Below are 57,671 nucleotides of genomic sequence, written 5' to 3'. Positions count from 1 at the left end.
GCTTTAACGTATTCTGGCCATTTACATAGGTGAACACTCTCTTCTGCATCCTTATCAAAAGCAACAACAAGATTTTGATATAACTCTTCAGTTATAAATGGTATAAACGGTGCAGCTATTTTAGAGAATGATACAAGTACTCTATATAAAGTCATGTAAGCACCTATCTTATCCTCTGTAAGCTCTTCACCCCAGAATCTTGCTCTGTTTCTTCTAACATACCAGTTAGATAATTCATCTACAAAATCTTCTAGTTCTTTAGCTCCTTGAGTTATTCTGTAGTTTTCTAAATGCTCATCTATATTTTTAACTAATGTATTCAGTTTAGACATCATCCATTTATCCATTACATTTTCTGATTTAAAATCTTTATAATCTATTGGATTAAAATTGTCTAATTCTGCATATAGAACATAGAATGAATACACATTCCATAGAGTTCCTATAAATTTTCTTTGAGCTTCTATAACAGCCTCTTCATAGAATCTTGATGGAAGCCATGGTGCACTACCAGTATAGAAATACCATCTTAAAGCATCTGCGCCTTCATTTTCAAGTACTGTAAATGGACTAAGTACATTTCCTTTATGTTTAGACATCTTAAGTCCATCTTTGTCTAAAACGTGTCCTAGTACTATACAATTTTCAAAAGGATTATTCTCAAACACAGTTGTAGAAATAGCAAGAAGTGTATAGAACCATCCTCTTGTTTGGTCTACAGCTTCAGAAATAAACTGTGCTGGGAAGTTTGCTTCAAATAGTTCTTTATTTTCAAAAGGATAGTGATATTGAGCAAATGGCATTGAACCTGAGTCAAACCAACAGTCTATAACTTCTTCAACCCTTGTCATTTCTTTTTGACAGTGTGGACAAGTAACCTTAACCCTATCAATATATGGCTTATGAAGCTCTATCCCCTCTGGTACACTTACACCTTTTTCCTTAAGTTCTTCAACACTTCCTATTAACTCTCTGTGTCCACATTCACATTCCCAAATTGGAAGTGGAGTACCCCAATATCTATTTCTAGAAATTCCCCAGTCAATTACATTCTCAAGGAATTTACCCATTCTACCTGTTTTTACATTGTCAGGCATCCAATTTATTTTATTATTATTTTGAATAAGTTGATCCCTTACTGAAGACATTCTTACAAACCAACTTTCTCTTGGATAATAAAGAAGTGGCGTATCGCATCTCCAGCAATGTGGATATGAGTGTGTAAACTTCTCACTTTTATAAAGAATATTATTTTCTTTTAAATAAGCTAAAATCTTCTCATCTGCTTTTTTTACAAATATTCCAGCCCAAGGAGTTACTGCTGGAACAAAGTTACCTTCCCCATCTACTAGATTAATCATAGGAAGACCATATTTCTTTCCTAATTGATTATCGTCATCTCCATAAGCAGGTGCTATATGAACTATTCCAGTACCATCTGTTAATGTTACAAAGTCTCCATGAACTATATAAAATGCTTTTTCTTCAGGCACTTCGAACTTAAACATTTGCTCATATTCTTTTCCAAGCAATGTTTCTCCTTTAAATTCAGATACTACTTCATATTCGCCTCGAAGTTTGTTTAAAAGAGTTCTTGAAAGAATTAGATATTGACCTTCATGTAAAACTTCTACATAATCATAAGATTTATTAACAGCAAGAGCAACGTTACTTGGTAATGTCCAAGGAGTTGTTGTCCATACTAATACATATTTGTCCTCATCTTTTAGTTTAAATTTTACATAAGCTGAGCTATCCTTTACATCTTTATATCCCTGTGCTACTTCGTGAGATGATAAGGTAGTTCCACATCTTGGGCAATAAGGCATTACTTTGTGTCCTTTATATAATAAATCCTTATTCCACATTTGCTTTAAAGCCCACCATACTGATTCTATATAATCATTGTGATAAGTTACATATGGATTTTCCATGTCAACCCAGTAACCAAGCCTTTCAGACATTTCTCTCCACATTTCAACGTAAGAGAATACACTATCTTTACATTGAGTAACAAATTCTTCTACTCCATACTTTTCAATCTCAGGTTTTCCTGAAATTCCAAGTTTCTTTTCAATTTCAAGTTCTACTGGAAGACCATGAGTATCCCATCCAGCTTTTCTTAAAACCTTATAACCTTTCATAACTTTATATCTTGGGATTATATCTTTCATAACTCTAGTTATAACGTGACCTATGTGTGGTTTACCATTAGCTGTTGGTGGACCATCATAGAACGTAAAATATTCACCTTCATCATTTAAGTCGAAGTTCTTTTGTATTACGTCTTTTTCTTCCCAAAGCTTTAACATATCTTTCTCAATGTCCATAAAAGACTTTGAGTTATCAATTTTCTTATACATATATTTTTCCTCCTTACATAGTTTATCTGTACCATTTCTGGTTAATCTCATGGAATCATTTAAATATTGTTAAGTAATTATAAGGTAAAATTAATTTAATAGTATCTAGCCTTAATTTTATCCATAGCATTAATTAATTAATCTCATATATCATGGATAAAAATTAAAACTCCGCCCTACTAAGGACGAAGTTACTTCGCTATACCACCTACAGTGTTAATAATTTCGGATACTAACATATCCTATTCCTTAACGCAGAAATACGGAAAAACTTACTAAATTTCAGTTCTCAGCTCCTAGGTGATCTTCCTCTAATTATTCACTATGGGTTTTCACCTACCCCCACTCTCTTTAAGCTACCTTTTAGAGTACTGTCCTATTCTCAGCTTTTATATGTACTATGTTGTAAATTAATTTTACATCTATTATATTATATAAAAATTTTAATGTAAAGGGCTTTATTTCTAATAACATACTAAAATATTATTTAATCTATTACAATTGCATCTACTCTTATTATTGTAGTCATCTTATTATTGTAGTCTTCTTATTAAATTAAAATGTTCTTTTTACATACTAAAGCATAAATTAAGCAAAGCTGTTAATAATTAAAATAGACTAAATAGTTAACTTTACTTAATTAGGAGGTACTAACTATGGTAATTACTTGGTTTGGACATTCTTGCTTTCTACTTGAAAATTCTCATGGAGAAAAGATACTTATGGATCCTTTTAATAAATGTTTAGGTGGAACGCCCTATAAAGGTTCTGTAGATATAGTTACCATCAGTCATGACCATTTTGATCATAACTATACGGATTTAATAAACCCTGGTGCAATTATTATAAACACACCTTGCTCATATGAAAGCTCTTCTATTAAAATTCAAGGCTTTCCATCTTATCATGACAATATAAAGGGAGCTAAACGCGGTGATAATATAATTTATTTAATAGAAACGGATAACTTAAAACTATGTCATTTAGGCGATCTTGGACATATGCTAACAGCTGAAGAATTAGATTTATTAGGTACTGTAGATATACTCTTCATCCCAGTAGGGAGTAATTTTACCATTGCTCCTGAAATTGCTGCCACTCTTTGCAATAAAATCCAAAGTAAATTAGTAATTCCAATGCATTATAAAGTTCCACATATAGATTTTCCTGTTCATGGAATAGAAAATTTCATATCTTTTATGAAAAATGCTGTGAATATAAAATCTCATACATTAACTATAAACCCACCTTTAGAAGGTGTAAATTTAGTTAAAATTTTTGAACTCTAATCTTAAAACTAGATTAGAGTTCTATTCAATTAAAAAAATATAAATGTATTTGATGTTATTTGTTGTTATATATCATTTTTTACCTTATAATTTAAGTAATAATATGAAATATATTCTATGGGGAAATATTATTGAGAAAGGACTGTTAATTAATGAATGATAAAGCATTGAAAGTTTTATGTACACTTGCAACGGGTACAGCCATTGCTACTTCTATGCAAGTTATAGCTATAGCTGATCCAGCTCAAACTTCGAATTCTTCATACAACTCTACAGTTACAGGAACTATAACTGCAGATGTATTAAATATAAGATCAAATCATAATACTAGTAGTAACATTATTGGTAAAATAAATTATAATACTAAAGTATCAATTCTAGAGATAGCAAATGGATGGTATAAAATTAAATATAATAACACTACTGGTTGGATTTCTGGAGAATATGTAAAGCTAGATAGTAATTCTAATACAGTACAAGCATCTAAAACTGGAATTGTTACTGCTACTGCCTTAAATGTTCGTTCTGCAGGTAATACTAGCAGTAGAATTATTGGATCTCTTTCTAAAAATGCCAAAGTGCAAATAATATCTACTAGCAATGGTTGGCATAAAATTAAATATAATAATACTACTGGTTTCGTTAGTGCTGAGTACATTAATACTTCTTCAAGTAATTCAAACTCAGGTAATGGTAATACTAATAATAACAATAGTAACTCTTCTGATAGTACCGTTAAATCTAATGGTATCGTTAATGCAGATGCTCTAAATGTTCGTTCTGGAGCAAGCACTAGTAATAAAATTATTGGTTCCCTTCGTAAAAATGCTACAGTACAAATAATATCTACTAGTAATGGTTGGCACAAAATTAAGTATAATAATGCTATTGGCTTTGTCAGCGCTGAATATATTACCATTTCTTCAAATAATTCTGGTAATAATAACTCAAGTAGCGGAAACAATAATTCCTCTAACAACAATACCGTTATATCTACAGGCATTGTTAAAGCAGATGCTTTAAATGTTCGTTCTGGTGCAAATACTAGCTCTAAGATAGTTGGTACTCTATATAAAAATTCTAAAGTTGAAATATTATCTACTAGTAACGGTTGGCACAAAATTAAATTTAAAAGTGGTACGGCCTTTGTAAGTTCAGAATTTATATCAAACAATAATAATACTGAAACTACTCCTGGTACCGTTACCCCACCTGAGACGACTCCACCTTCTCACACTGTGGAAGGTAAAGTTGCAATTGTTAATGCTGATGCTTTAAATGTTCGTTCTGGTGCTAGTACTAGTTATAGTATAGTTACTACAGTAAGATATGGTAGTAAGCTACCTATAATTTCTTATACTAATGGTTGGTATAATGTTAAGGTAGGTAATACTAATGGATATATTAGCGGTGACTATGTAACCATAGCTGATGAAAATCAATCATCAAATCCCATAGTAAAGGAAACTCCTCTTATACAAAGTAGTTATACTGGAGAAGATATAGTTGCTAAAGCTGAAGAATATCTTGGAGTTCCATACCTTTGGGGTGGATTTACCCCTGTAGGCTTTGATTGTTCTGGTCTTGTTCAATATGTGTACAAGCAACTAGGAATATGCCTAGAAAGATCTACATACTATCAAGTACATCAAGGTATCGTCGTTGATGGTAAGGATTTAAAACCTGGAGATTTAATTTTCTTTACTACTAACGATGATGATCCTAATGATATATCTCACGTAGGAATCTATAAAGGTAATGATTTATTTATCCAAGCTCCTCAACCTGGTGATTGCGTAAGAGTTTCTAATTTAAATTCTGCTTATTATAGTAATAGATATTATGTTGCTAAACGTATAATAAAATAGTATAAAAAGTTTCAAATTGAGAACACTATAGTTAATATCTAAGAAGTTAGATATGGTCAAATATTTTGAAAGGAGATTCCGTGCTTATCTTAATAATATTAAGATTTGATGCCCTCGAGTACACGACCAACAGGAGTAGCACCGCAAAACTGAGTATGTTGAAAAGGGTGCAACTATTTAAGTTGCTTAACGGAGATTATATGGAAGTAGGAACAGTAAAATGGTTTAATAGTGAAAAAGGGTTTGGATTTATATCTATGGAAGGTCATGAAGATGTATTTGTACATTTCTCTGCTGTAACGGGAGATGGCTATAAGGTCCTTGATGAAGGACAAAAAGTTCAATTTGAAATAGTTAGTGGGGATAGAGGCCCTCAAGCAGCAAATGTTACAAAATTATAGATATATATTTTAAAGAAATATGTATTATTCATCATTTTAGAGACACGATTTAAATTCGTGGTCTCTATTTTTATTCGGTTTATATAGGGCTCTATTGAACTATAAAACTATGTATGCTATTATGAAAATATAAAATAATATATTGTGCTAGGGGTGCTCCGGCTGAGAAATGATTTTTCATTACCCTTTACCTGACCTAGATAATGCTAGCGTAGGGAAGCGATTAATAAGCTTAAGTTAATGCTTAGTTATTTAGCCGTGTTCTTACGAACATGGCTTTTTTTCAGAGTATAACTTCTGCTTTAACATTAGTCCTTAGCACTACTTAATTTAAGGAGGACTCTTTATGAATATCTTAGAAAATATGAAAAATATTCTAGCTAGTTGGACAACTCTTGCCACCTTACTTGGTGTCCTAATTCTATTATGTGTGTTTATAAAAGTTAAACACATCAAGTTTACTTCTAGGTTAACAACTCATATAGCTTTAGCAGTTGCCATGTCGGTAATTCTTCAATTTTTCAAATTTTTTGAATTTCCTTTAGGTGGAAGTGCAACTCTTGCTAGTATGCTACCTATAATTATAATATCTTTAATTTATGGACCTACTATAGGAATGTTCACTGGCTTTGTGTATGGTATATTAAACTTCGTTATAGGGCCTACATATATTCTTCACCCCATTCAAGTTCTTTTTGACTATACTCTGCCTTTTATGGCAATTGGACTTTCAGGATTTTTTAAGAAAAATAAATATTTAGCTATAATAGTTGCTTTCTTTGCACGATTTACATTCCATTACATAGCTGGAATAATTTTTTGGGGAAGTTATGCTGCTAAATATAACTTAACTCCAGCAGTATATTCACTAGTATATAATGGTACTTATATTCTTATAGATTGTATAATTTGCATAGCTGTATGCTCAGTTATAAATTTAAATAGTCTTACAAAAAGATTAGCTCCTTATACTAATAATTCTATATAAAATAATTTAAAAAGGATATAGCATGACGATCATTCAATCATCATGCTATATCCTTTTAATTACTATATTTATTTTACTTTTAGAAATCTTCCGGTTTTTCATCACTTATGCTAAACTTCCATTCTCCACGATCATAAACGTTACTTATATAATAGCTAGTAGAGGAAGCATTTTTAGTCTTTTCAAATGTAACAATACCTTTATATTTCTTAGATGTATATCCTTCTGTTTTTATATTCATAACTACATTAAAATCATCTCTGGTAACAGAGGTATCCATGAATGTTACTGATTTAAGCTTATTTACTTTCTTCTTAAATTCCTCAATCTCTGTGGATATTTGAAAACGTGCAGCCATATTATCACTAGATACATTAACTCCAACATTACCTGCATCTTTATTAGCGGATACGTACTTATCTATACAACTTAAAATAGAAGTATAATATACATACTCAAAGTCGATAGGTTTTCTTATATTTGCAAAGTTTTTTATGATATCATTATCAAGCCTCTTAGAAACAATATACTTATTATCATCATTATACAGATTTGCCCCATCCTTTTTGTCAAGTCCAGCTACATAATTAAAGGTCTTAAATTCTGTTGGGCTCTCATATATCTCCAGAGTATAGTCTGGGTCTAAAGTTGACTTTTCTTCAACAACACTTGCACTAGAAAGTATACTATATATATCATTTATTACATCTTTGTCAGTAACAGTAAACTTATAACTTTTATCTCTAGTACTCTGAATTGTAACCTTCATAATGTTCCTTTCTTGCATATAGTTAAAATCACTATTTCCCCTTATACCACAAGCGGAAATTAGTAATGATGATATTATTAATAATATAACTATAAAATTACTTTTTACTCTTCTCACCTTTGCCCTCCACTTGAAAAATTCTTAGAATTTTTCATTCTTTATCATATGTTTTATTATAATAGTTGTTATACATTAAATCAAATAACTCTTTTACTTTTCAAAGGAAAAAGTTTTAACTATATTTTCAAATACCACTTGTGTATTCTCTCTAGCTTTTTTATCACTAATTATAAATGTTATTCTAGCCACATAATCATCGTATGGAACATAATATTCATAGGTTCTTTTTACATTTTCTTTACTACTTTTTAAATCATACTTAATATAATCTAATTCTATATTATCTATCTTCACTTTTTCTTTTTTATAGTCTTTTATTCCCATACCCTCTACATCTGCTATGCACTTATCTATTGTTGCTTTAACACCTTCGCTGTTACTTATAAGCTCTATAGAACCATAAGTATTAGCATCATCTGAAACAAATTCATTTAAGTATACAATTTTATCATCTTTATTCTCTTTTATTGTAGTTAACCAGCTACTAGGCAACTTATATTTTATTTTACCATCTAGAATATCATATTGCTTAAATTCAACCATACTATTCTGAGTTAATGTAGCTGTTCTTAGACTTTCTTCAAAATATTTTCCAACTCCTAATATAACTATCATAAGCCCTGCTAGTATTATTGCTAATCCTAATTTTCTCATATTATCATCTACTAATTTCATATGTTACCCTCCCTTTATTAATATACTATGTCCCTTTTTCAAAAAATAGAATAAACTCCGAATAAAATTCGGAGTTTTAAATTCACATATTATCTTACCTCTTAACTGGTACAACCACAGTATTGCCTTTTATATCATAATACATTAACCAATGACCTGTTTTATCATTATCTTCATCTGGCATGAAAGTTACGAAACCAGTCTTTCCTTCATATGGTTGGTCTGCCAAATCTCTTGTGCCTGGTATTGCATATATAATATATTTTAAATTACCTTCATCATCACATTTATATCCAACCATGAAATTTCCATGTCGTGATATATAAGGATAATAGCAAATCATAGGGTAGAACACCACAGAATATTTATTGTAATCATAAACACAATACATATCCTCTAATTTTTTTACATGAGCTTTGTACCAAAAACAATTTTTAATATTCTCATTACTACCAATCTTTTCTAAGCCATAGATAACTTCTTTAAAAAATTTACCCATAGTTCCCATTGGATAATCCTTATCATTCCATTCACTTTTTTTATGTTTCTCAGGTTTGCAATCTTCACATTTTTTATCTATATCGTCATAATCATATGATTTTTTCACCTTACAATCATCATATTTATTCTTCTTTTTAGAGTGTTTTTTTCTATAATCTTTTAACCTTTCTATTTCTTTTTCATATTCTTCAAATATTCTATTCTCATCATCAATATAGTCTTCATCATTACTTTCTAATTGTTCATTTATTAGATCATTCTTTACTAAAGGTTCAATTTCTTCAACATCAATAATATCTACTTCATCACTTATATAATTTTCATCGCTCCTTGTATTAGACATTGGAGTAGGGGTGATTCCAGGTATATTGATATTAGGAATAGGAGTAGAAGTACTTCCAGGTATATTAGGAATAATTCCACCATATGGAGTATTAGTAATGTTTGTATTATCAGTTCCTATATTTTGTGGCATTCCTGTTTGTTGTTGAGTATTATCAGTTCCTGTATTTTGTGGTATTCCTGTTTGTTGCTGTATATTATTGGTGTTGTTTTGTATAATTCCAGCATTACTTTCTTGCTGCCCTAAATTTGTATTTTGAATTTGAGGCACTACTTTATTCATATTTCCATTATCTGATTTTGGAGTTTCTTTTACTGGTGTAGTTGTACTATTACTTTCTTTTACAGTATTACTATCACTCTTAGCTAGAGGATAGTTCTGCCAGTTTTTAAGCTCTTCCCCTCCAATAAACCCTACCATTACAGGCATAACTTTATCTGCACTTATCTTACCAATAGCTGCTCCTTGCACCTTGTTCATACCTATGTTTGTATTTACTAAATTATTGGCATCAAACTCATTGCTAACATCAGCTTTTCCGCCATCATCTATATTGATTCGACCAAGATTTATTAGTTCATTACCATTGTTTCCTTGAACTATTAAAATCATAAAGTATGGGCCCTTTTGCTTTTTAAGATTTTGAGCATAAAATGAGGCTTTTGCTTTATCATTTCTTACCTCTAACTTAGCGTAGCCTGAAGGTGTTTTATTGGAATCTAGTCCATATCCTTTTTGATCTTCTTGTAATATTATAAAAAATCTATTATAGCTTTTTCTAGACGGCATACTCTCTACCTCCATTTTTATTTATACATTATAATATATGACTATTATGTATAAAAAATGAAGGATATTCTTTATTTATTTTTATAAGAAAAAAGATTCGTCTATTTAAGGCGAATCTCGTATATCTTATTTGCTAAAGTAGCAAACTCTTCTATTGTTAGAGTTTCACCTCTTCTAGTTGGATTAATACCCGCATCTTCAAAAGCCTTTTCTTGCAGTTCCTTAGATAATCCTATAGCCTTCATACTATTCCATAGAGTTTTTCTTCTCATATTAAAAGACTGCCTTATTATATTAAAGAAAAGTTTTTCATCCTTCACTTCAACTCTAGGTTTATCTAATTTATCTAATCTAATAACTATAGAATCTACTTTAGGAGATGGTATAAAACAACTTGGAGGTACATTCCTTATAATTTTTGTATCACAATAATACTTTGCAAGTAGAGTAAATGCTCCATATTCTTTAGTACTTGGTTCTCCATTAATTCGTTCTGCAACTTCCTTTTGAATCATAATAGTTATAGATTTTATATCTAATTTATCATTTAAAAGATTTGCTATTATAGGCGTAGTTACATAATATGGTAAATTAGCTACTACCTTTACACTTTTTTCTTCACCTATTAGTTCTCTATAATTTACCTTTAAAGCATCTTTATTTATTAAACTAAAATTCTCATAACTAGATAACTCTGATTCCAAAATAGGTATTAATCTAGAATCTAACTCTATACTAGTAACTCTTTTAGCCCTTTTAAGTAACTCCCTAGTTAAAGTTCCAACACCTGGACCTATCTCTATTACGTAGTCATTCTCAGTTATATTTGCACCTTCTACAATATCCTCAAGCACTGTGTAATCAGTTAAAAAATTTTGTCCTAACCTTTTAGTAAACTTAAAATTATATTTTTCAACTAGTTCTTTTGTATTTAATTTATCCATACTAAATCTCCTTATCTACCTTCTTCATAGCTTCTACAAACTCATCCTTAGATATACCATAATTATTTAATCTAGTTAATAGCTGATTTGTATTACTATACCCTATTCCTAATTCTCTTCCAATAGCATCTCTTCTTTTTTTAGCATCTTTATCTGCTGTTAATCTAAAATAGTGCATATCTTGTATAGTAAACTCATGTCTAGGCTCTTTTAATTCACACTTTGCTCCATTTAAAGCCTTGATAATAGTTTCTGGTGAAGCATTTTCAACTCCTATATTATCACCTTTTCTTCCTTCACTTTGAGTTATATAAGCATGCTTAATATTAGGGACTCTTTTAGCTATAATTCTTCTTATTTTTTCTCCAGCAAAATCAGGGTCTGTTAAAACTATTACCCCTTGTCTCTTATTAGCCTCTTTTATTCTTTCAATAACTTTACTATTTATACCAAATCCACTAACTGATATTACTTCAGCATCAACAGCTCTTTTTACAGCTGTCACATCATCTCGTCCCTCTACCACTATTACTTCCTTAATCATAAAAGCCTCCGTCCTGCATTATGCTATATAAAATATTATGTAACCTTTATATAAAAATTATCCTATGACTACCTGCTCTAACCCCCCCCCATCTTCTTCAAAGTGGGAGTAAAGAGCAGCTACGTCCCTGGATAACGATTTCTAAAGCTTCGAAGAAGCTAAGAACTCTGTTTATATATTTCTTTGTATTTTAAAATTTCTCAATGTAATTATATCATAGCATATTTAATTTTAGGCATCTGAAATAAAAAAATAGGAGCCTATGCTCCTATTTTAAAATATAAACGTTAACCTGTCTTCTTCCCCAGTTAACAGCTTCATCATAGCTATTAACATACACATCAACCTTATTACCTACTATGGCTCCCCCTGTATCTTCTGCAATGGCAAGTCCATATCCTTCGATATAAAGTTTTGTTCCTAATGGAATTACTCTTGGATCTACAGCTACAGTGCTGTATCCATTTGGATTACGTCTAACAGTTGTACCTGTTGCTGTTATAGTACCTGAATCTCCCCTATCGGAAGTATATGCAGTTGATACACAAGATATCATACTTGAATATGCAAAGTCTTTTGCATTGCCACCACGTGATGGTCTTACAACAGCTAAGGTTCCTATATCTATTATCTTATTTATAGGATTTTTACTAACAACCTCTTTTACAACTCTTCTATTAACCTCTTTACCATTTTCATACACAACCTCTGTTGTGATAGTTCTCTCACCCATAGAGCCTTTTTGAACTTCTTTTTCTACTCCTTGGTTAAGTTCAGAGTTTTTTCTTGTTTCAGTTTCAAAAGCTATTGGTTGAACTTCTTTTAAAAGCTCCTTCTTTACTCTTGTAACCTCAACAGTCATACCTGCTTGTAGATTTTCATCCATAGACGGAACTATCTTGTCCTCTTGACTTATTTTAATATTCTCAGCTTCTAACATATCTTCTACTGTTTTCTCTGCTGATGCTATTGATAAGTTTTTTCCGTCTACCACTACTTCTACATCTACTGCCTTATTAATATAAATTATGTCACCATCATTAACTTCGCTGTCTAGTTCCACAGAAATTTTATCCTTCTGAGCAACTGTTATGCCGTTGTTCTCTAGTATAGTATTTAAATTTTTTGATAATGTAGTTATTTCTACTTTTTGACCATCAACTACTACTTCAACGGTATTCCTTAACCCCCAAATAGTAACTGCGGCACTTAATAGAATTAATACAACAACGAACACCGTCTTTGGCCAAATTGAAAAATTGCTTTTCAATTTATCTTTGAATTTAATCATCATAAAGATTACCTCCCTCAGACAAGAGTACTTTGCTATTATATATTAGATACCATAGTTATGTCAAATTTAGCACTCTAATCATTGAATTGACTGAACTTAATGCATACTATGCATAATAAAATAATAATTAAAATAATAGCTTTTCTGTGTTTTAGTTTCAGTCTTTCCGGGGTGATAAGTACAGGTTTATATTATACATATGCAAAAATAAGTTCATTTATTCTTTATATACATTTGACTTAAAAACTAATGAAATTTATATCTATAATTTAATATATCTAAAACTACACTTTCAAATTTATATTTCAAATTATACCTCACTAATTTAAATTAAACAAGCTTTTTGTGTTAAATATTGTAATTTCTTCAATTTGTTTTCTGCTTGTACCTTTAATGTTAGCTATTTCTTCTATGATAAACTTTATATAATTTGATTGATTTCTCTTTCCTCTATTTGGTGTTGGTGCCATATATGGACAATCAGTTTCTACCAATAACCTATCTAGGGGTAATTCCTTTACCACTTCTTTTATTACCTTAGAATTTTTAAAAGTAACTACTCCAGTAACCCCTATATAATATCCTAATTTTAAACATTCTTTAGAGAATTCTACACTTCCTGAAAAGCAGTGAACTACACCTATTACATCAGGAAATTCCTTTAATATTTCTAGGGTATCTCCATGGGCATCTCTATCATGAATTATAACAGGCAAATTAAATTCTTTAGCTATAGCCATTTGCTCTCTAAAAACTTTCTTTTGTACTTCTCTTGAAGGGTTTTCTTCCCAATAGTAGTCTAATCCTATTTCTCCTATTGCAACTATCTTCTTGTCCTTAGCCAAGCTACGTATTCTCTCTTTAACTTCATCCCTAAATTCATCAGCATTCTCTGGGTGAATTCCCGCAGCGGCATAAATGAAATCATAATCTTCAGCTAACTTTACAGACATTTCAAGACCCTTCAAGCTAGAACCACAATTTATTACGCCTATAACCTCTTTATCTTTTATCTCTTTTAAAATAACATCTCTGTCATCATCAAATTGTTCATCATCATAATGAGCATGTGAATCAAATATCATATTATCCCCGCTTTCATAAGTTAAATTTTTATCAATTCCATCTTTATCATTTAATTTATCATATATGGTAAATTAATCTTTGTCCATAGCTAAAATTCACTAATAAACAGAGTTCTTTACTTCAGAGGGAGTTTTTTACTCCCTTTGAAGGTTACTAACAGAATTCTAAGTATCAATTTATTTGATACTTAGAATTCGTTGTCCTTTAGGGGAAATCGTTATCCAGGGACGTAGCAGCTCTTTATTCTCTCTTCAAAAAAGATGAGAGCATTAGAACTGGTAGTCATCGGATAAATATAAAAGCTAGTAAGGTATTTAGATTTTATCCAACATATGTAAATTTATTCATGATACCAAAGGAGTAAATTTCATACTGTGTTATAATTATATAGTAATATTTAAGGGGGTAATCTTATGATTTTTGATAGCCACATACATACTTGTTTTTCTACTGATTCTAACATGAAGCTAACTGATGCTATTAATACAGCAGGTAAACACAACATAGGTTTAGTTATTACAGACCATATGGATTTAAATTATCCTAAGGAAGCTGGATTTCGTTTTAATGTAGACGATTATTTTAAAAAATACGGAGAATACAGAAGTAATAATCTATTATTAGGTATAGAAGTTGGAATGTCTCTAGATTATAAAGAAGATAATGAAAAGCTTATAAATTCCTATGGCTTTGATCAGGTTATAGGTTCTCAGCATACAATAAGCAATATTGATATTGGATACTGGGATATTTATGAAGGCTTATCCTATAGAGAAGTTCTAATTAAGTACTTTCAAGAAATTTGTGACTGTATAAAAACTCATCCTTACATAGATACTTTAGGTCATATAGATTATATATCCAGATACGCACCTGTAAGTGATAGTGAGATTTACTATGATAAATATAATGATTTAATAGATAGTGTTATAAAAACTTGTATTGATACTAATACTGCTATGGAAATAAATACTCGTAGAATAAAAAGCAATGTAACCTTTGATAATCTAAAAAAAATCTATAGTAGATATAAAGAATTAGGAGGAAAGTATATAACTATTGGTTCTGATTCCCACAACCCTTCTGCTATTAATAACAATTTTAAAGAAGCTCTTTTATTATGCCATCTATGTAATGTTAAACCAATATATTTCAAAAATAGAAAGCCTGAATTTTTCTAAATACTCAGGCCTTCTATTTTTTTATTCTATAACTTCTCCCTTAACTTTCACCCTTCCTCCATCTGGACATGAAAGCTGAAACATCTTTCTACGTTCATCTCCAAAATCTAAATCTCCTCCATTAAGTAAAGTATATACACTTGGATAAATATTTTGCCACAATTCATGACAAATAGGAGGACAAATATCTTCCACTTCATATATGTCTCCTTTTTTATGATATCCACACCTACACTTACTTTCTAAAACAGTTATTCTTACCTTTCCCATATAATTCCCCCAATGATTTATTTACCTTTAATTATATAATAAAAAAAGCTACATCCAAAGGATGTAACTTTTTTTATTATCGTACTATTGAACCTGATTCAATGTCACCTGGATCTACTACACATAATTTTGAATCATCATCTGTAGCTGCAGAAAGAATCATACCTTGAGATATTTCACCTCTTAAAGTTACAGGTTTAAGGTTAGCAACTAAGACTACGTTCTTTCCAATTAACTCTTCTGGCTTGCAGTGCATTGCAATACCTGATATAACTTGACGAATCTCTCCACCCATATCTACCTTAAATTTCAAAAGTTTTTTAGCTTTCTTAACTGGCTCACATTCTAAAACTTTAACTACTCTAAGGTCAATTTTTTCAAAATCATCTATAGTTATTTCTTCCTTTATTGGAGTTATTTCTCTTTTTTGTGCAGCTTTTTTAGCTGCTTCAGCGATTTCTTCAAGTTCTTTTATTTTAGCTTCCACATCTATTCTTGGGAATATTACAGCGCCCTTATTAACATTAGTTCCTGCAACAGTACCATCAAAAGAAGTCAAACTTTCCCATGTAAAATTAGAAATATTTAATTGCTCATTTATTTTGGCACTTGTTGTTGGTAAAAATGCTGAAGTTAAAGAAGATATTATTCTTAAACTTTCACATAAGTTATAAAGAACTGTAGCAAGTCTTCCTTTTAAGTTTTCATCCTTACCTAATATCCAAGGAGTTGTCTCATCGATGTACTTATTGGTTCTTCTAATTAATGTCCATATATGATCTAGTGCATCAGAAACTCTTAAATGCTCTATTTCAGCTTCAACCTTCTTAGGTACTTCTAATGCAACGGAAATTAATGCTTCATCGATAGCCTCCTTAACATCTGGAGCTGGAATTACTCCTCCAAAGTATTTCTCTACCATAGTTACAGTTCTTGAAACTAAATTTCCAAGGTCATTAGCTAAATCTGAATTAGTTTTCTTTATGAATATTTCATTATTGAAAAGTCCGTCAGAACCAAAAGGTATTTCATGTAGTAGGTAATATCTTACAGCATCTACTCCAAAGTGATCTACAAGTATCACTGGATCTACTACATTTCCTTTAGATTTAGACATTTTACCACCATCAACTAAAAGCCATCCATGACCAAATATTTGTTTTGGCAACTCTAATCCTAATGCCATTAACATAATTGGCCAATATATAGTATGGAATCTTAATATATCTTTTCCTATTAAGTGTACATCTGCTGGCCAGAACTTCTTATAAAGCTCCGTGTTTTCTTGGTTATAACCTAATGCAGTTATATAGTTTGAAAGAGCATCTATCCAAACATAAATTACATGACCATTATCAAACTCAACCGGTATTCCCCAATCAAAAGATGTTCTTGATACACATAAATCTTGTAATCCTGGTTTTAAGAAGTTATTTACCATTTCATTTTTTCTTGATTCTGGTTGTATAAAGTCTGGATGAGATTCTATATACTCTAAAAGTCTATCTGCATATTTAGACATTTTGAAGAAATATGCTTCTTCTTTTGCCTTTTCTACTGGTCTACCACAATCTGGGCATTTTCCATCTACTGCTTGAGTCTCTGTCCAGAAAGCTTCACAAGGTGTACAATACCAACCTTCATAAGAGCCTTTATATATATCTCCTTGTTCATATAGCTGATTGAATATTTTTTGTACAGAGCTTTTATGATAATCATCAGTAGTTCTAATAAATTTATCATAACTAATGTCCATAAGCTTCCAAAGATCTTTAATTCCAGATACTATTTCATCTATGTATTCTATTGGTTTAACGCCCTTGTCTTCAGCTATTCTTTGAAGCTTTTGACCATGTTCATCTGTTCCTGTTAAAAACATTACTTCATGACCTGTAAATCTTTTAAATCTCGCTATAGCATCAGCTGCCACAGTTGTATAAGTATTTCCTATATGAAGATTAGCTGATGGATAGTATATTGGTGTAGTAATATAAAATGGTTTATTTGTCATATTTCTTCCTCCTAAAATTATTGTATTTTTATTATATCTTTTGGCTTTAAGTCTAAAAAAAATCTCTATGCAGAAATATTTCTACATAGAGACGTTATATACGTGTTACCACTCTAATTCATATCTACTTCACAGTAGACACCTCAATAAGTAACTTAGCCTTAGCCTTTATTACTTTGTCCTATAAGGGGGACTTCCCTATTTTCCTTGGTGACTACACTTCAGAAAATCTGCTCCAAGACCATGTTCCTAAACTTCTTTTTCGCTAGTTTTCACCTATTCTAGCTCTCTTTAGAAAATTTCATTTAGTACTCTTCTTTTCTTCGCATTAAATATCAATATTAATTAATATGATAATACTATAATTATTTTATGTCAACGGTATAATTAATATATTATGTTTATTAATATATTATTAAATAGTAGCAATATAATTATTCATAACTTCCCTTTAGATATATGTTTAATCACACCTTCAAAGGGTAGAATAGCCCTGAAACCCGCATGAGCACAACAAATAGTTAACTATTTAACTAGCCTTATAGTTTTATATACAGCTATTTATATAGGTATATATTTATATAGTAATTTATTCACTTTTATGAATTTTTATACTTTATTTATTTTTATTTGTATTACATCTATTTTTTTTTGGAAATATGAATTATCATTATATATGTGCCATAATTTTCTTACATTATTATTAGGCAATTAAAAGGGTATTTTTTTAAAGGAGGTAGTTATATGGAATTATTAAAAAAGAACCTTTATTTAAATAAATCTACAGTAAAGGATGTACTTAAACTATCCTTACCAGCTGTAATAGAAATGTTATTATATACAATGATATGGACTGTTGATACTATGCTTATAGGTCAATATGGAGGGGATATTGCTGTTAGTACTGTAGGAATGTCTAGTGAAGTTATTTATACCTTTACTAATATTTTAGTTGCTCAAAGCTTATCTGTTGGAATCACTTCAATTGTAGCAAGAAGATACGGTGCTAAAGAATTAGATAAGGCTAATGAATATGCAACCTTAGGATTTTCTTTAGGATTCCTAGTAAGTATGGCTACTACACTATTTATATTCTTATTTAGTAAAAAATTGTTAGTTCTAGCTGGTGCTGAGCCAAGCATAATAGGATTAGGTACAACTTATATAAACATTGTATGTATTGGCTTGCCCTTTAATATGTTATCTAGTATGTTAAATGCTGTTAATAGATCCTATGGAAATACTAAAACTCCAATGATTGTTTCTATTGTTATGCTTGTAGTTAACCTTTCATTAGATACTATATTAATATTTGGTTTACTTGGTTTTCCAGAACTTGGAGTTAAGGGTGCCGCTATTGCTACAACTATAGCTAATATATCAGGATTTATTTATTCAGCTATATATACCTATAAAAAATCTCTAATAAAAATTGAATTTAAGTACTTAAAGAAATTCAGCGGTGCTAGAATAAAAAATATTACTTCTTTATCTGTACCTGCTGGAATGCAAGAAGCTGCCTATAGTTTAGCTAGACTTTTTACAAGTATGATGATTATGCATCTTGGTACCATCGCCTTTGCTGCTAACCAAATTACTTTAACCTTAGAATCTATTTCTTTTATGCCTGGGTGGGGATTTGCCGTTGCTGCTACAACTCTAGTTGGAAATAAAGTTGGTGAAGGCGACTATAAAAAAGCTAGAGAGTATGGTCGTACTGCTATGATTTTAGGAATAGGTGTAATGTGCATATTTACATTACTATTCTTAATATTCCCAGCACAACTTATTAAAATGTTTATAGATAGTAGTAATACAGAAGTTATTTCTCTTGGAGCAGCTTGTTTAATGATAGCTGCTGCAGAACAGCCTGCCATGGCACTATCGATGATTGTAGGTGGAATTTTCAAAGGTTATGGTGATACTAAAACTCCATTTATTATAGCCTTCGTAACCTCTTGGTTTATAAGACTTCCACTAGTATTTATATTCATTTATTTACTAGGCACATCAATAACTGTGTTCTGGATTATATGTTTTGTTCAATGGTCTGTAGATGGACTTCTTCTTTATATATTCTATGTGAAGAAACTGAAGCCTATCAATAGTCATATAACAAAGCTAGACTAAAATATTGATAGCTATATATTAAAAACTGCCTAATAAAGTATGCTAATGCTCTTTATTAGGCAGTTTCATTTACTATTATTTTCTTAAGTAATCTCTTATATAATTTAATTCCTCTCTAGTGTAAAATTCTTTTTATTGTTGCAACTACAGCTCCTATTATAAAAAACAAGATAAGAAGATAAAAAAAATTCTCCATAAAAACATCCATAACTTTTTCTCCCATCTAGAATCTACTTATATATCATACTTTACAAAATATGTTATATATAGGCAAATTCTATACTTTTAATTAAACTCCTCCCCTGTATTAACAAATTTCTTTATCTCATTAACATTACTGCTAAATTAACTGCTAAGAGTACAGCACATAAATCAACTATTAGAGCTACCCATAAACTGTGTCTTACCTTCTTTATACCAACAGCTCCAAAATACACAGTAATAGTATAAAATATAGTTTCTGTACCACCCATTATTATAGATGATAGAAATCCTAAGAAAGAATCTGGTCCATAGCTTTTTACTATATCTGTGAAAACCCCAATTGCTCCACTACCTGATAGTGGTTTTATAAATATTAACGGAACGATTTCTGGAGGTATACCTACCACGTTAACAGCTGGCTTTATTAAGTTTATAACATAATCCATAGCCCCTGAAGCCCTAAAGCAATTTACTGCTATAAGCATAGCTAAAAGATAAGGGAAAATCCTTACACATACATTTATACCTTCCTTAGATCCTTCTACAAAACATTCATATACTTTTACCTTAGCAATAATGCCATATAGTACTACAGCACCTATAATTATTGGAATTATTCCCTTTAAAAAATAATCAAATATATTTCCCACGGCATTTTCCTCCTTTAAAAGTATCTTTGTAAAAACTTACATAAAATAATTCCAAGTATAGATGCAAAGGTTGTAGTACATAGTGCTGGTAGAATTATTGAACCTGGATTTCCAGAATTAAATGCAGCTCTAATAGAAACAACTGTAGTTGGCACAAATTGAATACAGGCTGCATTTAAAACTAGAAATAGTACCATATCGTTGCTTGCCACATCTTTATGCCCATTTATTCTATCCATTTCCTCCATAGCTCTTATACCAAAAGGAGTTGCTGCATTAGATAATCCAAACATATTAGCTGTAAGATTCATAACTATAGCTCCTAAAGCCTTATCATCTTTTCCTGCTTCTTTAAAGATTATTCTAAGTATAGGTTTTAACAATCTGGCTAATTTGTCTGTAAGGCCACTTCTCTCCGCAATTTTCATCACCCCACACCAAAGACACATCATTCCTAATAGCTCTATAATAAGCTTAACTGTATCTGATGTAGTTGATACTATGGTTTTAGATAAGAGCTCTCCATCTCCTGTAAGTACGCCAAAAGCTATACCTATAAATAAAATTCCGAACCATATTACATTTATCATACAAACTCTCCTATATCTTTAATAAATTAATATATATTTATATGTAATGTATATGTTCTTCCTTTAAACAATATTTAGATTTTTTATTATATAGAAAATTCTATCCTCTATTTTATCATGCATAAAAACTGTCAATTTAGGAAAAACTATTAAAAATCATACTAGGAGGTATATTATGTTATGGATTTAAACGAAATAATAGAAATGAAAAATCAAAACCCTGGAGCTACTGGTTATTATAACAATAGAGAGTTATTCATTAGAAAAGTTTATGATAATTCTGGTCTTGTAGAAGTTGTTGATTTAGTTAATGGAGAAGTATACTCCCTTCATAGTAGCAAAATTGATAAGTCTTATACTAACTCCTATAATTCATTTCAATAAATTTATAGTTGAATTTAAATCTTCTCAATGATAACATTTAATGTATAGATTAAATAAAACAACTAAAGGAGATTTTTTATGAATGAAACTAATTTAAAGCAAGCGCAAAAAGAGATTGATGAAGCACTTTCTACTATTGAAAAACTAGAAGAAAATATTAAATTTAATTCTGTATCTGAGGATATGATAAAAGAAAACTTTATTTCTCTTGCTAAGAAAGTTCAAGAAATTGAATCTGTTCTTAAAAATGAAGGTATCTTATAATTAAATATTTACATAATGAAAGAGTATAACTTTATAAATTCAAAGTTATACTCTTTTATCATTAAAAAACCTGTGTTTCCACAGGTTTTTTATGTTTATTAATATTTTTTAGCAATTTCATATAATAATCTTGACCCTACTCCTGTTGCACCCTTTGAGAAATATTCTCTATTTGGTGTCTGTGATGTGAAAGCTGTAGCTGCAATATCAAGGTGTAACCATGGCTTATCTTCTACAAATTCACCAATAAATAATCCTGCTGTAATTGCTCCTGCACCTACAGGGCCAGTTGAGTTAACTAAGTCTGCATTACCAGTTTTTATTTTTTCTTTATATTCATCAAAGGTTGGGAATCTCCAAACTCTTTCATCACAATGTAAAGAAGCTTCCTCTAAAAGTGAGTAGAATTCATCATCATTAGTTACAACTCCTGTAGCGGCACTTCCTATAGCACCACCTACAGCACCAGTAAGAGTAGCAATATCAACTACCTTAGTTACATTTTCTTTTCTTATTATATAAGTAACTGCATCTACTAAAGTTAATCTGCCTTCAGCATCTGTATTTATAATTTCTATGGTTTTACCATTCATAGTATTAATTATATCTCCAGGTCTATATGCATCTCCTGAAATTAAATTCTCACAAGCAGCCACTACAGCTACAATATTTTTCTTTAATCCCTTTCTTGCTATGGTAGACATGGCACCGATAACAGCACCTGCTCCCCCCATATCACTCTTCATAGTCCACATACTTCCTGCAGTTTTTAGGCAATATCCACCTGCATCAAAGGTTAATCCTTTACCTACAAGACCTAATATATTTTCTTTATTATCAGTATCACCCATGTATCTCATTACAATTAGCTTTGGTTCATTTGAAGAACCTTTGCCAACGGATAAAAATGATTCCATACCAAAGTTTTTAATTTCTTCTTTATTATATACTTCAACTTGGAATCCATGATCAAGGCCTAATTGCTGAACTTTTTTAGATAATGCCTCTGGAGTTAAAATATTAGCAGGCTCATTTACAAGCTCTCTTGAAATTAAATTTCCTTCTGCAAGTAGTCTTCCTTCTTCTACAGCTTCATTTAATTTAGCTAAATCTTGGTCCTCATGAAATATAATTCTTACTTCTTCTAATAGCACTTCTTTTTTATCACTTTTATATTTATCAAAATTATAAGTAGTCATTATAATGGATTCAGTAATAGCTTTAACTTTTTCATAATTACAACAACAATCCATAGATTTCACATGTAAATCTAGAGTTTTTATTTTTTGTTTGATTACTTCCTTGATTAACTTAGAAGTATTATTTCTAACATTATCTACTTTACACTTAGCTTTTTCACCAAGACCTACAAGTATAGTTTTTTGTATAGATCCATCTTCTATATTAGTTAGTGTATATAAATCTCCTTTTTTGCCAGTGAACTCTTTACTTTCACTTAAGCAACTAAGGATATTATTTAATTTATCACATGGAAACCCTTGTTGTAGTTCCATATAACTTTCAAATAAAAATATACCTTTGGAATTATTATGTGATTGAACATTTTTTAAGTTCTCCACTTTTATATTCATTTTAATCACCTATCCTTTCAAAACTGAATATACATTCTATACTTAAATAGTTTCTATACTTATTTTCTAAATCCTTCTATAATGTTCTATTTTTCTTCTTTGTATCCATCATACTGTGGCTGAGTAAATCCCCTTCCTACTACTTCTCTTACATCATTTATTATTATAAAAGCTTCAGTGTCTACTTCTTTTACAATTCTTTGAAGCTCAATTAATTCTTCTGTAGAGCATACAATATACAATATATCTTTACTTTTTCCAGTATATACACCCTTACCATTTATGCTTGTTATTCCTCTATTTAAGTGCTTCATTAATTCTTGTGCTATTTCACCAGACTTTTCTGAGATTATATGTACTTCTTTAGAGTAATTTACACCCTCTACTAAGGTATTTACTACTTTAGAAACTATAAATATAGATATCAATGCATACATGGCTTTTTCTACGCCAAAAACAAATAAACCTACTACTATTATCATTCCATCTATGCACATCATTATTTGATTTATAGGTATTTTCTTCAAATAATGCTTTATAATTATTGCAAGTAAATCTGTACCTCCTGTTGATGCAGATGATCTTAATACTAATCCAACTCCAGCTCCTACAAAAAGGCCTCCAAATACACTTGATATTAATAAGTCAGATTGAACCGGCGGGATAAAACTAGTATACCAAAGGGCAACAGATACAAAAGCTGCTCCAAATATAGATTTTTTTGCAAAATCCATCCCTTTTATTTTTATTCCTACTATAAATAATGGTATATTTACAATTACATTAGTTAACCATAGTGGAATGCTAAATACATAATCTAATATAATAGCTAAACCTGATACTCCTCCGGTAACTAAATGTTGTGGTGAATAGTATACGTTTATTCCTATAGCCAGTATTGTTATACCAACCATTATCATTAGATAATTTTTAAGTTCACTTTTGTTAAAAAACTCCTTCATTTTGCCCTCCCGTTTATTTTATGTTATACTATATTATTTATGTTACACTAGTTTTATAGCATAGAATTATACATGTTGCAAACACTAATTTCAATTATACTTTTATTATTATAATAATTATATAGTTTTTATAGTTTTTTATATGTATTTTTTATATGTTATGCTAAAATTTAATTATTATATTATAATAAGGAGTTTTTATGGATAATTATACTGTTTTTTTAAATATTATAAACCTTATATTTGTTGTAAATATTGCTTTTGCTATAATTGTAATTATATTTGAAAAGAGAAATACTAGTAATACTTGGACATGGCTTATGATAATGTTGTTTATACCATTTATTGGTTTTATAATGTATTTATTCTTTGGTCAAAATCTTCGTCGCAAAAAATTCTTTGTTCTAAAAAAGGAAGAAGAATCTGTTCTTATGCAATTCTCTGAAGAGCAAAAGCGCCTTCTCAGCGACAAAGCTATAGTTAATAATAACTCTCTATTAAAAGAATATCATGATGTAATAAATTTAAATCTATATAGTGATAATTTTATTGTTACTAATAACAATAAAGTAGATATTCTTAATAATGGAAATGAAAAATTTCCTATCATGATAGATTGTATAAAGAATGCCAAAAATTTTATTCATATTCAGTACTATATCTTTAATGATGATAATCTAGGCACTGAAATACTTAATCTTTTAGTGAAGAAAGCAAAGGAAGGTATTGAAGTTAAACTTCTTTACGATGGTATGGGTTGCATTCATAATAAAAAGCATTTTTTTGATCCACTGGTAAAAGCCGGTGGAGAAGTGTATTGCTTTTTTCCACCTTTTATACCTTATATAAATGTGAGAATAAACTATAGAAATCATAGGAAAATCTGTATTGTAGATGGAGAACATGGTTTTGTTGGAGGTTTAAACGTAGGAGATGAATATTTAGGCCTATCTAAGAAATTTGGCTTTTGGAGAGATACTCATCTTCATCTTCAAGGTGACTCTGTAAATTATCTAGAAGTCAGATTTTTGATGGATTGGCGTTTTGCGAGCAAAAAAGACTTTTTCATGGAAGAAAGGTATTTTCCTAGAAAACCATACATAGATAATACAGCTGTTCAAATAATTTCTAGCGGACCTGATTCTGAGTGGTGTAGTATAAGAAATACTTACCTTAAATTAATAAGCAAAGCTGAAAATTCCATTTATATTGAGACTCCATATTTTATTCCAGATGAAAGTATCTTAACAGCTCTTAAAATAGCATGCCTATCTGGTGTAGATGTTAAAATTATAATACCTTGTAAGCCAGATCATCCATTTATTTATTGGGCATCTAAGTCCTATATTTGGGAACTTGTAGAATGTGGTGCTAAATGCTACACCTATGACAATGGATTTATTCATAGCAAAATGGTATCAATAGATGGTAAAATGTGTACTATAGGAACTGCTAATATGGATATACGTAGTTTTAATCTAAATTTTGAAGTTAATGCCATAATATATGGTACAATAACTACTTCTGAGGTTGATAAAGCCTTTGAATCAGATATATTGCAAAGTACTTTACTCACTCCTGAACATTATTCTAATAGATCTCTAATAATTAAATTCAAGGAAGCTATATCTAGACTACTATCTCCTATTCTATAAACAGGATTTTAGCTATTCTATAGATCATTTTATTGAGTATAACAAAAGTACTGTGATTATTAAATAAACCGTCATATCTATAACTATTAGAAGTTTAAAATAGATATGACGGTTTAAATTTTTATATTATTAATGGAGCATATATCATCAAAGTTAATAATGCATCAATTAATAAACTTAAAACAAATTTTGATATAAATATTCCCTCAAATTCACTTGTATAAGTACAGTATCCATAACTATATGTTATAACTGCTATTAATATACATAAGACAATACCAACATAAATAGGGGCTATAGCCGGTGGTAACATATATACATATTTAACATAGAACATTTTTATTATAAAAAAGATCTTTGCACAAGTTGTTAATATAGCTACTATTATATATGCAATCTTCTTTTGCTTATTAGATAGCTTATAGTCTAGGAATGTAACTGCTCCACTTAAAACTAAACCTATTGCTATCCATGGGAATCCAACAATTATTATAGATACAAAGCTATTCATAAGTCCCTCAATAGTATAAGTAAGTGCACTTTTCTTCTCTGACTCTCTTGGTAAATTATTTACAGCCTTAAATCCTTCATCTGTTGATGCTATGACAACATCATATAAATCTTCATCTCTAAAACTTAAGTAACTAATATAATCCTCGTTTACATAAGGATTAATGCATACTCCTCTTGTTCTTGTAACTGGCTCAACTTTATTTATCTTACCATCCTTTACAACAAAGGATGCTATTCCTCTTCTTTCCTCTTTCTTCCCATAAGAGTTATCTATTGTAGAAAAGAACTTTCCACCTTCTTCGTCAGAGTAAGTTCCTATAGCATTTATTAGTTCATTTGATTCATTAATTCTTGGTTTACTTTCCTTAACCTCACCTCCAGCTATAGGAAACTCGAATAACCTACAAGAGTGAAGTTCACCTTTAACATATTGCTCAAACATTGTATATCCATTTTCTCTATCTGAAGAACAGGACATATTCTTATAAGTAACTCTATTATTCTTAGCTATTTCTTCCACTAATATAGGTTCTGAAACCCTATCTTCATTAAATGTAATTGCTTTAATATATGAGTTGTCTTCCATGTAACATATTAGAAAACCGTCTTTATTCTTACTGGCTGAAAGCATGTCTGTATTTTTTGCTGGAATAGATATCATTTTATCTTCTACTGTATTTATTATCTCAAGTTTATCTTTGTAAGCAACTACTATATTGTTATTATCTAATTGATAAGTACTATTTATTCCTTTAATATTCTCTCTACTAACCTCATTTAAATCTTTATCTATATATACCTTTAATAAGTATCCCTCACAATCTTCTATAGAGTTAAGCATTAGTATATACCCATCTACACTTTTAGCGAGTAATACATTGTTTATTAATTCTTCATTAACTTCATATTGTTTATTATTCAAAACTTCTCCTACAGTATTGGTTTCAACAATATTAAGATTTTTATTATTATCATATGCTACAAGTATTCTATTCTCTTCTTTCAAAATTACTGGAGCATTTTTCGTTGTTGCAGTTGCTATACTTACTTCCTTACTCCATGTTTTAGATGGTGGTTGTATTTCTAAATTATAGTTATTCTTATAGTTTCCAATAAGTATTAATATACACGTCACAATAATAAGAAAAATTAAAAGCATTTTTTTCTTTTTCATTTATATATCTCCTTAAACTATTTATTATTATGCATATGTTTTATATAACTTTAAGAGATTATTTCAATTAATTATAAGAAATAATCTCTTTTTAAATTCTAATTAAACTTTATTATTATATTATAAGAGGTACAAATATCATTAATGTAAACAATGCATCAATTAACATGAATATACTAAACTTACCTAGAAATATGCTCTCAAAATCATCTGTATAGACCATATATCCATATCCATATACAACTAGTCCAATTAAGGAGTTTATCAATATTCCTACAAATGATGGAGCTAAAATAGTAGGTAACATATGTGAATATTGCACATAAAAAGCTTTATTTATAGTACATATTTTCATTACTACAACAATAGTAGCTAGTATGATATACATATACCTTTTCTTTTTATCATCAAATTTGTAATCCATAAAAGATACTGCTCCTGCTATAACTAAACCAGGAACTATCCATCTAAATCCTATTATTATAATATAAGATACACTATACATAAAACCTTCTACTACATACCCAAGAGATCTCAATCTCTCATCTCTACGAGGTCCATTATTTGCATCCTTAAACCTCTCATTACTAGATGCTATATTAACACTATATAATCCATCCTTCTCAAAACTAAGAAATGCTATATATTCTTCATCATTATATGGATGAATACATAATTCTCTTAGTCTAGTTATCTTCTCTGAACTTGAAACTTCACCATTTTTTATTTCAAAAGAAACTATAGCTTTTTGAAATTCCTTTTTACCAAAAGGCACTCCCATGGTGGCATAAAATCTTGCACCATTTTCTGAATAGGCTCCTTTAGTATTTATAACGTAACTGGATTTATCAACCGCAAGCTTACTAACCTGGCCCTCTCCTCCACTTATAGGAAACTCCATTACTTCTGTAGCAAAGTATTCATTTCTATCATATTTCTCTACAAGCAAATATCCATTTTCTGCATCTGAAGACAATGACATTGCTCCATAAGTAATTTTGTCAGTTTTAATCATCTCCTTGATAAGAAATGGCTTTGATACCTTTCCACCTTTAACTGTAAATCCTTTAAATAATTTCTCCTTTTCTAAGTAACATATTAAAAGTTCATCTTTACTTTTATTAGCAGTAAGCATACTTAAGTTTTCTACTGGCACTTCTATATTTTCATTTGATACTGTGTTTACTAACTTAATTTTATCTTTATAGGCTAAAACTATATTTTTACTATCAATTTGTTCAGTAAATGTAATTCCTTCTTCTATTTCTCTTTTCACCAAATTTAACTCTTCATCTAAAACTAACTTTTCTAAATAATCTATGCTTAATTTATTAGAATTATAAATCAAAGTATATCCTTTATCAGTTTTGGTAAATATTAAATTCTTAAGTAATTCTTCTTCTACAGCATATTCTTTAGTTTTAATTTCTTTTCCATTTAAATCTGTTTCACATACTTTAATCTTTTTAGTGTCCTCATATGCTACTAATAAACGATTTTCTTCTTTTATGATTACTGGTGTATTCTTTCCTAACCCACTTCCAATTTTTACTTCCTTACTCCATTTTTCCGACGGTGGCTGTTTCAATAAATTGTAGTTGTTTAAATAATTACCAATTGCAATTATTAAAAATCCCATTATTATACTTAATAATAATATCCTTTTTTTATTCATATTAACTCTCCCCCAAGGTCTTAATAATTCTCCTTTTTTATCTATTAGTATAAATTATACTCCCGGTATACTGAATATTCAAACACTTTTTTTGCAAATATTAGCTAATATAATATTTTTTTGTAATAAAATATTTTCTTATGATGATGATTACTTTTGCTTTTATATTTTAAAATTGTATTGTAAAATATACTTATGTTGTAAATAAATTTAATTAGTGAAAGGTATTTATATGCGAAAATCTGGTAAAGTAATTAATTTTGATGATGATAAAGTTTATATAGTAACAAATAATAAAGAATTTGTTACATTAGAGAGAAATGATAAAGCTCCTATTAAAGGTAATATTTATGATGGTACTGTATATGTAGATAGGTCAAATCTTATAAAAGTATTTATAATACTAATATCTATTTGTGCATTAGTATTAAGTTGTATTTATTTTATCTTCTTTTCACCTAGAGCTAATATAATCCTCTCTTTAGATTCCAATATCAAAATAGGTATAAATAGAAACAAGATAGTTAAAATTACAGATTCTAGTGGGTCTACTTTAGGATTGGAAAGTTTAAGTTCACTAAAAGGAAACGAACTAAATTTAGGCTTAAATCTTTTATTTGACTCAGCATTAAAAGAGGAATTAATCCCGAAGTGTGATGAATATTCACCTGGCAGTATATATATATATATAACTAAGGATAACAAAAGAGAGCCTCTTAATTTTGATAATTTTAAAAAATATGCTGGAAAATATAATTATAAAGTTATAATTAATAGAAATGATAATGATCTTAATATTGACTAATATATTGATTTTATAATTTTAAAACCCTAGTCAATTTATGACTAGGGTTTTATACTATACTTATTATTTATACACCGGTATTTCAAATTGTGGTTTAACATTAGAATGCTTGTCCATTATTAATTTAATATTAGTTACTTGTTTATATGACCATACAATATCTGTAGCGTATTGATGCCATGGACTACTGTAATTGTGAACATTCCATCTCATTTCATATATAGTATCTTGAGCTGGTCTAGGGTTCTTTGCATTTTTATCTGAATGTATATAATTTTCAGCAATCCATTTAATACCACCTTTAATAGCTGCTTCTGGTGAAGTCCACCCATTTTTATAGGCTGATTCTGCTCCAGAGCTTACTGGTGAATTATCAAAGGCACAAATTCCAAAGAAATTATAAACCTTAACGGTAGTTCCATCTTCTTTTTTATAGTCTACTCCTTTTGCCAAGGTAGATGTACCATTTCCAGTCTCTAATAGTGCATGTGCCACTGCATAGGCTTGATTTACATTATTGGTTTTACAAGCATCGTAAAATGCTTGTCCCATACTAGATAATGTACCTTTACCCACTAATACATTATTTAGCGTACTTACACTTATATCTTGTATGAAGTTTAGTTTCATAAACATATATATACCATTTTTATCATTTTTATATCTGCTTGGTTCTAAATACTGTGCTATATCTGTTTTTCTTGCATCTCCAGAATATAAAGCTCTAAATATTGGTGGTTTCTTATTATATTGGATATTTGCAAAATTATCTACTGTAGTTCCTACTGAATAAGTAGACATTGTACCTAATGTGGATACATTATGGTTTGATGGCACTGTAGAAAATTCCTTTACTGCAGGTAATTCAATATATTTTCCTTCACTATCATATAAGCCAGATTTTACAATTATACTATAGGTAGTGCTTGTACTATATCCTCCAGAAGGCGGTGTTATTTTTATAGCCTTGTTAGTTGCATTGTAGCTTAAACCTACCTTTAATTCACCACCATTAGGTGAAAAAACTTTTACATAAGTACTAAGGTTATTTATTAAGTTTGTATGTAGTCTATTACTAAGCTTTATTGTCCAAGTTTTATTTGTTGGTATATTTATTTGATGGTTTAAATCCTGTATATTTACTGCTGCAAAGGCACTACCAGTTAATGCCAATGGTGTCATACACATTATAATTACTATTAAAATACTAGAAATCTTCTTTACTACTTTATTATTCATAGTTCCCCCCATATCCTCTAAAATTTTATTTATATAATATCTATTATATTGTATAATACTAATAACATTGATATTATGCTATAATTATACAATAAATTTAAAGTGAATGTAAGTAATTATATAATAACTAACATTCATTAAGTCTTATGCTAGGTGGTGATATAACTATATGGATAATAAAAACTTACTTAGACTTAATAAGTACATAAGCGAAAGTGGAATTTGTTCCAGAAGAGAAGCAGATAAGTTTATTGAATCTGGTAAAGTATATGTAAATGGTATCTTAGCTACCCTTGGAACAAGAGTTAGTCCTACTGATACTGTAGTAGTTGATGGAAAAACTATTAAACCTAAGTCAAATAAAGTATATATAGCCCTTAATAAACCTGTAGGGATTACTTGCACAACAGAAACTCATGTTAAGGGAAATATAATTGACTTTGTTGACTATCACGAGAGAATATTCCCTATAGGACGTCTCGATAAACCCTCTGAGGGATTAATATTTTTAACTAATGATGGAGATATGGTAAATAAAATATTACGTGCAGGAAATAATCATGAAAAAGAATATGTAGTTTCCGTTGATAAACCTATTACAAAAGAATTTATTAATTCAATGGAAAATGGAATTCCTATACTTGGTACTGTGACAAAGCAATGCAAAGTTAGAAAAATTGGCAAATGTACTTTTAATATAATTTTAACCCAAGGTCTAAATAGACAAATTAGAAGAATGTGCGAATACTTAGGATTCAAAGTAACTAGTCTTAAACGTATTAGAATTATGAATGTGTCCTTAAGTAATCTTCCTACGGGGAAATGGCGTTATCTAAGCTCTGAAGAAATGTCCACAATCATTAATCTTACTAAAGATTCAATAGGTACTATTTAAATTGAAACTCAAATATAAGTAAAAAAATAAAAAAGAAGAAGATATTTATTCTATCTCCTTCTTTTTTATTTTTTATTTTAATTAAAATTCACCTTTAAATAATTCTGCAAACTGTTTATGCGCAATTATGTCACTATTTTCTTTCACTTCTTTAAAAGTTATTTCAAAATCATCAGATACATCTGAATAAACTTCATATATTTTCTCTGCAGTATTATTATCTCCATAAGTAATTACATATGCAACTTGATCTTTTTTACCGTTTACATTTCTGTAATATTGATATATTTTTGCCTTTGATTTGTCTATTTTTTCATCAGTTAATACTTTATCAAGAGCAGTTTCTGCCTTTTTTACATATGCAGCTTCATCTTCATCAGTAAGTAATTTTAAAGTGTTTGCTTCATTATAATAATATTCTTTGTTAGCAAAACTATTTAATAGTGATTCAAAGCTTTCATAAGTAACCTCTGGTACTTCTGTGCTTTCTTTTTCTTTACTATCTTCAGTAGAAGCTTGCTCAGTAGTTTTAGCTGATGAATCCTCTGAAGTATTAGTTTTTGTTCCACATCCTACTAATGCTAAACCTATTGTTGCTGTTAATACTAATGCAATTATTCTTTTCATTTTAAATCCTCCATATTTCCAAATAAATTTAATACTTAGTAAATGATATACCAAATAGTATATAACCTTTTGTATACATTTACATAGTTGATACAAAATATTAAGAGTATTTCTACTCTTTATAAATCCATATAAAATTATATCATATTTTGTAATATTTTCAATACTAAATTTCTACATATTATTTTATTAACATACATTGTTAATAAAACTTTGTCGATACTTCATAATATAATTTTATATACTGTTAAATTATCAACTTGTCCATATTATTAACATTATCCACAGGTATCCTGTTTATAACTTAGTGAATTCAATGTTAATACATAGATTTTCATCTTATAATTCTATAATTTCTCTTCTAGACTCCATATATACCTTATAAACACGTGAAATTTTATCAACATTATCCACACTAATGTGAATAACATGTTTATAACTTTTTAATTATACATCTTTACTCGGGAAATTAGATGTTACACACTTAAACTTTTTTATCTTTCTAATAGATACTAATGATTAAACTGTGTTAAACTTAAGTTGATATATTATTTATTATTTATTGGAGGTTTATATATGCGAATTGGTTTAGGATATGATGTACATAAGTTAATTCCTAATAGAGATTTAATTATTGGTGGAGTTAAAATACCACATACACTTGGGCTTTTAGGTCATTCAGATGCTGATGTTCTTATTCATGCAATTATGGATAGTTTATTAGGTGCTGCAGCACTTGGTGATATAGGAAAGCACTTTCCTGATACAGATGCTGAATTTAAAGGCATTTCTAGTATTAAACTTCTTAATGAAGTTAGAGAGTTATTAAGTAAAAATAATTATAAAATAGAAAACATAGATGCAACAATAATTGCACAGCGTCCTAAAATGTCTCCTTATATTACATCCATGAGAGAAAATATTAGTGAAGCATTAAGAATTTCTATAGATCAAATTAATGTAAAGGCTACTACTGAAGAAGGTCTTGGTTTTACTGGTATTGAAGAAGGAATTTCCTCTCAATCTATATGTTTAATAAGTAAAATATAAGATATATAAAAATACAAGTCCAAGGTTATTAAAATTCAACCTTGGACTTTTTAAAATGTTTATTACATATTCTCTATTATCTCTTCTAAATCTTTTTTAAATTCTTCTAATGGCTTATTCTCCTTAAAAGACTTCAACAATTTGGCTATTGACTCATATACATATTCGTCATCACTTATAGCTATGGTTTTGGCATTAGAATAGATGTCCTTAACTTTTTTTTCAACTTCCATTCGTAGTTCCGGAGATATATTATTGTAGTTATCCTTTAACTTTAATGCAACTAATACAGATTCATGGTTTATATAGGTTACTGATGATTGTATTTCTGGAACTTCTTCAATGTCTGCCATAATTCTCTCACAGGTGGATATAGCATTTCTAATTTCTACTTCTTTATCTATAGGCTCATCACTCATATCTTCAACAGTAGGACCGGCTCCCACAGTATCACTTTTTTTACTATTACTATTACATCCCATTAATACCACCGTTACTATAATTAATAATACTACAATAAATAATAATATATCATTTATTTTTCCTTTCATTTTATATCCTCCTATATATAATTATATTAATTTAGTTTCTATAATCTATAGAATTAATAATAAATAACTATATATAGTTTGGCTTATAAGCATAAGTATATTCCTATTCTAAATTATATCTCCACCTTTTACATCATATCTGAATTCTCAAATATATCTTTCGTAACAACAAAATTCCCATTGTTTTCAACTAAGTCAAATTCACTTATACTTGTTATTCTTTCCTCCCTTTCAACATGAAATACATATCCAACTCTTCCATGTTTCTTAAAGAATACTCTTGATGATTTTATAACTCTAAGAGGATTTTTATTTTTATCATATATAATACTAGGAACATCATTAATCATATTTACATTCTCCTTACACCAGTTGTTAATTAATGATATATAATATTATCCTATTATATAATTTATGACTATAATCATTAGTTATAACATAAAATTTATTTGCACCATCTCTTATAAAAAAATTCACCTCCCTATATAAAATCTATAAGTAAGGTGAACTTTATTACAACTTGGTTAATTATTCGATTATTTAATGTTTCTGCTACCCGGTTTTATATAAGGTATATCCTTTTTACATAGTGGGCATTCTTCCTTATCAAAGCTTTCTATTTCCAATTTACATGCACTATAAACCGGAAGAGTTAAAGCACAATTTTCAACTCTCCTATCGACTATACAACATACACCTACAACTTCTGCACCTAAACCTCTTAGCACTTCTACAACTTCCATAGTAGATTTTCCTGTTGTAACTACGTCTTCTGTAATTAAAACTCTTTGTCCTTGCTTAATTTCAAAGCCTCTTGTTAATGTCATTACACCGTCTTTTCTTTCAGTAAATATCCCTGGCTTTCCTAGTTGTCTTGCTAGCTCATAAGCAACTATTATTCCTCCCATAGCAGGACCTACTAACATATCAACATCTAAATCTTTAACCTTGTTTGCAACTACTTCCAATACTTGAGCTGCCTTATCTGGATACTGTAGTAATTTTGCACATTGACAGTATCTATTACTATGTTTACCTGATGATAGCAAGAAATGCCCTTCTAATAATGCCTCACACTGAACTAATATATCTACAATTTTATTTTCCATAATATTTTCCTCCTATACTATTCCTCTAATTTCACTAATATCTTTAATATTTTCTTTTATTAAAAAGTCTTCTATTCCTTTTATAATTTCTAATGGTGCAAAAGGATTTATAAAATTAGCTGTACCTATTTGGATCCCTGTAGCTCCTGACATTATAAACTCTATAGCATCTTCCCAATTTGTAATACCGCCAAGGCCAACTACTGGAACCTTACATGCCTTACACACTTGATGAACCATTCTTAAAGCCATAGGCTTTACTGCTGGTCCCGAGAATCCTGCATAGATATTATCAAATACAGCCTTTCGTTTTTTGTAGTCTATAGACATTCCTTGAAAAGTATTTATTAATGATAGTGCATCAGCTCCCGCTTCTTCACAACTAAGCGCCATCTCTACTATATTTTCTGCATTAGGAGATAACTTCACCATCAATGGTTTTTTACATACCTTCTTCACTTCTTTTACTGCCTCATAGGCAACCTTTGATTTTATTCCTAGAGCCATACCACCATGTTTTACATTGGGGCATGAAATGTTAAGTTCTATGATGTCTACATCAACCTGGTTTAACTTCTCGATTATACTTATATATTCTTCTACTGTAGCTCCACCAACATTAGCTATTATATTAGTGTTATATTCTTTCATCTTTGGAAGTTGATCTTTTATAAAGTTTTCTACTCCTGGGTTTTGAAGCCCTACACTATTAAGCATTCCACCTGTTGTTTCTTTGATTCTTACACCATCATTACCTTGTCTTGGATTTAAGGTTAAGCCCTTACTACAAAATCCTCCAAGTTTTGCTATATCATAAAACTTACTATACTCTTCACCAAAGCCAAAAGTACCTGATGCTGTCATTATTGGATTCTTGAATTCCTTATTACAAATATTTACCTTAAGCATAATTTCTCCTTTAAAACTCTAAATCTAATCCATTAAATACAGGACCATCTTTACATGTTCTTTTATTTCCACTAACTGTTTTACATGTACAACCAAGACAAGCTCCTACTCCACAAGCCATCTTCTTTTCTTCTGATACATATATCTTTGTACCCACTTCCTTGCACATATCAATTACTCTATACATCATAATCTCTGGTCCACAGCATAAAACTAAGTCATAATCTTTAGGATTAAATAGTTCCGTTACATATCCTTTATGTCCAACACTACCATCTTCTGTAGACACCTTTACTGATAAATCTAACTCACTTATTTCTTCTAACCCATAAACTTCATCTCTAAAGCCAGCAAATATATGAACTTCTGAATCCTTTATGTTATCTACCAGGTATCTCATTGGAGCAACCCCAATTCCTCCTGATACTACTGCAACCTTGCCTTTTATCTCTTCTACGTCAAAGCCATTTCCTAATGGACCCATAACCTTAACCTCTTGTCCTTGTATAAGATTACTTAATAATTTTGTTCCTTCTCCAACTAGTTGATATAGGAATTCTATAGAATTTGATGTTATATTATGAATACTAATAGGTCTCCATAATATAGGTTCCTTTTCCCAGGATCTTAGCATATAAAACTGTCCCGGTTCTCCTTGAAACTTACCCTCTATAGATAATTTAAATATTCCTTTAGCAACTTCTTTGTTCTCTATTACTTTACAAACTTTGTATTCATAATTATCTTTTTTCATTCTAATCTCCTAATAATTTATTCTAATATAATGCCATACAATAAATTTGTATGGCATGAACTGTAGTTATAATTTATTTTTTTAGATTTCCTATAGCTGTTAGAATTTCATTTTTCATTCTAATTGCCTCTTCTTTTGCATACTTAGCAAAGTTTTCTTCACCATCTAGTTTTCCTTTATATGCAAGCATTATACCCCTTGAAGAGTTAACAACTCCTCCATTTCCATCCTTAAGATAAAGGGCTACATCTTCTGCTTTTCCACCTTGAGCACCATATCCTGGTATTAAAAAGAATGTACTGTCTAAGGAATTTCTTATTTCTATACCTTCATCTACATGGGTACATCCTATAACCCCACCTATAGAACTATACCCACACTTACCTATATAATTTTTACCTAAATTATTTATAGTTTCCCCTACTACATTAAATACTTTTCTACCACACTTAGTTTCTATATATTGAATATCCTTGCTACCCTTGTTTGAAGTTCTTATCAGTACAAAAACTCCTTTTTCACTATTTTCAATATAAGGTAAGTATGGCTCTATACTATCTAATCCCATATATGGACTTAGCGTTATAAAATCAGCTTCAAATTCTCCTGCAAAATGTGCTTTAGCATACATTTCAGCCGTTTTAGCAATATCGCCTCTTTTTATATCTCCTATAGATATTGCTCCCTTTTCCCTTATATACTTTAATGTATTAGAATAAGCTCTTAATCCTTCCAATCCATATGCTTCATAATATGCTATTTGTGGTTTATAGCAAGCTACATGGTCTATAGTTTCATCTATTATAGCTTTATTAAATTCGAAAATTGCATCACCTATGTTTTCAAATTTCTTCATAAAACTTTCTGGTATATATGATATATCTGTATCTAGTCCCACACATACATGTCCTTTTTTTGCAATTATATCGAATAGTCTATCTATAATCATATGATACTCCCTCACTTTTCTATTTTTTATAAACAACTTTACCACCTTTTATGGTAGTTATAACTTCTCCATATACTTTCATACCATTAAATGGAGTATTTTTACCTTTTGATAAAAATTCTTCCTTACGTATCTCATATTCTTTTTCTAAATCTAGTATTACTAAATCTCCATCATAACCTATATCTATTTGACCCTTATTAACTCCTAGTATTTCACTAGGTCTCTTACTCATGATTTCGCTTAGCTTACTTAAATCTATATGACCTGACCTTACAAGCTTTGTATAAGAAACTCCAAAGGCTGTTTCTATTCCTGATATTCCTGGAGCTCCTTTTTTCTTATCCTCTTCAGTATGAGGTGCATGATCTGTAGCAATGCTATCCACATATCCACCTTTTATAGCTTGGATTAAATATTCCATATCTTCCTTTTCTCTAAGAGGTGGATTTACTCTATACTCTACATCATTTATTAAAGCTATATGATGGGGAGATACTTCACAAGTAACTTTATGACCTTTTTCCTTTGCTTTAATGATATATTCCATAGATTCTTTGGTACTTACATGGGAAAAGTGAACTTTACACCCTGCATGTTTTGCTAAAGTTATATTTCTCCAAGTCATAGTATTTTCTGCCAGTCTCATATCTATATCAGATAGATTATGATTCTCACAATGGCACATAACAGTTATATCCTTCTCTTTAGCCTTAATCATAGCATTTAACATAACTTCGCTGTGCATAACATCTTTTCCATCTTCTGATATTACTTTTATATCACCTTTTTTTAGCTTATCTAAATGGCTTATGTCATATCCACTAAACTCATTAGTTATAGATATAACTTGATTAATATCTATAAGTCCTACTTCCTTACCCCTATTTATAACATAATTAACTGTATCCATAGTGCTACATACTGGATTTGTATTTGCCATAAGGTTTACCATTACATATCCACCTTTAACTGCAGCATGAGAACCTGATTGTATATCTTCCTTATGTGTAAGTCCCGGATCCCTAAAATGCACATGTAAATCTACAAAGCCAGGCATTACTATCTTTCCTGTTGCATCTATAGTTTTACAATCCTTTATGAGATTTCTTCCTAGCTCACAAATTACTCCGTCCTTTATATAGACATCTCCAACAAAAGTTCCACTCCAGTCAACTACTGTACCATTCTTTATGCAAATTTCCATAAGTATTCTCCAATCCTATCTATTAATATAATGAAGTTACCTTTTGTAAATCATCACAGTAATGACATCTATATTCTTTTGTTTCTTCATCTACTAAGTAATGTATATGCTTTATGTTAGGTTCTATAGATGTAACGCATCTAGGGTTCTTACATTTAATAACATTTTCAACCTTTTCAGGAAGTGTAAGCTTAATTTTTTCCTTAATTTCTTCATTTTCTATTATATCTATAGTTATATTTGGATCTATTACTCCTAATATTTCAAAATCAATATCTATTCTAGTTTCTATTTTTATTATATCTTTTTTCCCACACTTATCACTATTAGCATTCATTATAAGAGCTACAGTGAAATCAGCTTTATCTAAGTTTAAGAAGTTAAATATTTTTATTCCTTCTCCAGCTTTTATATGATCTATTACTAATCCGTTTTTTATACTATTTATAGTTAACATATTACTTCCTCCTTATATACCTTAGTAAATTCCTAATAGTTTTAGTATTAATGCCATTCTCACATACATTCCATACTTAGCTTGCTTAAAGTACACAGCTCTATTATCACTATCTACTTCATATGCTATCTCATTTACTCTTGGTAATGGGTGAAGTACTATCATATCTTCTTTCGCAAGATTCATTTTCTCATTATCTAATATATAAGTATCCTTAAGTTTTATATAGTCCTCTTCATTAAAAAATCTTTCTCTTTGTACCCTTGTCATATATAAAATGTCTATTTCCTTCATAGCTTCTTCCATAGTTCTAACTTGCTTAAACTCTATATTTTTCTTTTTAAGGACTTCTTTCTTTATATACTCTGGTATTTCTAATTCTTCAGGTGAAATTAGTACGAACTTGTTGTTTTCATATCTACTTAAAGCTTTTATTAACGAATGTACTGTTCTTCCAAATTTTAAATCTCCACAACAACCTATTGTTAAATTATTTAGTCTTCCCTTTAGAGTTCTTATGGTTAGTAAATCAGTTAAGGTTTGAGTTGGATGTTGGTGTCCACCATCCCCTGCATTTACTACGGGAATATCACTATATTGTGCTGCAACCTGTGGTGCTCCTTCTTTAGGATGTCTCATTACAGCAATGTCTGCATAGCATGCAACAGTTCTTATGGTATCTGCAATACTTTCTCCCTTAGCTACTGAACTAGCATTGGGTTCTGAAAATCCGATTACGCTTCCTCCTAATCTATTCATAGCAGCTTCAAAACTAAATCTGGTTCTAGTACTTGGCTCATAAAATAATGTAGTAAGCAAGTACCCATCACAAGCATGTATAAATTTTCTTGGATCTTTTATTATTTCATCTGCTAGGTCAAATATTTCGTCTAATTCTTCTAAAGTAAGGTCCATTGGTTCGATTAAATTTCTTCCTTTTAACATATAAAACACTCCTTTTTAGCCTCTCTGGGATAATTTAAAGGTATTAAGATTTACTTATAAAATTCAATAAAAAAAAGCTTTCCTCAACAAGGAAAGCTATAAATATCTGTAAATACAACTTTGTATATGAATATATTATTGTAAATTTTATCATATTACAAATGTATTCATACCAAAATATTATCTTCCCTTGCCGGCATCTCTGTACCGTTTTTAAAAGGATTCTTTATTAAATTTTTACTATTTTTATTTTACTTTAAATAAACTGTAATGTCAATATAGTTTATCATAATACTAAATTTTTTAATTTAGCTTATTTATGTGATTAAATCACATATCTTTCTATATAAATATTGTATTATAAATTATATAAACAGTATAATTTTTACCCTAGTTTATCTTAAGAAGTAAATACCAAGCTTATCAAATATTTATCAGCATAAATGTAAAACCACATGGTATACTAAATAAAAGCAAATTAAAAGGAGGATATTAAAATGAAAATAACTTTTGATAACGAAACTAAAGATGCACTTTTAGAAAATTTAAGCAAACAAGGCAAATCTGTTGTTAGACTAGCTATTGCAGGTTTTGGTTGAGGTGGCCCTAACCTAAGCGTTGTTCTGGATGAACAAAAATCAAATGATAATGTAGAAACTGTTAATGGAATAACTTTTGCAGTTGATAAAGATGAAGAATATATTTTTGAAGATTGTATTGTTTCTTACAAAAAAACATTCTTTGGAAAAACTTTTAGAGTAATATCTAAAGCTATAGGTGAAAGTTCTTGTAGCTAAAATATAAAAAATAATGCACTCTTTAAAATGAAGAGTGCATTATTTTTTAATATGTTAATCCCAATGACTAAAAACTTTATTTATTTGAAGTACTTACTTATTTCCTCTATTGAACTATTTAACACTGCTGCTATATTTTCTAATTCCTTAGAATTATTTAGATTTTCATGAGATATGGTTGAAGTTTCTTCCGAACTTGCCATGGTTTCTTGGGCTATACCCGATAGATTTGTAATGTTATCATGAATTTTTTCACTGCTATCTAAAATTGTAGATACCTTAGAAACCACACCTATCATTTCCTCTTTTACTGTAGATACATTTTTCTGAATAGTTGAAAATGCTTTATTTGTATCTTTAACCAATTGTTGTTGTTCATCATTAGCATGAACTAATTCTTCTACCTCTAAAACTGATACATTAGTATCTTCTTCTAGAGACTTCAGTATATTTCCTATCTCTAGTGAGTTATTTTTACTCTCAGCTGCTAATTTCTTTATTTCATCTGCTACCACTGCAAATCCTTTTCCACTTTCACCAACCCTAGCTGCTTCAATTGCGGCATTTAGTGCTAGAAGATTAGTTTGCTCTGAAATAGATGATATAACATTAGTTATTTCCGCAATATTAGATGATTTTTCAGCTAGTTCCTTCATAATGTCACTAACCTTTTTATTTTTGCTCATAATATATTCACTTTTTTTAGATAATTCATGAACAATTTTTATTCCATTGTCTATTACCTCATCAGCTTCCTCAGAGGATTGTTTAACAACAGTAGTTACCTTTTCAGTCTCTGTTATTTCATGCTTTATATTATTTACTAAATTAGTCTGACTCTCAATTTCTTTGCTAGTATTAGTTGCCCCTATTGCTATTTCATCTATAGATGAATTTACAATTTCTATGCTTTGACCTATTAAAGAAACAATTCCTCTAAGCTCATTAGATTTTTCTTTAACTACATTATATACATTGGATAAATCTATTAACATCTTTTGTTGTATCTTACTATTTTCATTTAATTCTTCTACATTTTTATTTATATCTTTATTCATTTTAGAAATAAATTGTGTAACTATTACAAGCGTTGGTAAAAACATTATAGTAGTACCTAAAATCCCACTTAATTCAGCACTATTTCCTAACTTTACCTGCATATATGCATATATTAGTATAGATATTAAATTTATTCCACCAACAGTAGTTATTAATTTTAAATCCAAGTATAAAACTAAACTTAGTATAAATGGAAATCCAGCTGCAAAAGCAGATGCACAGGATGATGTGAGTAATATATATGTATCTACTAATAAAAATCCTGTAGCCAAAACCCATCTCATTATGTTATTTGATGAGTTTTTCATATATAAGAATATGGCTATAAAATAGGCTATACCTGCTACTAATATATTATATATTGCAAATCCAATCCTTCTATCTCCCCTATAAACTTGTAGAACTGAACCTGCTACTGTAACAAACATAATACTTAGGAATACAATTAACATTAATTTATTTACTTTAGTAATATAATTGTTATAGTTCTCTTTATGTTCATTTTTCCCCATAATAATTCCCCCCATATTTTTACTCGATTGAATTATCGTACCATTGTATATACATCTTAATATATATTTTGAAAATAAAACCATAAAACAAACTACCTAAGTAATTAGCTTTATGGTTTTATATAAATAATTTAGTTTCTATCTTTTTTTCATAATCCGACCACGTATCATGTATTGTTTTATCTTTTACCTTTGATACCTTATTCATAGTAGCATCAAGATAATCTGCATAATGCACTATAAAAGCCTCTTCTGTATTTGGCCCTTTAGGAGATCCATACTCCGGTTTTCCATGATGTTGAACAATACATCCTTTAATTCGATTTTTAAAGTCCTCACTATAAAATCCAGGGTTATTTTTAAATGCTTCTTCTATCATAGTTATACCTATAACTATATGACCTTCCATTTCACCTCTCATGGTTGTTTTAAATCTTCCAATTGACGAATATTCATATATCTTTCCAATATCATGAAGTTTTGCTGCTAATATAGCAATTTCCTTATATCTACAATTATACCTATATGCAAGTTTCTTTGCCCAATAGGTTACATTAAGAGTGTGTTCTGCAAGCCCACCTATATATGTATGGTGTTCTAACCCTCCAATTCCTTGAGAAAAAATATTTATAAAACTCTTATCACAAAAAAAATATTTATCTAAAGACATAACCTCTTCACATTTAAATTGTTGAGTTGTCATTTCTTCTAATTCATCTAATATAAATTTTACATCTCTTTTTACACAGTTCATAAAATCATTTAAATTATAACTAGATTTTGATAAATCTATCTTCACTATACTATTGTCTTTTATACTAACATTTACTACATCACCTATATTTAATACTTTATTGTAATTATTTTCAACTTTAAGCCTTAATTCGCCTGTAATATCTCCTAGGGTATATATTATCTCATCTTTATATATTTTTTTATCTTTAATCATAAGTAACAATTCTACTAAATCCTTATTAGTACTATTAGCTACTTGAATCAAATAGATTGATTTCATAACCTCATCTCCTTATAAAGTCATCTATTATGTATCTTTTCATAAGAAGATATTTTTATTCTTTGATCCATATAATATTTTACTTATATTTATCTCCAAATTCTTCAACTAATGTAGTAACTAGTTTTTTTATATTACTTGCATGAGCTACTAAAATCATAACTAACAAGAATATTAATATTCTTTCTTTATCTTCATTATTAAACTCATACTTTTCCAAGTGTCTTCTAATTATTTCTTCTAAATCCTTCTCTTCTCCACTAAAAAATAATTCTATATTCTTTTGCTGTAAATCACTAAATAATTTAAAGGTATCTTCCCATGAAAGAATATCATCCTCTCTATTATTTATATCATTAAAAGCTAATCTAAATACACTTTTTATTTCATCTGTTGTCAAAATCGGCCTCATATATCCTAATAAAACCAATTGAGCTAAATGCAGTTTAGTATATCCTCTTTTTTTACCATCTTCCGGCTTAGAAATAACTTCGCTCTTTATATAATTTTGAAGTATGCTATTAGTAAATTTATCGTGCTTAAACTTATCGTTAAGATAATCTTTAACTTGTGATAAGAATAAATCATACTGTGGTAATTCATCATACTGTATTATACTTTTTTCAGTATTCTCACCTATCATCTCCGAAAATTTAGATACCACCTCTTGGAAAATATTCCCATTAATTCTTTCTCTATCATTCATTTTCATCCCTCACTTTAATAACCTTTTTAATATTTAACATATTCTTGCCTTAATACTAGTTAAATATATGATAATGTAAATTTTTGTACACTACTTCATATTAATTATAAAAGATAATGTCTATATTTACAAATATCTTATAAAATAAAAGTCGAATTATTTATTCATGGATTATGAAATTAATATAAATTATTCATTCAAATATAAGCACATATCAATATTATTAACAATAATCACATTTTACTAACATATTATTATAAATAATATCAACATCAGCTGTTGATTAATATATACATGATAATTCCTATAATTCCATTAACTTTAGAAATTTTTATATATTATCCACATTATCCACAGATGGGTTGTGCATAATATTTTTTATTTTCTGTCTAGAACACTGAATAATATGACTGTACCTCCTTCAAATTTTGATATTTTTTGTAGAATCAATTCGCAAACTAAATAAAATAGTATTGAAAATAAGCATCTTTATGTTAAAATATTAAATTATAAGTTAAATTATTCATCTTTTCCTTATTATGTGATTAATACTACTATAATAGATTATATATTAATGGCATATAATGTAATAAATTTATTTTTTTTATCATTTTTTATTGACTTATGATTTTTCTTGTATTATAGTTATTATATGGTATTAAATATAATATCTGCTAACTAAATTTTATTTGATTACATAATCAAAAATATAGGAGGAATTTATTATGAAATCAACTGGTGTTGTAAGAAAAGTAGACGAGTTAGGGAGAATAGTTATCCCAGTAGAATTGAGAAGGACTTTAGATATTGACGTTAAGGACGCTCTTGAAATATACGTAGATGGTGAGCAAGTTATATTAAAGAAATATGAACCTGCATGCATCTTCTGTGGAGATGCTCGTGATGTGGTTAACTATAAATCTAAAAACATCTGTCAAAAATGTCTAAATGAATTAAAGAATCAACAATAAACAATAAAAACGTTACTTATTTCTAAGTAACGTTTTTATTATTTATATCGTATATACTATATAAATCTATTTACCCAACCTAAAATAAAAGACCAGCAATTAAATTACTGATCTTATCTTAAGAAATTAATATCTTCTTGCCCCTATATAATCGTGTCTACTCATAGGCGATATCTTTACAACCTCATTATCTTGAGGAGCATGAAGGTAAGAATTATTACCTACATATATACCAACATGGTATGCATATCCACCTGAACCAAAGAATACCAAATCTCCTGGTTGAGGATTAGAAACTGGCGTTCCTTTATTCATTTGATCCTGTGCTACTCTAGGAAGATTTATTCCATTGGCAGCATATACATATCTAGTTAAGCCTGAACAATCAAAAGTATTAGGACCATTTCCACCCCATTGGTATGGAACTCCTAAAAATTTATATGCATAGCCAACTATAGAGCTTCCTGAAGCATTTGGAGGTGCTATCACATTTGAATCACCACTGCCTCCCCTACTAGGTCTATTAGAACTAGTACTACCATTACTAACATACTGCGTTATTTGTCTCTTAGTCTCTTCTAATTGAGCTTCATTTTCCTTCACAGCTGCGTCAAATAAGTCTCTATTAGCTTCCGCTTTAGCTAAAGCCTTTTTATGTTCTGCTCTTTTTTCTTCTAATTGAGCTAATTTTTTATTGTTTTCTTCTTGTAATGCATCTAGCTTTACTTTTTCATCTTGAACTACTTTTTTCTCTTTTTCAATAGTTTCTATTTTTTCATTTAAACTACTAACAATTTCTTTATCAGAGCCTATCATTATATTTATGTTATTTAATCTACACATGAAATCTGATATACTCTTTGAGTTTAAAAGCGCCTCAACATAACTATCCATACCATTAATGTACATCGCTCTCATTCTCTCACTAAACATTTCATTTTGTTCTTTTATATCACTTTCAGTAGCTTGTACCCTCTTGTTGCTCTCTTCAATTTTGCCTTCTGCTTCAAGAATTTCAGCATTTAACTCTTCTATACCTATAGATATATCTTCCATCTGAGAATTTACTGACTGTATTGAAGCTTCTATCTCATCGACTTGCTCTTGAGCACTTTTATAGTTGTTTTTGTTTTCTTCCAACTTTTGCTCATATGTTGATCTATCACTATTTGGATCTGCAAATGCACTAGTTCCAACACAAGAAATAGACAATGCTAAAGCAAGTACTAATGATATACTCTTCTTATTCAAAAAAATTCCCTCCCCCTCATTTATAAATCTCATTTACCATTATAACACTATAATGATTGTTATCTCAAGTAATTTAGAAAAAAAATGAGACAACCATCTATTTTTTAATAGATATACAGTAAATATATTCAATATAAATTATCATATTCCTTCTAATTTTAAAAACTTTTCAAAATGCTTTTGTTTATATATGAATTCCAAACTTATATACCTCTGATTTGTGTAGGTTTCTTTCCTTCGCAACTTTTTTTATTGCTTCTTTTTTATTTAATCCTTGATTTATATAATCTTTTATATGATCCTCAATACTCATATCTACCCACTTAGATTTCATTTCTTCCATAATCTCAGTCTTACTTTTTCCTTCTAACACTAGTACATATTCACCCTTAGGCTTATTTTCTTTATAATGGTCTATACACTCTTCTAATGTTCCCCTTAATATAGTTTCATGAAGTTTCGTAAGCTCCTTGCATATTGCAATATTTCTATTACCTAAGTTATCTTTTAAGAAATTTAAAGTGGATTCTAATCTATGTGGCGCCTCATAGAATATTAAAGTTTCTTGCCTATCTGCTAACCCCTCTATAACCTCTTTTCTATCCTTATTTTCTCTAGATAAAAATCCTACAAATAAAAATTTATCTGTATTTAGTCCAGAATAAACTAGCGCAGTAGTAATTGCTGTTGCTCCAGGATACACTTCAAATTCTATATTTTCTTCAATACATCTTTTCACTATAATAGCACCTGGATCTGAAATTCCTGGAGTCCCTGCATCGCTTATTATAGCTATATTTTTGCCTTCTATTAATCTATTTATTATGTCCTCACTTTTCCCGTTCTCATTATGTTTATGATAACTTATCAATGTTTTTCTTATGTTAAAATGATTTAAAAGCTTTAAACTCTGTCTTGTATCTTCACATGCAATTATATCTACACTTTTTAAAGTTTCAAGGGCCCTAAGAGTTATATCTTTTAGATTCCCTATTGGAGTAGGTATTAAATATAATTTACCACTCACTTTTACTCACCTCTTCTATCCTTTGTCTTATTAATCTAACCATTGTGAATTATACATTGCTTTAATTTCCTCTGAATAAGAATCATCCTCCATATGTACATATAATGGATCTTCTATTTTTAAGAATGCTCCCCCATCCCTTTGTCCTTCTACTAATAATATATTAGGTGCCTTTCCTGGTTTAGGATGAATAAATCTTATTCTCTTTGGTTCTATTTTATACTTTCTCATAAGAGTAAATATATCTACTATTCTATCTGGTCTATGTACCATAAAAAGTTTACCATTATCCTTTAATAACGTCCTAGCTGCGATTATAACATCTTCTAATGTGCAGCATACCTCATGTCTAGCAATGGCATTCTTATCACTGTCATTGAGTATACCAGAGCTATATAACTTATATGGTGGATTTACAGTAACTATATCTACTCTACCTAATGATTTTAAAAGTTCCTTATCCTTTAAATCCCCTTCTATGAACTTAATCTCATCACTAAAATTATTATACATAGCAGTTCTATTTGCCATTTCAGCAAACTCTCCTTGTATCTCTACACCCTTTATTACTCCACATTGACTCTTACCTTTAATTATAAGTGGAATTATTCCTGTTCCACTACACAAGTCAATAACAGTTGCATTTTTTTTTACCCTAGAAAAATTGGCTAAAAGTACTGCATCAACTCCAAATCTAAATCCCTCTTTTTTTTGTATGATATGAATACCCTTTAATTGTAAGTCATCTAACGTTTCATCTATGTTTATTAAACTCATAATATAAAATTCCTTTCTAATACCCAGATTACACATATCTTATTATATAATAAGTTGCTATGTTTTTCATCTTATCCATAATATCTATAAAATAACTACTAATTATCCAAAAATTTATTCTTAAAATTACAAAATCCCCTTGAGTAGTTATAAATATTTAACTATCAAGGGGAAATCTTTTTATTTTTACATACTATAATATAGGGGGATGCAATATGTTTTTTCTAGTATTTTATAAATAATATATACTAAATAAAACATATTGCATTTAGGGTTTATATTTATGATTTAATTTGTCATTTATCCGATGACTACCAGCTCTAATACGCCCATCTCTTTCAAAGTGGGAGTAAAGAGCTGCTACGTCCCTGGATAACGATTTCTAGAGCTTCGAAGAAGCTAAGAACTCTGTTTATATTATTACCAACATTAATAGGAATATACAATTATATTTAACTTATTACTTAAGTAGCAGTAATAACTAATGGTTTAATTTAATATAATACAATAATCATTCAGTATAATCAATTAAGAAAGGTTTGCATTATGGAAATATTATTTTACCCATTTTCATCAATAGATTTTCAATCAAGTACTTCTATATTGTTAGATGCATCATTTTTGTTAAGTTTAGTTTATGATGATGATATAAAACATACTGAATGTATAGAAGTATTCAGAATATTACTCAATAACCAGTGCAAACTTTTAGTTACAAATATAATTTCTGCTGAAGTTTTAAATCAAATTATGTATAAAATATTTATGATAGATATACGTCACAAAATTGATAAAGAAAGCGCCTTTAATTCTCAAACAAATATAAAACAAATTCTATCATCCTTTAGTAAATATGATAGAAAAATTATAAAGGATAAAAGAATAGATAAGCTAAGAGAAATTCCCTATAAAAAGTATTTTGATAACCTATCTAAAAACAGTTCTAAAAGAGATCTGCTAAGTATTTATTATAAGACTGCTGTAACCATGCACAATCAACTTGAAAACACCGTTAAATACGAATATGTTGAAATAAATAAGCTCTGTATGAGTAAGACTAAAGAAATAATGATTAAAAACCTATTGTCTATAAATGATGCTACACATATAGCTACTTGTATATGTCATAATATACATTATTTATTAACTCTAGATAGTGACTTTGTTTATGCCAATTGTGATTCTGTTAAAATATTAAAAATATAGCCATGTAGTATTTCTACATGGCTATATTTCAGCCTATAAAACCTTAAAACTGTTTTATAGGCTATGGTATTACTTCAGATATCTCCTTAATCTAAAGTTAATTTATTCGTATATTATTTATTAGGTATACATAAAGTGTCTTCAACTTTTATTGTATCCTCATTTAGGTTATTATGTGCTTTAATTAATTCAATTCCATCCATTATATCCATATTGGATAAATACTCCTTAGATATGCTAAATAATGTATCGCCTGATTTAACAACATACTTAATGTGATCAGTATGTTCTGCTGCATTAGCTGAAGCTACCTCTTCTGATTTTTGGTCTGATTTTTTTTCTCCTGTTACCAATGAAGTTTCATAAGATATAATAAGTTTTTGTCCTGATGAAATAGTATCATCTTTATTCATATTATTTCTTGTTAATATTTCTGCTACTACTTCATTTGGGTCAGAGCTTGGCATGTAAGTTCTAGCTATACTATAAAGTGTATCATTAGCTTTTACTGTATAGTATCCTTCTTTTACTTCTTCCATACCTGTATCTTTTTTATCTTCTTGTCCTAGTGTAGTTTTATCATTGCCCTTTGTGCTATCAGTATTCTCTTTATTTTCATTTATAGCTTCATTAGTCTTTGAGTTAGTTGTTGTAGCTGGTTTGTTACTAGTTTCTTTATTTTGATCTTTATTTCCTATATAGCTTACAGAAAAAAATATTCCACCCAAAACAATTGCACAGCTTATAGCTATTATTATTTGTTTTTTAAATTTCATAATTAACACCTCTCTATATTTTAATACTACTATTTAAATAATTAACAAATTTATATAAAATATACATGTTTAATTAATTTTGTTTATTTTTATGCAAAAAAAATCCTTGTAGCTTTATATCTACAAGGATTCTGAGTACTTATATAACTGTATAACCACTATTCTCTATGGATTCAATTATATCCTCTATGTTTATAAAATAATTGTCATAAACAATTTCTACTTCTTTTTTAACTTTGTGTATTCCACAGGCTATAACCCCTTCATTGGCGGATATGGCATTCTTAACTCTTGTAACATCTTTACTTGTAACCATATCACAAACTTTAAGTGTAGTCTTCATATCCTTCCTCCTAATTTTCTTTAAATAGCTCTTTAATTAGTGTAGGGTCTTCAGCTTGATTTTCTAATTCCTTTAAATCAATTTCATTAATTATATCTTCATAGCTACCAGATATTAATGTTAAATCATTTATACTAACTACTTTAATATCATCTTCACCATCTTTTATGTTTACTTTTACTTTTACCGACTCTTTAACTACACTATTAGAAACTACTTCTCCTTTTCCATAGCATGTATCTACTATAGAACCTACCTTAGGTAATCTTTTTCTTATCCCTTCATATGTTTCTTGCTCATAATTTAAACAACACATAAGTCTTCCACATATTCCTGATATTTTAGTAGGGTTTAAAGATAGGTTTTGTTCCTTTGCCATTTTTATTGATACTGGGGCAAATTCACCTAAGAATGTAGAGCAACATAAACTTCTTCCACAAGGTCCAAGACCTCCAGTCATCTTAGCTTCATCCCTAACACCAATTTGTCTTAATTCTATTCTAGTTCTAAAAATTGATGCCAGATCTTTAACTAATTCTCTGAAATCTACTCTACCATCTGCTGTAAAATAGAATATTACTTTATTATTGTCAAAAGTATATTCTACATCTATAAGCTTCATAGTTAAATCATGGGCCTTTATTTTCTCAAGACATATCTTAAAAGCTTCTTCTTCCTTTTCTTTATTAGTTTTATTTGCATTTATATCTTCCTCTAAAGCTTTCCTTATCACATTCTTTAAAGGAGCTACAATTTCACCTTCTCTGAGCTCTTTCATTCCAACTACACACTCACCAAACTCAATTCCTCTTGCGGTTTCAACAACTACAAAGTCACCTTTTTTTATATCCAAATCACCAGGATTAAAATAATATATCTTACCTGCCTTTTTAAATCTTACTCCTATTACTGTTATCATATTTAAACCTCCTGCATTCTCAAAACCATCGTTATAAATGCCAATGACGAGTTTACATTATTTTTTAAAGTTTTTCTTGTATCATCTACAACTTTAATCATACCATTTAATTTACTTAATGAAAATATATTAACTAAATCTTTAATATCGGATATTTTATCAATATTTATTATAATCTCTTCATCTCCAACTTCTTTATAAATAATTATATCTCTTATTATGGTTATAATTACATCTAAAATATCCTCTTCCATATTTTTATAATCACTAAAAAACTTTTCATATAATAAAGAAGTTTCATAATCTTTATCCTTAATTTTATATATAAGTTCAAAAATTGTATTTCTTATTAAACTAAAATCCTCATTTTCTATTAAACTCTCTGCTTTTCCTGGTATTCCTTTTGCAAAAGAAATAGCCACTAACATCTTATTTTCTTCAATTCCTGTATATCTATTCTTAAGAAATAAAATCATCTCTTCCTTTGATAGTGATTTTAGTTTATGTATGCCACACCTGGATTTAATTGTATCCAACATGCTTTCTAATTCTTCACATAATATAAATATATAAACATTAGCTGGTGGTTCTTCTATAGTCTTTAAAAATGCATTTTGTGCTTGAAATGTAATCTTATCACCGTTGTCTATGATAATAACCTTTCTATCCCTCTCAAAAGGTTTCTTATTACATTCTTCTATAATAGTCCTAATAGTATTCACTCCTATGGATGCTTTTCCCTTATCTAAAGACCAATTAATTATATCTACATGTTCTCTTACTTCATCTATTCCTAAGAGCCTTGATGCTATAAATTTAGCTAAGACACTTTTCCCTATACCTTTTTCTCCAACTAGTATATGAGCATGAGTAAATTTATTATTATTAATTGCTTCAATTAAGCTATTTTTTATATTTTCATGACCTATCATACTCATTTGCTCCTTCCTATATAATAAATAATGTACAATAAGTTTAACCTATTGTACATTATTTTACTTAAATATATTATACTCTTAAAAACTTATCTACATCAACAACAAATATAGTAGCACCACCTATATTTACCTCTACAGGATACGGAACATATACTCCTGTAGATCCAGCAACCGGAGAAGGTGATGATATAAGTTGTTTTCTAACTTTGCAGATTTCTTCTATATATCCTAAAACAGTATCAACTTTCTCTACCTCTACACCTATCATTAATGTGGTATTTCCAGCTTTTAAAAATCCACCTGTAGTTGCAAGCTTTGTAACCCTTAACCCATTCTCTGTTAAGATATCGATTAAATCCATAGCATCGTCATCTTGAACTATCGCAATTATTAATTTCATATAATACCCCTCCTAAATATTTATTTATGCTCTATATAGGATTCAACTCTATTTACTATGTTCCTATAAATATTTTCTATAGAGTCGTCTCCATTTATTAATTCTATTTTATCATAAATACTACTAATTTTTGAATATCCTTCAAAAACTTTTTTATGAAAATCCATACCAACATTCTCAAGTCTATCTAATTCCCGTTGATTTTTCTTTCTTCCAATTCCTTTATCATATGGAATACTTATCATAAATACTAAATCCGCTTCAAGTCCACCTAAAGCACAATCATTTATAGATTTCACAGTGTCTATTCCCAAATCTCTAGCAATTCCTTGATAAACTATAGATGAATATACAAATCTATCACATAAGACTACCTTCCCTTCAGCAATTGCAGGCTTTATTACCTCTTTTATAAGCTGAGCTCTCGCCGCAGCATATAGTAAAGCCTCACACATGTTATCCATTTCTTGGTTATCATTATCTAAAATTACCGCCCTAATTTTTTCGCTAATTTTAGTTCCTCCAGGTTCTCTCGTTCTTATAACTTCAATCCCCTTATCTACAAAATATTTTTCTAATAATTCTATTTGTGTAGATTTTCCACTACCATCTGGACCTTCTAATGCTATTAATAACCCTTTATTCAAAAAACTTACCTCCAAACATATCTTTTCCTATAGTTTCTTTGCTATTTTATTATAATTAAGTTATTTTCCTTCACTCCTAATAATGTAACATTATTATCTATATAATATCCTATTATATCAATAATATCTTTCGTAATAATCTCTCCTGGCATTATTAGTGGTACCCCAGGTGGATATGGGACAATAGCTTGTCCGCACACTTTATTTACGGAATCTTTAATACTACACTCAACTTTTTTCATATTTAGAGTTTCCCATGGTAATTTATCTATTGGTGGAATTTCATACTGCATAGGCTTTACATATTCATCTACTAAAGTATCCTTATTGCACTCTTTTAGTATTCTATAAAGTTTATCAAAATCATCTCTGGTGTTTGAAGTAGCAAAAATCAATACTACATTTCTTGAGTCACTCATTTCACATTGAATCTTATTAACTTTTAAATAATCTAGTAATAGATGTCCACTAAATCCTTTAGGTACATTTATAACATATCTAGTTTTATCTATATATACCTTATTTCTAGTTGATGAACTTTTCTTAATTATATCATGCTCATCTATTATATGATAAAAATCAATGTGATTTATTTTTTTTCTATATTCCTCACATAAATTAATTAATATACTGTAATCCTTACTTCCATACTTCTGTAAATAATATCTACTATAATCCATGCTGGCAAGAAATAAATATGAAGGACTCGTTGTCAAAAACATGCTAGTATAGAAGTTAACCTCATCTAAAAGATCATCACAATTAACGTGTAAAAATGATGTTTGTGTTAAGCTTGGTAATGTTTTATGAGCACTTTGAACAACCATATCGCAACCTAGCTTAAGCGGATTATCAGGCAATTCATCTATAACTCCAAAATGTGCTCCATGAGCACAATCTATTAATACCTTCATATTATATTTCTTGGCTTCTTTTACTATTTCCTCTAACTCTGTACATATGCCATAATAATTAGGGTATGTTAATAATATTCCCCTAGCATCTTGATTTTCCTTTATTAATTTAAATAGATGCTTCTTATTAATAGAAAAAGGAGCATCATATTTTTCATTTACCTCATTCATAACATATATAGGCTTTAACTTACGTAATATTATACTATTGAATACTGATCTATGACAGTTTCTTTCTACGATTATTTTTTCGCCTTCTTTAAATGTAGCAAATATCATAATCATGTTTCCTGATGTACTTCCATTAACTAAAAAGTAAGATTTTTTACTCCCATAGTAATTAGCAAGTTGTTCTTGTCCTTCTTTTATTATGCCTGTAGGATTATGAAGATTATCTAAGCCCTCTACCTCAGTAATATCAAAGTTAATGAAATTATCTAATAAAATCCTTCCTTCTTTTGTATCTTCATATGCTTTTCCCATTTTATGTCCAGGCATAGCAAAATAGCTATTTTCTTCTTTTTTATATTTCAATAGTGCATCTACTATCGGTAATCTTGGCACTTATCACTCACTCCTCTTGGTATAAGTTGAACTATATTCTTTTTAATACAGTTCTTATAAAATTCATAAAAATCTGTACTAGTTTCTATTGTTAATAATCTTCTTTCACAGTTCTCACAAATTCTTCGTCCATATATAAGTATACCATTATCTAGAGGCTTTCTGCATATAATACATTCCTTATTCATATTTTTCCCCCTCAAAATTTATCCAATAGAACTTGTTAGTCTATTATTATATTGTCTTTGAATAAGTCAACTTAGTTAAAATAGAGTAATCCTTCTAAGTTTTATCCATGTTAAGACTGTCTTAATTATCGCCCCTTATAATATATTTTATTCATGAAATCCCTTTTTTTATTTTGTCCAAAAAAAAAATTTCATCTTATAATTCATACTTTTTCTACCTTAAATAACATCAAGTATAATGTTAATAAATTAATAAACCCATATATCTATTAATCTACATAAATTGTCTAATTTTCTTGTATTCATAAATACATTTAATAAAAAACTTATTACAAATATAGATACTATTAAAATACTATTTATCTATAAATTTGTTACTGGATAATATAGATATATGTGCACATACTAATTACATAAGGTCAGATATTGATAATATTAGTATCTATAAAATTGTAGGGAGGGTTACAATTGAAACAAAATGTTCTAAGTTTTTTATCTACTATAAAATCTGAAATTCTAGATATTAATAAATTTTTATATGAAAATAGTGAAAACTGTTTTAATGAATATAAATCATCAGATTACATTATAAAACTTTTACAAAAATATAATTTTAATATTGAAAAAAATTTCATAGATATTCCAACTTCATTTCGTGCCAGAATTGGACACAGCCATCCTGAGATATGTTTTATATGTAAATATAGTAGTGGAAGTGATGATGGTCATGTTTTTGGTAATAATGCCAATGCTACTATGTCTTTAGGTGCAGCCATAGGTTTATCTTCTGTCATTGACAAAATAGGAGGTTCTATTCTAGTAATCGGATGTCCAGGGAAATACTCCAATGGTTCAGAAATTATAATGACAAAAGAAAATGTATTTGAAAATTGTAGTGTAATTTTTGCTCCTCATGTGGATAATATAACATCTATTAATAATACTTCTCAAGCATGCACAACCTTACAGCTTGATTATAATAATTTACTTGTTTCTAATGATAATGCTAACCAAAGTTCATTAGATGTTTGTCTACATACGGTACACTTTATAAACGAGTTAGTTAAAAACATCTCAAAAGAATGTTATATGGATCATTTAAATCTTACCTGTGATAATGCATTAGTTGAATATCCTTCATCTGCTAAGGTTAAATTTGAAATTAAATCAAAAGATCATAAGTTATGTCATAAAATCGAAGAAAATATAAGAAGCTATATTAAATGCATAGAAGATATCATAAATATAGATTGCTCTATTAAGCTAATTGAGCTTCCTTGCAAAGAACTTTTAGATAATAAAATAGTAAATAAATTATTTGAAAATAACTTAAAAGAAACTGGATTAATTGAAATGAACTACGGGAAAAAAATGCTATATCCCTTAGGAATTGGTACTGTAAGTCATACTACACCTACTATATATCCGTCTATATCAATAGTAAGTGATCCATCAATTCACTGTCCATCAAAACAGTTTATGGATTTAACATTAACAGAATATGCTAAATGTAATATATGGAAAGCTATTGAAGCCTTAATTTTAACTTCTATAGATTTAATTGAACGCAAAGATTTAATCTATGAAAGCACTACCTCTCTCTCTAAAAACATTTCTAAAACTTTATAATGGAATAAAAGTGAATTCTTATGTAACATACTATATAAAAATTTATATACTAAATCTAATAATGATATACTATGATTTAATAAGTAAATAAAAAGACTTGTAAACAATATGTTTACAAGTCTTTTTGGAGGCGCCACCCAGATTTGAACTGGGGATAAAGGCTTTGCAGGCCTCTGCCTTACCACTTGGCTATAGCGCCAAACTGGTGGCTCGAGCAGGAATCGAACCAGCGACACGAGGATTTTCAGTCCTCTGCTCTACCGACTGAGCTATCGAGCCACACCTGACCTGGCAACAACCTACCCT

The 57,671-nt window shown here is 29.2% G+C and carries 56 protein-coding genes, 2 tRNA genes, 1 riboswitch and 2 other annotated features (1 of these 61 running past the window's edge); of the genes, 15 read left to right on the top strand and 43 right to left on the bottom strand.

Translation table 11 applies throughout. From position 1 onward, the window contains the following. Positions 1-2,363: the 5' portion of an isoleucine--tRNA ligase gene (ileS, locus tag B3B03_RS12815; protein ID WP_346877503.1), read on the bottom strand. It extends 739 nt beyond the left edge of the window; 2,363 of the gene's 3,102 nt are visible here — the first part of the coding sequence; it begins with the start codon at positions 2,361-2,363; the stop codon falls past the left edge of the window. 178 nt (positions 2,364-2,541) lie between these two features. Further along, positions 2,542-2,756 (bottom strand) — a binding site (T-box leader). Positions 2,757-3,019: 263 nt separating this feature from the next. Here ileS and B3B03_RS12810 point away from each other — a divergent pair. The 4 genes from B3B03_RS12810 (at position 3,020) to thiT (ending at position 6,909) form a co-directional block, all read left to right on the top strand. After that, positions 3,020-3,652 (top strand): MBL fold metallo-hydrolase, encoded by a 633-nt coding sequence (locus B3B03_RS12810; protein WP_346877502.1) that lies wholly within the window; start codon positions 3,020-3,022, stop codon positions 3,650-3,652. A gap of 152 nt (positions 3,653-3,804) precedes the next feature. Continuing rightward, a complete protein-coding gene (locus tag B3B03_RS12805; protein WP_346877501.1) occupies positions 3,805-5,520 on the top strand; it encodes an SH3 domain-containing protein in 1,716 nt (571 codons plus the stop codon). A 200-nt stretch (positions 5,521-5,720) separates the two neighbouring features. Beyond that, positions 5,721-5,921: a cold-shock protein gene (locus B3B03_RS12800; protein ID WP_346847425.1), complete on the top strand. Its 201-nt coding sequence runs from the start codon at positions 5,721-5,723 to the stop codon at positions 5,919-5,921. Between the two features lie 139 nt (positions 5,922-6,060). Next, a riboswitch (TPP riboswitch) is annotated at positions 6,061-6,156 on the top strand. Positions 6,157-6,267: 111 nt separating this feature from the next. Further along, positions 6,268-6,909, top strand: coding sequence for an energy-coupled thiamine transporter ThiT (thiT, locus tag B3B03_RS12795; RefSeq protein ID WP_346846953.1), 642 nt, complete (start codon positions 6,268-6,270; stop codon positions 6,907-6,909). Positions 6,910-6,988: 79 nt separating this feature from the next. Here the strand turns inward: thiT and B3B03_RS12790 are convergent, their stop codons facing one another. The 7 genes from B3B03_RS12790 to B3B03_RS12760 all read right to left on the bottom strand — a co-directional run bounded on the left by B3B03_RS12790 (position 6,989) and on the right by B3B03_RS12760 (position 13,973). After that, on the bottom strand, positions 6,989-7,795 hold the full coding sequence (locus B3B03_RS12790; RefSeq protein ID WP_346846952.1) for a hypothetical protein: 807 nt from the start codon (positions 7,793-7,795) through the stop codon (positions 6,989-6,991). A gap of 93 nt (positions 7,796-7,888) precedes the next feature. Further along, positions 7,889-8,473, bottom strand: a complete 585-nt coding sequence (locus B3B03_RS12785) for a hypothetical protein (protein WP_346846951.1) — start codon at positions 8,471-8,473, stop codon at positions 7,889-7,891. A gap of 94 nt (positions 8,474-8,567) precedes the next feature. After that, positions 8,568-10,106, bottom strand: a complete 1,539-nt coding sequence (locus B3B03_RS12780) for a hypothetical protein (protein WP_346877500.1) — start codon at positions 10,104-10,106, stop codon at positions 8,568-8,570. Between the two features lie 101 nt (positions 10,107-10,207). Then, positions 10,208-11,050 carry a 16S rRNA (adenine(1518)-N(6)/adenine(1519)-N(6))-dimethyltransferase RsmA gene (gene rsmA / locus B3B03_RS12775; RefSeq protein ID WP_346877499.1) on the bottom strand — a complete coding sequence of 281 codons (843 nt, stop codon included), beginning with the start codon at positions 11,048-11,050 and terminating at the stop codon, positions 10,208-10,210. A gap of 1 nt (position 11,051) precedes the next feature. After that, on the bottom strand, positions 11,052-11,594 hold the full coding sequence (rnmV, locus tag B3B03_RS12770) for a ribonuclease M5 (protein WP_035130849.1): 543 nt from the start codon (positions 11,592-11,594) through the stop codon (positions 11,052-11,054). 268 nt (positions 11,595-11,862) lie between these two features. Next, positions 11,863-12,888, bottom strand: a complete 1,026-nt coding sequence (locus tag B3B03_RS12765) for a 3D domain-containing protein (RefSeq protein WP_346846948.1) — start codon at positions 12,886-12,888, stop codon at positions 11,863-11,865. Between the two features lie 320 nt (positions 12,889-13,208). After that, on the bottom strand, positions 13,209-13,973 hold the full coding sequence (locus tag B3B03_RS12760; protein ID WP_346877498.1) for a TatD family hydrolase: 765 nt from the start codon (positions 13,971-13,973) through the stop codon (positions 13,209-13,211). A 414-nt stretch (positions 13,974-14,387) separates the two neighbouring features. Here B3B03_RS12760 and B3B03_RS12755 point away from each other — a divergent pair, with 414 nt between their 5' ends. Next, positions 14,388-15,155 carry a histidinol phosphate phosphatase gene (locus B3B03_RS12755; protein ID WP_346846946.1) on the top strand — a complete coding sequence of 256 codons (768 nt, stop codon included), beginning with the start codon at positions 14,388-14,390 and terminating at the stop codon, positions 15,153-15,155. Positions 15,156-15,176: 21 nt separating this feature from the next. Here B3B03_RS12755 and B3B03_RS12750 read toward each other — a convergent pair whose 3' ends face one another. Further along, positions 15,177-15,425: a TIGR04076 family protein gene (locus B3B03_RS12750; protein ID WP_346846945.1), complete on the bottom strand. Its 249-nt coding sequence runs from the start codon at positions 15,423-15,425 to the stop codon at positions 15,177-15,179. A gap of 76 nt (positions 15,426-15,501) precedes the next feature. After that, positions 15,502-17,436, bottom strand: coding sequence for a methionine--tRNA ligase (metG, locus tag B3B03_RS12745; RefSeq protein ID WP_346846944.1), 1,935 nt, complete (start codon positions 17,434-17,436; stop codon positions 15,502-15,504). An 84-nt stretch (positions 17,437-17,520) separates the two neighbouring features. Then, positions 17,521-17,769 (bottom strand) — a binding site (T-box leader). A 411-nt stretch (positions 17,770-18,180) separates the two neighbouring features. On the opposite strand from metG, the gene B3B03_RS12740 reads away from it, so the two are divergent. Continuing rightward, complete coding sequence (locus B3B03_RS12740) at positions 18,181-19,566, top strand: MATE family efflux transporter (protein WP_346846943.1); 1,386 nt, start codon at positions 18,181-18,183, stop codon at positions 19,564-19,566. A 320-nt stretch (positions 19,567-19,886) separates the two neighbouring features. Here B3B03_RS12740 and B3B03_RS12735 read toward each other — a convergent pair whose 3' ends face one another. After that, positions 19,887-20,420: a spore maturation protein gene (locus tag B3B03_RS12735; protein WP_346846942.1), complete on the bottom strand. Its 534-nt coding sequence runs from the start codon at positions 20,418-20,420 to the stop codon at positions 19,887-19,889. Positions 20,421-20,434: 14 nt separating this feature from the next. Beyond that, entirely contained in the window at positions 20,435-21,010 is a 576-nt protein-coding gene (locus B3B03_RS12730) for a nucleoside recognition domain-containing protein (protein WP_346846941.1), read from the bottom strand. A 180-nt stretch (positions 21,011-21,190) separates the two neighbouring features. Between B3B03_RS12730 and B3B03_RS12725 the strand changes: the two genes are divergently transcribed. Together B3B03_RS12725 and B3B03_RS12720 are read left to right on the top strand one after the other, a co-directional pair. Further along, a complete protein-coding gene (locus B3B03_RS12725) occupies positions 21,191-21,394 on the top strand; it encodes a hypothetical protein (RefSeq protein ID WP_035130841.1) in 204 nt (67 codons plus the stop codon). Between the two features lie 78 nt (positions 21,395-21,472). Continuing rightward, entirely contained in the window at positions 21,473-21,658 is a 186-nt protein-coding gene (locus tag B3B03_RS12720; RefSeq protein WP_035130839.1) for a hypothetical protein, read from the top strand. Positions 21,659-21,756: 98 nt separating this feature from the next. On the opposite strand, the gene B3B03_RS12715 is transcribed toward B3B03_RS12720, so the two are convergent. Both B3B03_RS12715 and B3B03_RS12710 read right to left on the bottom strand, forming a co-directional pair. Next, the gene (locus tag B3B03_RS12715; RefSeq protein WP_346877497.1) at positions 21,757-23,250 is read right to left on the bottom strand and encodes a leucyl aminopeptidase; all 1,494 of its coding nucleotides are present in this window, start codon (positions 23,248-23,250) and stop codon (positions 21,757-21,759) included. Between the two features lie 86 nt (positions 23,251-23,336). Further along, a complete protein-coding gene (locus B3B03_RS12710; protein ID WP_346846939.1) occupies positions 23,337-24,212 on the bottom strand; it encodes a YitT family protein in 876 nt (291 codons plus the stop codon). Between the two features lie 200 nt (positions 24,213-24,412). On the opposite strand from B3B03_RS12710, the gene cls reads away from it, so the two are divergent. Further along, positions 24,413-25,867, top strand: coding sequence for a cardiolipin synthase (gene cls, locus B3B03_RS12705; RefSeq protein ID WP_346877496.1), 1,455 nt, complete (start codon positions 24,413-24,415; stop codon positions 25,865-25,867). Between the two features lie 121 nt (positions 25,868-25,988). On the opposite strand, the gene B3B03_RS12700 is transcribed toward cls, so the two are convergent. Together B3B03_RS12700 and B3B03_RS12695 are read right to left on the bottom strand one after the other, a co-directional pair. Continuing rightward, the gene (locus B3B03_RS12700) at positions 25,989-27,554 is read right to left on the bottom strand and encodes a hypothetical protein (RefSeq protein WP_346877495.1); all 1,566 of its coding nucleotides are present in this window, start codon (positions 27,552-27,554) and stop codon (positions 25,989-25,991) included. Positions 27,555-27,669: 115 nt separating this feature from the next. Then, positions 27,670-29,229, bottom strand: coding sequence for a hypothetical protein (locus tag B3B03_RS12695; protein ID WP_346877494.1), 1,560 nt, complete (start codon positions 29,227-29,229; stop codon positions 27,670-27,672). Positions 29,230-29,461: 232 nt separating this feature from the next. On the opposite strand from B3B03_RS12695, the gene B3B03_RS12690 reads away from it, so the two are divergent. Next, positions 29,462-30,034 carry a hypothetical protein gene (locus B3B03_RS12690; protein ID WP_346846935.1) on the top strand — a complete coding sequence of 191 codons (573 nt, stop codon included), beginning with the start codon at positions 29,462-29,464 and terminating at the stop codon, positions 30,032-30,034. Positions 30,035-30,097: 63 nt separating this feature from the next. Here B3B03_RS12690 and B3B03_RS12685 read toward each other — a convergent pair whose 3' ends face one another. After that, a complete protein-coding gene (locus B3B03_RS12685; RefSeq protein WP_346846934.1) occupies positions 30,098-31,273 on the bottom strand; it encodes an N-acetylglucosaminidase in 1,176 nt (391 codons plus the stop codon). Between the two features lie 169 nt (positions 31,274-31,442). Here B3B03_RS12685 and rluF point away from each other — a divergent pair, with 169 nt between their 5' ends. Further along, a complete protein-coding gene (gene rluF, locus B3B03_RS12680) occupies positions 31,443-32,168 on the top strand; it encodes a 23S rRNA pseudouridine(2604) synthase RluF (RefSeq protein WP_346846933.1) in 726 nt (241 codons plus the stop codon). Between the two features lie 81 nt (positions 32,169-32,249). Here the strand turns inward: rluF and B3B03_RS12675 are convergent, their stop codons facing one another. Then, a complete protein-coding gene (locus tag B3B03_RS12675; protein ID WP_346846932.1) occupies positions 32,250-32,795 on the bottom strand; it encodes a hypothetical protein in 546 nt (181 codons plus the stop codon). A 576-nt stretch (positions 32,796-33,371) separates the two neighbouring features. Here B3B03_RS12675 and ispF point away from each other — a divergent pair. Continuing rightward, a complete protein-coding gene (gene ispF, locus B3B03_RS12670; protein WP_346846931.1) occupies positions 33,372-33,845 on the top strand; it encodes a 2-C-methyl-D-erythritol 2,4-cyclodiphosphate synthase in 474 nt (157 codons plus the stop codon). Positions 33,846-33,907: 62 nt separating this feature from the next. Here ispF and B3B03_RS12665 read toward each other — a convergent pair whose 3' ends face one another. The 12 genes from B3B03_RS12665 to B3B03_RS12610 all read right to left on the bottom strand — a co-directional run bounded on the left by B3B03_RS12665 (position 33,908) and on the right by B3B03_RS12610 (position 44,821). Next, the gene (locus tag B3B03_RS12665) at positions 33,908-34,396 is read right to left on the bottom strand and encodes a YhcN/YlaJ family sporulation lipoprotein (RefSeq protein ID WP_346877493.1); all 489 of its coding nucleotides are present in this window, start codon (positions 34,394-34,396) and stop codon (positions 33,908-33,910) included. 128 nt (positions 34,397-34,524) lie between these two features. After that, positions 34,525-34,746, bottom strand: a complete 222-nt coding sequence (locus tag B3B03_RS12660) for a hypothetical protein (RefSeq protein WP_346846929.1) — start codon at positions 34,744-34,746, stop codon at positions 34,525-34,527. A gap of 186 nt (positions 34,747-34,932) precedes the next feature. After that, positions 34,933-35,505 carry an orotate phosphoribosyltransferase gene (gene pyrE / locus B3B03_RS12655; RefSeq protein ID WP_035130817.1) on the bottom strand — a complete coding sequence of 191 codons (573 nt, stop codon included), beginning with the start codon at positions 35,503-35,505 and terminating at the stop codon, positions 34,933-34,935. Between the two features lie 12 nt (positions 35,506-35,517). Beyond that, a complete protein-coding gene (locus B3B03_RS12650) occupies positions 35,518-36,414 on the bottom strand; it encodes a dihydroorotate dehydrogenase (RefSeq protein ID WP_346877492.1) in 897 nt (298 codons plus the stop codon). Between the two features lie 10 nt (positions 36,415-36,424). Next, on the bottom strand, positions 36,425-37,168 hold the full coding sequence (locus B3B03_RS12645) for a dihydroorotate dehydrogenase electron transfer subunit (RefSeq protein ID WP_346846927.1): 744 nt from the start codon (positions 37,166-37,168) through the stop codon (positions 36,425-36,427). Positions 37,169-37,241: 73 nt separating this feature from the next. After that, the gene (gene pyrF / locus B3B03_RS12640; protein ID WP_346877491.1) at positions 37,242-38,117 is read right to left on the bottom strand and encodes an orotidine-5'-phosphate decarboxylase; all 876 of its coding nucleotides are present in this window, start codon (positions 38,115-38,117) and stop codon (positions 37,242-37,244) included. 19 nt (positions 38,118-38,136) lie between these two features. Continuing rightward, positions 38,137-39,324, bottom strand: a complete 1,188-nt coding sequence (locus tag B3B03_RS12635) for a dihydroorotase (RefSeq protein ID WP_346877490.1) — start codon at positions 39,322-39,324, stop codon at positions 38,137-38,139. 22 nt (positions 39,325-39,346) lie between these two features. Then, positions 39,347-39,781, bottom strand: a complete 435-nt coding sequence (locus tag B3B03_RS12630) for an aspartate carbamoyltransferase regulatory subunit (protein WP_150846193.1) — start codon at positions 39,779-39,781, stop codon at positions 39,347-39,349. A 21-nt stretch (positions 39,782-39,802) separates the two neighbouring features. Further along, entirely contained in the window at positions 39,803-40,726 is a 924-nt protein-coding gene (pyrB, locus tag B3B03_RS12625; protein WP_035130807.1) for an aspartate carbamoyltransferase, read from the bottom strand. An 877-nt stretch (positions 40,727-41,603) separates the two neighbouring features. Next, positions 41,604-43,094: a methyl-accepting chemotaxis protein gene (locus B3B03_RS12620; protein ID WP_346877489.1), complete on the bottom strand. Its 1,491-nt coding sequence runs from the start codon at positions 43,092-43,094 to the stop codon at positions 41,604-41,606. A gap of 118 nt (positions 43,095-43,212) precedes the next feature. After that, complete coding sequence (locus tag B3B03_RS12615; protein ID WP_346877488.1) at positions 43,213-44,109, bottom strand: HD domain-containing protein; 897 nt, start codon at positions 44,107-44,109, stop codon at positions 43,213-43,215. A gap of 79 nt (positions 44,110-44,188) precedes the next feature. Next, complete coding sequence (locus tag B3B03_RS12610; protein WP_346877487.1) at positions 44,189-44,821, bottom strand: DUF1836 domain-containing protein; 633 nt, start codon at positions 44,819-44,821, stop codon at positions 44,189-44,191. Positions 44,822-45,540: 719 nt separating this feature from the next. Between B3B03_RS12610 and B3B03_RS12605 the strand changes: the two genes are divergently transcribed. Continuing rightward, positions 45,541-45,786: an AbrB/MazE/SpoVT family DNA-binding domain-containing protein gene (locus B3B03_RS12605; RefSeq protein ID WP_035130802.1), complete on the top strand. Its 246-nt coding sequence runs from the start codon at positions 45,541-45,543 to the stop codon at positions 45,784-45,786. A gap of 126 nt (positions 45,787-45,912) precedes the next feature. Here the strand turns inward: B3B03_RS12605 and B3B03_RS12600 are convergent, their stop codons facing one another. The 3 genes from B3B03_RS12600 to B3B03_RS12590 all read right to left on the bottom strand — a co-directional run bounded on the left by B3B03_RS12600 (position 45,913) and on the right by B3B03_RS12590 (position 48,841). Continuing rightward, the gene (locus B3B03_RS12600; RefSeq protein ID WP_346877486.1) at positions 45,913-47,037 is read right to left on the bottom strand and encodes a C40 family peptidase; all 1,125 of its coding nucleotides are present in this window, start codon (positions 47,035-47,037) and stop codon (positions 45,913-45,915) included. A 184-nt stretch (positions 47,038-47,221) separates the two neighbouring features. After that, positions 47,222-48,064, bottom strand: coding sequence for a 16S rRNA (cytidine(1402)-2'-O)-methyltransferase (rsmI, locus tag B3B03_RS12595; RefSeq protein WP_346877485.1), 843 nt, complete (start codon positions 48,062-48,064; stop codon positions 47,222-47,224). A gap of 30 nt (positions 48,065-48,094) precedes the next feature. Continuing rightward, positions 48,095-48,841: a tRNA1(Val) (adenine(37)-N6)-methyltransferase gene (locus tag B3B03_RS12590; protein ID WP_346877484.1), complete on the bottom strand. Its 747-nt coding sequence runs from the start codon at positions 48,839-48,841 to the stop codon at positions 48,095-48,097. A 546-nt stretch (positions 48,842-49,387) separates the two neighbouring features. Between B3B03_RS12590 and B3B03_RS12585 the strand changes: the two genes are divergently transcribed. Further along, positions 49,388-50,047 carry a type II toxin-antitoxin system VapC family toxin gene (locus B3B03_RS12585; protein WP_346846918.1) on the top strand — a complete coding sequence of 220 codons (660 nt, stop codon included), beginning with the start codon at positions 49,388-49,390 and terminating at the stop codon, positions 50,045-50,047. 113 nt (positions 50,048-50,160) lie between these two features. Here B3B03_RS12585 and B3B03_RS12580 read toward each other — a convergent pair whose 3' ends face one another. The 8 genes from B3B03_RS12580 to B3B03_RS12545 all read right to left on the bottom strand — a co-directional run bounded on the left by B3B03_RS12580 (position 50,161) and on the right by B3B03_RS12545 (position 55,736). Continuing rightward, the gene (locus B3B03_RS12580) at positions 50,161-50,823 is read right to left on the bottom strand and encodes a LysM peptidoglycan-binding domain-containing protein (RefSeq protein WP_346846917.1); all 663 of its coding nucleotides are present in this window, start codon (positions 50,821-50,823) and stop codon (positions 50,161-50,163) included. A gap of 139 nt (positions 50,824-50,962) precedes the next feature. Beyond that, positions 50,963-51,166 carry a heavy-metal-associated domain-containing protein gene (locus B3B03_RS12575; RefSeq protein WP_346846916.1) on the bottom strand — a complete coding sequence of 68 codons (204 nt, stop codon included), beginning with the start codon at positions 51,164-51,166 and terminating at the stop codon, positions 50,963-50,965. A gap of 10 nt (positions 51,167-51,176) precedes the next feature. Beyond that, a complete protein-coding gene (locus B3B03_RS12570; protein ID WP_346877483.1) occupies positions 51,177-52,085 on the bottom strand; it encodes a stage 0 sporulation family protein in 909 nt (302 codons plus the stop codon). A 2-nt stretch (positions 52,086-52,087) separates the two neighbouring features. Continuing rightward, on the bottom strand, positions 52,088-53,023 hold the full coding sequence (locus B3B03_RS12565; RefSeq protein WP_346877482.1) for a DNA polymerase III subunit delta': 936 nt from the start codon (positions 53,021-53,023) through the stop codon (positions 52,088-52,090). Between the two features lie 70 nt (positions 53,024-53,093). After that, entirely contained in the window at positions 53,094-53,423 is a 330-nt protein-coding gene (locus B3B03_RS12560; RefSeq protein ID WP_035130781.1) for a cyclic-di-AMP receptor, read from the bottom strand. A 20-nt stretch (positions 53,424-53,443) separates the two neighbouring features. Continuing rightward, on the bottom strand, positions 53,444-54,070 hold the full coding sequence (gene tmk, locus B3B03_RS12555) for a dTMP kinase (RefSeq protein WP_346877481.1): 627 nt from the start codon (positions 54,068-54,070) through the stop codon (positions 53,444-53,446). Positions 54,071-54,111: 41 nt separating this feature from the next. After that, complete coding sequence (locus tag B3B03_RS12550; protein WP_346877480.1) at positions 54,112-55,548, bottom strand: aminotransferase class I/II-fold pyridoxal phosphate-dependent enzyme; 1,437 nt, start codon at positions 55,546-55,548, stop codon at positions 54,112-54,114. After that, positions 55,530-55,736 carry a sigma factor G inhibitor Gin gene (locus B3B03_RS12545; RefSeq protein WP_035130775.1) on the bottom strand — a complete coding sequence of 69 codons (207 nt, stop codon included), beginning with the start codon at positions 55,734-55,736 and terminating at the stop codon, positions 55,530-55,532. Before B3B03_RS12545 ends, B3B03_RS12550 begins: the two co-directional genes overlap by 19 nt. 468 nt (positions 55,737-56,204) lie before the next feature. On the opposite strand from B3B03_RS12545, the gene B3B03_RS12540 reads away from it, so the two are divergent. Beyond that, positions 56,205-57,365 (top strand): hypothetical protein, encoded by a 1,161-nt coding sequence (locus B3B03_RS12540; RefSeq protein ID WP_346877479.1) that lies wholly within the window; start codon positions 56,205-56,207, stop codon positions 57,363-57,365. 125 nt (positions 57,366-57,490) lie between these two features. On the opposite strand, the gene B3B03_RS12535 is transcribed toward B3B03_RS12540, so the two are convergent. After that, positions 57,491-57,564: transfer RNA gene (locus B3B03_RS12535), tRNA-Cys, on the bottom strand. Positions 57,565-57,568: 4 nt separating this feature from the next. Then, positions 57,569-57,644: transfer RNA gene (locus B3B03_RS12530), tRNA-Phe, on the bottom strand. Positions 57,645-57,671: the final 27 nt, after the last annotated feature.

This window comes from Clostridium sp. UBA5712 (assembly GCF_002419845.1).
GTDB classification, from domain to species: domain Bacteria; phylum Bacillota; class Clostridia; order Clostridiales; family Clostridiaceae; genus Clostridium_J; species Clostridium_J sulfidigenes.
Note: the sequence above shows the minus strand (reverse complement) of the source record. Positions and strands in the feature narration are given on the sequence as shown.

What these genes read in the sequence shown, in the direction of transcription:
- B3B03_RS12810 (WP_346877502.1), top strand. Translation starts at nt 3,020, where the DNA reads ATGGTAATTACTTGGTTTGGACATTCTTGCTTTCTACTTGAAAATTCT.
- B3B03_RS12805 (WP_346877501.1), top strand. Translation starts at nt 3,805, where the DNA reads ATGAATGATAAAGCATTGAAAGTTTTATGTACACTTGCAACGGGTACA.
- B3B03_RS12800 (WP_346847425.1), top strand. Translation starts at nt 5,721, where the DNA reads ATGGAAGTAGGAACAGTAAAATGGTTTAATAGTGAAAAAGGGTTTGGA.
- thiT (WP_346846953.1), top strand. Translation starts at nt 6,268, where the DNA reads ATGAATATCTTAGAAAATATGAAAAATATTCTAGCTAGTTGGACAACT.
- B3B03_RS12785 (WP_346846951.1), bottom strand. Translation starts at nt 8,473, where the DNA reads ATGAAATTAGTAGATGATAATATGAGAAAATTAGGATTAGCAATAATA.
- B3B03_RS12780 (WP_346877500.1), bottom strand. Translation starts at nt 10,106, where the DNA reads ATGCCGTCTAGAAAAAGCTATAATAGATTTTTTATAATATTACAAGAA.
- rsmA (WP_346877499.1), bottom strand. Translation starts at nt 11,050, where the DNA reads ATGGATAAATTAAATACAAAAGAACTAGTTGAAAAATATAATTTTAAG.
- rnmV (WP_035130849.1), bottom strand. Translation starts at nt 11,594, where the DNA reads ATGATTAAGGAAGTAATAGTGGTAGAGGGACGAGATGATGTGACAGCT.
- B3B03_RS12765 (WP_346846948.1), bottom strand. Translation starts at nt 12,888, where the DNA reads ATGATGATTAAATTCAAAGATAAATTGAAAAGCAATTTTTCAATTTGG.
- B3B03_RS12760 (WP_346877498.1), bottom strand. Translation starts at nt 13,973, where the DNA reads ATGATATTTGATTCACATGCTCATTATGATGATGAACAATTTGATGAT.
- B3B03_RS12755 (WP_346846946.1), top strand. Translation starts at nt 14,388, where the DNA reads ATGATTTTTGATAGCCACATACATACTTGTTTTTCTACTGATTCTAAC.
- B3B03_RS12750 (WP_346846945.1), bottom strand. Translation starts at nt 15,425, where the DNA reads ATGGGAAAGGTAAGAATAACTGTTTTAGAAAGTAAGTGTAGGTGTGGA.
- metG (WP_346846944.1), bottom strand. Translation starts at nt 17,436, where the DNA reads ATGACAAATAAACCATTTTATATTACTACACCAATATACTATCCATCA.
- B3B03_RS12740 (WP_346846943.1), top strand. Translation starts at nt 18,181, where the DNA reads ATGGAATTATTAAAAAAGAACCTTTATTTAAATAAATCTACAGTAAAG.
- B3B03_RS12730 (WP_346846941.1), bottom strand. Translation starts at nt 21,010, where the DNA reads ATGATAAATGTAATATGGTTCGGAATTTTATTTATAGGTATAGCTTTT.
- B3B03_RS12725 (WP_035130841.1), top strand. Translation starts at nt 21,191, where the DNA reads ATGGATTTAAACGAAATAATAGAAATGAAAAATCAAAACCCTGGAGCT.
- B3B03_RS12720 (WP_035130839.1), top strand. Translation starts at nt 21,473, where the DNA reads ATGAATGAAACTAATTTAAAGCAAGCGCAAAAAGAGATTGATGAAGCA.
- B3B03_RS12715 (WP_346877497.1), bottom strand. Translation starts at nt 23,250, where the DNA reads ATGAATATAAAAGTGGAGAACTTAAAAAATGTTCAATCACATAATAAT.
- B3B03_RS12710 (WP_346846939.1), bottom strand. Translation starts at nt 24,212, where the DNA reads ATGAAGGAGTTTTTTAACAAAAGTGAACTTAAAAATTATCTAATGATA.
- cls (WP_346877496.1), top strand. Translation starts at nt 24,413, where the DNA reads ATGGATAATTATACTGTTTTTTTAAATATTATAAACCTTATATTTGTT.
- B3B03_RS12700 (WP_346877495.1), bottom strand. Translation starts at nt 27,554, where the DNA reads ATGAAAAAGAAAAAAATGCTTTTAATTTTTCTTATTATTGTGACGTGT.
- B3B03_RS12695 (WP_346877494.1), bottom strand. Translation starts at nt 29,229, where the DNA reads ATGAATAAAAAAAGGATATTATTATTAAGTATAATAATGGGATTTTTA.
- B3B03_RS12690 (WP_346846935.1), top strand. Translation starts at nt 29,462, where the DNA reads ATGCGAAAATCTGGTAAAGTAATTAATTTTGATGATGATAAAGTTTAT.
- B3B03_RS12685 (WP_346846934.1), bottom strand. Translation starts at nt 31,273, where the DNA reads ATGAATAATAAAGTAGTAAAGAAGATTTCTAGTATTTTAATAGTAATT.
- rluF (WP_346846933.1), top strand. Translation starts at nt 31,443, where the DNA reads ATGGATAATAAAAACTTACTTAGACTTAATAAGTACATAAGCGAAAGT.
- B3B03_RS12675 (WP_346846932.1), bottom strand. Translation starts at nt 32,795, where the DNA reads ATGAAAAGAATAATTGCATTAGTATTAACAGCAACAATAGGTTTAGCA.
- ispF (WP_346846931.1), top strand. Translation starts at nt 33,372, where the DNA reads ATGCGAATTGGTTTAGGATATGATGTACATAAGTTAATTCCTAATAGA.
- B3B03_RS12665 (WP_346877493.1), bottom strand. Translation starts at nt 34,396, where the DNA reads ATGAAAGGAAAAATAAATGATATATTATTATTTATTGTAGTATTATTA.
- B3B03_RS12660 (WP_346846929.1), bottom strand. Translation starts at nt 34,746, where the DNA reads ATGATTAATGATGTTCCTAGTATTATATATGATAAAAATAAAAATCCT.
- pyrE (WP_035130817.1), bottom strand. Translation starts at nt 35,505, where the DNA reads ATGGAAAATAAAATTGTAGATATATTAGTTCAGTGTGAGGCATTATTA.
- B3B03_RS12650 (WP_346877492.1), bottom strand. Translation starts at nt 36,414, where the DNA reads ATGCTTAAGGTAAATATTTGTAATAAGGAATTCAAGAATCCAATAATG.
- B3B03_RS12645 (WP_346846927.1), bottom strand. Translation starts at nt 37,168, where the DNA reads ATGAAAAAAGATAATTATGAATACAAAGTTTGTAAAGTAATAGAGAAC.
- pyrF (WP_346877491.1), bottom strand. Translation starts at nt 38,117, where the DNA reads ATGATTATAGATAGACTATTCGATATAATTGCAAAAAAAGGACATGTA.
- B3B03_RS12635 (WP_346877490.1), bottom strand. Translation starts at nt 39,324, where the DNA reads ATGGAAATTTGCATAAAGAATGGTACAGTAGTTGACTGGAGTGGAACT.
- B3B03_RS12630 (WP_150846193.1), bottom strand. Translation starts at nt 39,781, where the DNA reads ATGTTAACTATAAATAGTATAAAAAACGGATTAGTAATAGATCATATA.
- pyrB (WP_035130807.1), bottom strand. Translation starts at nt 40,726, where the DNA reads ATGTTAAAAGGAAGAAATTTAATCGAACCAATGGACCTTACTTTAGAA.
- B3B03_RS12620 (WP_346877489.1), bottom strand. Translation starts at nt 43,094, where the DNA reads ATGGGGAAAAATGAACATAAAGAGAACTATAACAATTATATTACTAAA.
- B3B03_RS12615 (WP_346877488.1), bottom strand. Translation starts at nt 44,109, where the DNA reads ATGAAATCAATCTATTTGATTCAAGTAGCTAATAGTACTAATAAGGAT.
- B3B03_RS12610 (WP_346877487.1), bottom strand. Translation starts at nt 44,821, where the DNA reads ATGAAAATGAATGATAGAGAAAGAATTAATGGGAATATTTTCCAAGAG.
- B3B03_RS12605 (WP_035130802.1), top strand. Translation starts at nt 45,541, where the DNA reads ATGAAATCAACTGGTGTTGTAAGAAAAGTAGACGAGTTAGGGAGAATA.
- B3B03_RS12590 (WP_346877484.1), bottom strand. Translation starts at nt 48,841, where the DNA reads ATGAGTTTAATAAACATAGATGAAACGTTAGATGACTTACAATTAAAG.
- B3B03_RS12585 (WP_346846918.1), top strand. Translation starts at nt 49,388, where the DNA reads ATGGAAATATTATTTTACCCATTTTCATCAATAGATTTTCAATCAAGT.
- B3B03_RS12580 (WP_346846917.1), bottom strand. Translation starts at nt 50,823, where the DNA reads ATGAAATTTAAAAAACAAATAATAATAGCTATAAGCTGTGCAATTGTT.
- B3B03_RS12575 (WP_346846916.1), bottom strand. Translation starts at nt 51,166, where the DNA reads ATGAAGACTACACTTAAAGTTTGTGATATGGTTACAAGTAAAGATGTT.
- B3B03_RS12570 (WP_346877483.1), bottom strand. Translation starts at nt 52,085, where the DNA reads ATGATAACAGTAATAGGAGTAAGATTTAAAAAGGCAGGTAAGATATAT.
- B3B03_RS12565 (WP_346877482.1), bottom strand. Translation starts at nt 53,023, where the DNA reads ATGAGTATGATAGGTCATGAAAATATAAAAAATAGCTTAATTGAAGCA.
- B3B03_RS12560 (WP_035130781.1), bottom strand. Translation starts at nt 53,423, where the DNA reads ATGAAATTAATAATTGCGATAGTTCAAGATGACGATGCTATGGATTTA.
- B3B03_RS12545 (WP_035130775.1), bottom strand. Translation starts at nt 55,736, where the DNA reads ATGAATAAGGAATGTATTATATGCAGAAAGCCTCTAGATAATGGTATA.